This window comes from Aneurinibacillus terranovensis DSM 18919, assembly GCF_000430625.1.
GTDB classification, from domain to species: Bacteria; Bacillota; Bacilli; order Aneurinibacillales; family Aneurinibacillaceae; genus Aneurinibacillus_B; species Aneurinibacillus_B terranovensis.
Map to the genome: position 1 here is coordinate 1 of NZ_AUMJ01000033.1, position 57,671 is coordinate 57,671.

The 57,671-nt window shown below is 43.8% G+C and carries 46 protein-coding genes, 1 pseudogene and 2 riboswitches (1 of these 49 running past the window's edge); of the genes and pseudogenes, 14 read left to right on the forward strand and 33 right to left on the reverse strand.

Annotated elements, in window-relative coordinates:
- Positions 1-600: 600 nt before the first annotated feature.
- Positions 601-762, forward strand: coding sequence for a hypothetical protein (locus tag H525_RS29370; RefSeq protein ID WP_211236983.1), 162 nt, complete (start codon positions 601-603; stop codon positions 760-762).
- Between the two features lie 108 nt (positions 763-870).
- Here H525_RS29370 and H525_RS0106455 read toward each other — a convergent pair whose 3' ends face one another.
- The 4 genes and pseudogenes from H525_RS0106455 to H525_RS0106480 all read right to left on the reverse strand — a co-directional run bounded on the left by H525_RS0106455 (position 871) and on the right by H525_RS0106480 (position 8,064).
- Positions 871-2,013, reverse strand: coding sequence for a Fic family protein (locus tag H525_RS0106455; RefSeq protein WP_155837166.1), 1,143 nt, complete (start codon positions 2,011-2,013; stop codon positions 871-873).
- A gap of 455 nt (positions 2,014-2,468) precedes the next feature.
- Positions 2,469-3,941: an aldehyde dehydrogenase family protein gene (locus H525_RS0106460; RefSeq protein WP_027415539.1), complete on the reverse strand. Its 1,473-nt coding sequence runs from the start codon at positions 3,939-3,941 to the stop codon at positions 2,469-2,471.
- Between the two features lie 247 nt (positions 3,942-4,188).
- Positions 4,189-6,311 (reverse strand): annotated as a pseudogene (locus tag H525_RS0106465) (sigma 54-interacting transcriptional regulator).
- Between the two features lie 382 nt (positions 6,312-6,693).
- Positions 6,694-8,064, reverse strand: a complete 1,371-nt coding sequence (locus H525_RS0106480) for a putrescine aminotransferase (RefSeq protein ID WP_027415542.1) — start codon at positions 8,062-8,064, stop codon at positions 6,694-6,696.
- Positions 8,065-8,424: 360 nt separating this feature from the next.
- Here H525_RS0106480 and H525_RS0106485 point away from each other — a divergent pair, with 360 nt between their 5' ends.
- The gene (locus H525_RS0106485; protein ID WP_027415543.1) at positions 8,425-9,777 is read left to right on the forward strand and encodes an APC family permease; all 1,353 of its coding nucleotides are present in this window, start codon (positions 8,425-8,427) and stop codon (positions 9,775-9,777) included.
- Positions 9,778-9,866: 89 nt separating this feature from the next.
- Here the strand turns inward: H525_RS0106485 and H525_RS0106490 are convergent, their stop codons facing one another.
- The 3 genes from H525_RS0106490 to H525_RS0106500 form a co-directional block, all read right to left on the reverse strand.
- Entirely contained in the window at positions 9,867-10,613 is a 747-nt protein-coding gene (locus tag H525_RS0106490) for a ComF family protein (RefSeq protein ID WP_027415544.1), read from the reverse strand.
- A 225-nt stretch (positions 10,614-10,838) separates the two neighbouring features.
- On the reverse strand, positions 10,839-12,674 hold the full coding sequence (locus H525_RS25385) for an ATP-dependent helicase ComFA (protein WP_051330850.1): 1,836 nt from the start codon (positions 12,672-12,674) through the stop codon (positions 10,839-10,841).
- Between the two features lie 5 nt (positions 12,675-12,679).
- The gene (locus tag H525_RS0106500) at positions 12,680-12,904 is read right to left on the reverse strand and encodes a hypothetical protein (protein WP_155837168.1); all 225 of its coding nucleotides are present in this window, start codon (positions 12,902-12,904) and stop codon (positions 12,680-12,682) included.
- A gap of 194 nt (positions 12,905-13,098) precedes the next feature.
- On the opposite strand from H525_RS0106500, the gene H525_RS0106505 reads away from it, so the two are divergent.
- Entirely contained in the window at positions 13,099-13,542 is a 444-nt protein-coding gene (locus H525_RS0106505; protein WP_027415547.1) for a tetratricopeptide repeat protein, read from the forward strand.
- A gap of 135 nt (positions 13,543-13,677) precedes the next feature.
- Here H525_RS0106505 and H525_RS0106510 read toward each other — a convergent pair whose 3' ends face one another.
- From H525_RS0106510 to H525_RS0106540, 6 genes are all read right to left on the reverse strand, one after another.
- Positions 13,678-14,202 carry a hypothetical protein gene (locus H525_RS0106510; protein WP_027415548.1) on the reverse strand — a complete coding sequence of 175 codons (525 nt, stop codon included), beginning with the start codon at positions 14,200-14,202 and terminating at the stop codon, positions 13,678-13,680.
- A gap of 156 nt (positions 14,203-14,358) precedes the next feature.
- A complete protein-coding gene (locus H525_RS0106515; protein ID WP_027415549.1) occupies positions 14,359-15,075 on the reverse strand; it encodes a response regulator in 717 nt (238 codons plus the stop codon).
- 26 nt (positions 15,076-15,101) lie between these two features.
- The gene (locus tag H525_RS23040; protein ID WP_051330851.1) at positions 15,102-16,286 is read right to left on the reverse strand and encodes a sensor histidine kinase; all 1,185 of its coding nucleotides are present in this window, start codon (positions 16,284-16,286) and stop codon (positions 15,102-15,104) included.
- Between the two features lie 202 nt (positions 16,287-16,488).
- Positions 16,489-17,700 carry a methionine adenosyltransferase gene (gene metK / locus H525_RS0106525; RefSeq protein WP_027415550.1) on the reverse strand — a complete coding sequence of 404 codons (1,212 nt, stop codon included), beginning with the start codon at positions 17,698-17,700 and terminating at the stop codon, positions 16,489-16,491.
- A 141-nt stretch (positions 17,701-17,841) separates the two neighbouring features.
- A riboswitch (SAM riboswitch) is annotated at positions 17,842-18,016 on the reverse strand.
- A 64-nt stretch (positions 18,017-18,080) separates the two neighbouring features.
- Positions 18,081-18,662 carry a hypothetical protein gene (locus H525_RS25390; protein ID WP_051330852.1) on the reverse strand — a complete coding sequence of 194 codons (582 nt, stop codon included), beginning with the start codon at positions 18,660-18,662 and terminating at the stop codon, positions 18,081-18,083.
- Between the two features lie 262 nt (positions 18,663-18,924).
- The gene (locus H525_RS0106540) at positions 18,925-20,394 is read right to left on the reverse strand and encodes a S41 family peptidase (protein WP_027415551.1); all 1,470 of its coding nucleotides are present in this window, start codon (positions 20,392-20,394) and stop codon (positions 18,925-18,927) included.
- A 381-nt stretch (positions 20,395-20,775) separates the two neighbouring features.
- Here H525_RS0106540 and H525_RS25395 point away from each other — a divergent pair, with 381 nt between their 5' ends.
- The 3 genes from H525_RS25395 (at position 20,776) to H525_RS27090 (ending at position 24,138) form a co-directional block, all read left to right on the forward strand.
- Positions 20,776-22,395, forward strand: coding sequence for an MBOAT family O-acyltransferase (locus H525_RS25395; RefSeq protein WP_051330853.1), 1,620 nt, complete (start codon positions 20,776-20,778; stop codon positions 22,393-22,395).
- Entirely contained in the window at positions 22,370-23,389 is a 1,020-nt protein-coding gene (locus tag H525_RS0106550) for a hypothetical protein (protein WP_027415552.1), read from the forward strand. The genes H525_RS25395 and H525_RS0106550 overlap by 26 nt, the downstream gene beginning before the upstream one ends.
- A 509-nt stretch (positions 23,390-23,898) precedes the next feature.
- Positions 23,899-24,138 carry a hypothetical protein gene (locus H525_RS27090; protein ID WP_155837170.1) on the forward strand — a complete coding sequence of 80 codons (240 nt, stop codon included), beginning with the start codon at positions 23,899-23,901 and terminating at the stop codon, positions 24,136-24,138.
- A 72-nt stretch (positions 24,139-24,210) separates the two neighbouring features.
- On the opposite strand, the gene H525_RS25400 is transcribed toward H525_RS27090, so the two are convergent.
- Positions 24,211-24,732 (reverse strand): coiled-coil domain-containing protein, encoded by a 522-nt coding sequence (locus H525_RS25400; RefSeq protein ID WP_051330854.1) that lies wholly within the window; start codon positions 24,730-24,732, stop codon positions 24,211-24,213.
- 138 nt (positions 24,733-24,870) lie between these two features.
- Positions 24,871-25,884, reverse strand: a complete 1,014-nt coding sequence (locus H525_RS0106560) for an SLAP domain-containing protein (RefSeq protein ID WP_027415553.1) — start codon at positions 25,882-25,884, stop codon at positions 24,871-24,873.
- Positions 25,885-26,317: 433 nt separating this feature from the next.
- Between H525_RS0106560 and H525_RS23060 the strand changes: the two genes are divergently transcribed.
- Complete coding sequence (locus H525_RS23060; protein WP_155837171.1) at positions 26,318-27,001, forward strand: hypothetical protein; 684 nt, start codon at positions 26,318-26,320, stop codon at positions 26,999-27,001.
- Positions 27,002-27,153: 152 nt separating this feature from the next.
- On the opposite strand, the gene H525_RS0106570 is transcribed toward H525_RS23060, so the two are convergent.
- Both H525_RS0106570 and H525_RS0106575 read right to left on the reverse strand, forming a co-directional pair.
- Positions 27,154-27,681, reverse strand: coding sequence for a sigma-70 family RNA polymerase sigma factor (locus H525_RS0106570; RefSeq protein WP_027415554.1), 528 nt, complete (start codon positions 27,679-27,681; stop codon positions 27,154-27,156).
- Between the two features lie 179 nt (positions 27,682-27,860).
- On the reverse strand, positions 27,861-28,355 hold the full coding sequence (locus tag H525_RS0106575) for a competence protein ComK (protein ID WP_027415555.1): 495 nt from the start codon (positions 28,353-28,355) through the stop codon (positions 27,861-27,863).
- A 254-nt stretch (positions 28,356-28,609) separates the two neighbouring features.
- On the opposite strand from H525_RS0106575, the gene H525_RS0106580 reads away from it, so the two are divergent.
- The 7 genes from H525_RS0106580 (at position 28,610) to H525_RS25405 (ending at position 37,298) form a co-directional block, all read left to right on the forward strand.
- A complete protein-coding gene (locus H525_RS0106580; protein WP_027415556.1) occupies positions 28,610-30,313 on the forward strand; it encodes a sigma 54-interacting transcriptional regulator in 1,704 nt (567 codons plus the stop codon).
- A 197-nt stretch (positions 30,314-30,510) separates the two neighbouring features.
- Positions 30,511-31,320, forward strand: coding sequence for a carbon-nitrogen hydrolase family protein (locus H525_RS0106585; protein ID WP_027415557.1), 810 nt, complete (start codon positions 30,511-30,513; stop codon positions 31,318-31,320).
- 11 nt (positions 31,321-31,331) lie between these two features.
- Positions 31,332-32,681, forward strand: a complete 1,350-nt coding sequence (locus H525_RS0106590) for an MFS transporter (RefSeq protein WP_027415558.1) — start codon at positions 31,332-31,334, stop codon at positions 32,679-32,681.
- 22 nt (positions 32,682-32,703) lie between these two features.
- Positions 32,704-33,588 carry a polysaccharide deacetylase family protein gene (locus tag H525_RS0106595; protein ID WP_027415559.1) on the forward strand — a complete coding sequence of 295 codons (885 nt, stop codon included), beginning with the start codon at positions 32,704-32,706 and terminating at the stop codon, positions 33,586-33,588.
- A 73-nt stretch (positions 33,589-33,661) separates the two neighbouring features.
- Positions 33,662-33,988, forward strand: coding sequence for a hypothetical protein (locus tag H525_RS0106600; RefSeq protein ID WP_027415560.1), 327 nt, complete (start codon positions 33,662-33,664; stop codon positions 33,986-33,988).
- 24 nt (positions 33,989-34,012) lie between these two features.
- On the forward strand, positions 34,013-35,026 hold the full coding sequence (locus tag H525_RS0106605; protein WP_027415561.1) for a CobW family GTP-binding protein: 1,014 nt from the start codon (positions 34,013-34,015) through the stop codon (positions 35,024-35,026).
- A gap of 9 nt (positions 35,027-35,035) precedes the next feature.
- A riboswitch (cyclic di-GMP riboswitch) is annotated at positions 35,036-35,122 on the forward strand.
- A gap of 133 nt (positions 35,123-35,255) precedes the next feature.
- Positions 35,256-37,298, forward strand: coding sequence for a methyl-accepting chemotaxis protein (locus tag H525_RS25405; RefSeq protein WP_051330855.1), 2,043 nt, complete (start codon positions 35,256-35,258; stop codon positions 37,296-37,298).
- 292 nt (positions 37,299-37,590) lie between these two features.
- Here the strand turns inward: H525_RS25405 and H525_RS0106615 are convergent, their stop codons facing one another.
- The 16 genes from H525_RS0106615 to rmlB form a co-directional block, all read right to left on the reverse strand.
- Positions 37,591-39,024, reverse strand: coding sequence for an efflux RND transporter periplasmic adaptor subunit (locus H525_RS0106615; RefSeq protein ID WP_027415562.1), 1,434 nt, complete (start codon positions 39,022-39,024; stop codon positions 37,591-37,593).
- Between the two features lie 58 nt (positions 39,025-39,082).
- On the reverse strand, positions 39,083-40,603 hold the full coding sequence (locus H525_RS0106620; protein ID WP_027415563.1) for a DHA2 family efflux MFS transporter permease subunit: 1,521 nt from the start codon (positions 40,601-40,603) through the stop codon (positions 39,083-39,085).
- 17 nt (positions 40,604-40,620) lie between these two features.
- Positions 40,621-41,274 carry an HlyD family secretion protein gene (locus H525_RS0106625; protein ID WP_027415564.1) on the reverse strand — a complete coding sequence of 218 codons (654 nt, stop codon included), beginning with the start codon at positions 41,272-41,274 and terminating at the stop codon, positions 40,621-40,623.
- Positions 41,275-41,359: 85 nt separating this feature from the next.
- Complete coding sequence (locus H525_RS0106630) at positions 41,360-41,809, reverse strand: MarR family winged helix-turn-helix transcriptional regulator (protein ID WP_035100234.1); 450 nt, start codon at positions 41,807-41,809, stop codon at positions 41,360-41,362.
- Positions 41,810-41,980: 171 nt separating this feature from the next.
- Positions 41,981-42,250, reverse strand: a complete 270-nt coding sequence (locus tag H525_RS23070) for a PIN domain-containing protein (RefSeq protein WP_051330856.1) — start codon at positions 42,248-42,250, stop codon at positions 41,981-41,983.
- A 103-nt stretch (positions 42,251-42,353) separates the two neighbouring features.
- A complete protein-coding gene (locus H525_RS0106640) occupies positions 42,354-42,623 on the reverse strand; it encodes an AbrB/MazE/SpoVT family DNA-binding domain-containing protein (protein WP_035100236.1) in 270 nt (89 codons plus the stop codon).
- Positions 42,624-43,015: 392 nt separating this feature from the next.
- Positions 43,016-45,016, reverse strand: a complete 2,001-nt coding sequence (locus H525_RS0106645) for an S-layer homology domain-containing protein (protein WP_027415567.1) — start codon at positions 45,014-45,016, stop codon at positions 43,016-43,018.
- A gap of 903 nt (positions 45,017-45,919) precedes the next feature.
- A complete protein-coding gene (locus H525_RS0106650) occupies positions 45,920-47,143 on the reverse strand; it encodes a TolC family protein (RefSeq protein WP_027415568.1) in 1,224 nt (407 codons plus the stop codon).
- 111 nt (positions 47,144-47,254) lie between these two features.
- Positions 47,255-49,723 carry a copper amine oxidase N-terminal domain-containing protein gene (locus H525_RS0106655; protein ID WP_027415569.1) on the reverse strand — a complete coding sequence of 823 codons (2,469 nt, stop codon included), beginning with the start codon at positions 49,721-49,723 and terminating at the stop codon, positions 47,255-47,257.
- A gap of 484 nt (positions 49,724-50,207) precedes the next feature.
- Positions 50,208-51,815 (reverse strand): O-antigen ligase family protein, encoded by a 1,608-nt coding sequence (locus tag H525_RS0106665; RefSeq protein WP_035100238.1) that lies wholly within the window; start codon positions 51,813-51,815, stop codon positions 50,208-50,210.
- A gap of 28 nt (positions 51,816-51,843) precedes the next feature.
- Complete coding sequence (locus H525_RS25410; RefSeq protein WP_027415572.1) at positions 51,844-52,338, reverse strand: tetratricopeptide repeat protein; 495 nt, start codon at positions 52,336-52,338, stop codon at positions 51,844-51,846.
- 128 nt (positions 52,339-52,466) lie between these two features.
- Entirely contained in the window at positions 52,467-53,924 is a 1,458-nt protein-coding gene (locus H525_RS23080; protein WP_051330858.1) for a sugar transferase, read from the reverse strand.
- Between the two features lie 143 nt (positions 53,925-54,067).
- A complete protein-coding gene (locus H525_RS0106680) occupies positions 54,068-55,150 on the reverse strand; it encodes a glycosyltransferase family 4 protein (protein ID WP_027415573.1) in 1,083 nt (360 codons plus the stop codon).
- A gap of 18 nt (positions 55,151-55,168) precedes the next feature.
- Complete coding sequence (locus tag H525_RS0106685) at positions 55,169-56,080, reverse strand: glycosyltransferase family 2 protein (RefSeq protein ID WP_027415574.1); 912 nt, start codon at positions 56,078-56,080, stop codon at positions 55,169-55,171.
- 78 nt (positions 56,081-56,158) lie between these two features.
- The gene (gene rfbD / locus H525_RS0106690) at positions 56,159-57,016 is read right to left on the reverse strand and encodes a dTDP-4-dehydrorhamnose reductase (protein WP_027415575.1); all 858 of its coding nucleotides are present in this window, start codon (positions 57,014-57,016) and stop codon (positions 56,159-56,161) included.
- On the reverse strand, positions 57,016-57,671 hold the 3' portion of the coding sequence (rmlB, locus tag H525_RS0106695; protein ID WP_027415576.1) for a dTDP-D-glucose-4,6-dehydratase RmlB. It continues 367 nt past the right edge of the window; only the last 656 of its 1,023 coding nucleotides appear in the window; its start codon lies beyond the right edge, outside the window; its stop codon occupies positions 57,016-57,018. The genes rfbD and rmlB overlap by 1 nt, the downstream gene beginning before the upstream one ends.

The window sequence follows — 57,671 nt, forward strand, 5'->3', positions numbered from 1 at the left end:
GAAAGTATATGTTGCTTTAACACTGTAAAGCAACATATACTTTCCTTAACGATAAAAAAGGGCACTGTGTAACAGCCTTAGTGTCTGCCTTCCCTCTCTATATATACTTACCGAGGCATTATTTTATCTTCGTAATCGTTACAAATACTTCATTAGATTTAAGAGGCCATATCCACAAAATTTAGACTTGGATTATTACTTATCAAAGTTGAATTAAACGACCCAATTACTATCTTGTCTACAGACAAATAACAGGTTTCCAGAATGGCCCTTTCTTTTTCCGTACATTCTCCTGTAGTATTGGGGACCTCCGGTATCTTTACCATTTTAAATTTTTGAGGGTCATTAATAATTGTATTGAGCCAGTCCCCGTATAAGCCAAGCGAGTCAAATCCCTTGACTCCATTCTTCCATATTTCTAGAAGCCGTTTGCCAGAAACCAATTTATAATAATTTATTCTGCGGGTTTTATTTAAACGACCTCTATCACCTACAGGCGGGAGAAATAAATTCTAATAACTGTTTACTTAACTCAATATGTATAGAACATAAACAACAAAGAATCAACTCCCTAAAGAAATTCAGCCAGCTTTTACGCAGTTGAAAGTACTACAACATTTGAAAACCGCAGGTTTTAAAAAGCAATTTGGCTTTTCTTATTCGTATCTATACAGTTGGTTTACGCATGCCCCCCTCGTGAAGGAAGTCGTCGAAAGAGGACTCCATACCATCGGCATGGTCAAAGCGGACAATAAACGTTAAGAGCGAAGATGAGACACCACACTTATCCTAAGATAAATGTGGTGCTTCTACGTCGATTCAGTATTCTATTTTTTATTCCTTATATATCATTTTATCTTGAGAGAACAGCTATATATCATCTACTATACAAACAATATAATTACCGCGACTATCTCCTGATCTTATAACGCCTAATTCTTTTAGACGGCGTAGACCGTTTGTTATGCTTGGCGTGGATGCTTGAAGTGTATTATCAAACAAACTACGTTGGAATACCTCTCCATCCTCCATACGGGCAATAATTTGTAGCATGGTTCCTGCGTGACTTTTTCCCAGGATCTCAGTTAGATGTTTAACTCTGTCATAGCGTTGTAGCTCTTTAAGAACTTTTAACAGGGATTGATTCACACAGTTCAGATAGAACAGCAGAAAAGGGTTTAAATCCCCTTGCGTACCCGCCATTAGAGTGTCATAGTATTCATCAACGTATCGATCAATAAATTCCTCAACGGCAAAGGCATCTTTGATTTTGGATAAGTCCGGATGAATTAAACCAACTAATGTTGAAAAGGCGCGTGCAGTTCGTCCATTTCCATCAGGGAATGGATGAATGTATCCGATGAAGTGATGTGTTATGCCTGACAAGATAAGAGGATGGACTTTCTTACTGTGGTCCTCTTCGATTGAATAAGGATTTTCGTATCCTGTTACAGACGTATATAACCACTCGAAAAAAGCGTTCATATAAGCATCAATATCAGCAGAAGACGGCGGAACATAACTAACGTTTCCGTTTCCATCAGTTAAACTAACAGGGATTTTACGATAGCCTTCCGGATGGTTTGTTAAATTTTGCATTAATAATGTATGGAGCTTGATAAGTGTCCGTTCGTCCATATCATAAAAGTCATTTTCGGGTTGTAGTTTGTAAAGATAGTTATAGGCTTCAAAAACATTCGCTACTTCTATTTGACTTTTCTCTTTCAAACTTAGTTTTTTTGCTTTGTATCCTTCATATAAATATTGAACTTCTTTATACCCAAGCTTATTTTGTTCAATTTTTGTGGTGAAGTGCGCTGTACGCACCATTGAATTTCTTAGTATTGTTGGTTTCAGTGGGTGATCTTTTAATCCTAAACGAGCTAAGGCACCGATATTACGTTCGGCTTCAAATATTGCCTGCATAATTTCATAATCCTGATAATTGACATTTGGAATAAAGACGAGTTTTCCTGCTCGTTCCTCAAAATGTTTACCTTTAAATATATACATAATTACACCTCAAATTAGCATTAAATTTCCTTTATTTATAAGGGTTTATACTGTTTTTGTCAATCGTTAATTATCACAATAAATATCACATTTATTTATCATTTTTGACATAAATTTACCTTGTTATGCATATGCACTCGATATTTTTGTTTTTGTGCAATTTTCTTATATTAAAATACAGTTGTTTAATGTGAATATTTTTGAAGAGATAGGCACGACATCAGTAAATTTGGTACAAGGAAAATAAAAAAACGCAGCACCCAAAATAGGATGCTACGCTCTGCTTATACTTCACTTTTTCTTTATTCACCGGTAATCGTATTCCTAAACATTTTTGCCGAATATATAGTTTACAAAATCGAAGAAGGAAAGAGATCAGCCGCATCCTCCTCGATGGTATGCTTTTGTATTACTCATCCGATCCCCCCCTTTGCTTTACGGATCCTGTAATTTGTTTAGTTTTCAAACCAGCCTACCGGCTCCACCTGCAGATTAATGTTAATTTGCTTAACCTCGGTAAACTCATCATACCCGAAGGTGCCGAGCCCCCGGCCAATCCCGCTTTGCTTATATCCTCCCCACGGGGCTTCATTATAAGTTGGATGGTAGCTGTTAATCCAGGTGATGCCGGCCCGAAGCTTTTTAATCACACGCAGCGCTTTGGCGCCATCGCCGGTGAACACTCCGCCCGCCAATCCGTACGCCGTGCCGTTGGCAAGCTTAATTGCCTCCGCTTCATCTTTAAACTTTTGCACAGCGAGAACCGGCCCGAAAATTTCCTCCCGGACAATGCGCATCTCCGGGGCCGTATCCACAAAAATTGTCGGTTCCACAAAGTATCCTTTGTCCAACCCATTCTCTGTCAGACGGCTGCCCCCGCAAACGAGCCGGGCCCCCTCCTGCTTCCCAATTTCAATATAGCGAAGCACTTTTTCCATATGAGCCTGGCTAACGAGTGGTCCCATTTCAGTAGCAGGGTTATCACCGGCTCCTACGCGAATCGTGCGGGCTCGTTCCACCAACCGCTCCACAAAGCGATCGTGAATACTTTCTTCCAGAAGCAGCCGGGAACCGGCCGAACAAACCTGCCCCTGATTGGCAAAAATAGCGAATAGGGCATAATCAACCGCCGTTTCGAAATCGGCATCGGCAAAAACGATATTGGGCGATTTACCGCCTAGTTCCAGAGAGATCTTCTTGATATTGCCTGCCGCCGCCTTCATGATGCTTCGCCCCGTCACCGTGCCGCCTGTAAAGGAAACTTTATCAACGAGGTGGCTCTCAGCCAGTTCATTGCCTACCGTCGGCCCTGCCCCCATTACCATATTGGCCACGCCTTTCGGGATACCGACTTCCTCAATAATTTCAAACAGTTTAGCAGCGGTGACAGGTGTCACTTCCGATGGTTTAAAAACAATCGTATTCCCGGCAGCCAGCGCGGGAGCAATTTTCCATACAGACATCAAAAGCGGGTAGTTCCACGGTACAATCAGCCCACAAACTCCGACAGGTTCCCGCACGACCATCGCCTGCATCGGGTCCGCGACCGGATATGTCTGCCCGTCCGGTTTCGTTGCCAGCCCGGCATAATAGCGAAAGCACGCAGCAGCATCCGCCACATCAAATCGGGATTCACGCAGGGGCTTCCCGTTATCGAGGGTTTCGAGGCGGGCAAGCTCTTCCGCTCTCTCTTCCAGCTTATCGGCGATAGCAAACAGGAAGCGCGCACGCTGCGCAGCCGGCAATTCCGCCCATTCTCCGCCGTCAAAAGCTTCTCTCGCCACTTCAATTGCATGTCGCGCGTCGGCGGCGTCCCCTTCCGCAGCCCTTGCGATTACCTCCCCATTTGCCGGATTCACAATCTCGCGCGTTTTTCCGCTCTGGGCATCGGCCCATTCACCGTTAATGTACATTTTTAAATCAAGCATTTTTCTCATCCTCCCTGTTATGTTGAAAAATAAACACTTCCATTTTCCTCCCTTTTCATTGTCCATTTTTCTTAATTTTCCTGCAAATATAGTGCCAAGTATACATATTGAGATAATTATAAAAGGAGGGTTTCGTGTGAGACCATCGTTTATGCATAGATGAATAACCTAGTTATTTTTGCATGCAAAAAAACACCTCACCACTATCATGGGTCGTCCCGATAGCAGCGAGGAACAAGTAAAAGGTTTATATTTCTGCATGTGTTTGTTTTTGGATGATTTTCTGATATTTGCGGCTAACGGATGATTGGCTGATGCCTAATATCTTAGCGGCCATGGTCGTTGTTTTATATCGTTCCATCGCCAGCAAAATCAGCTGTTCTTCCACCACCTCAAGCGCTTCCTGGAGGGGAATAAGATGGGTGATAATCGGCTTTGCTTTCGTCGAAGCTTTCTTCCACTGAAGAAAATGATGAATATGGTCTGCATAAATGATGTCTTCCTCTGTTGTCACCACTACCCGTTCGATAACGTTTTGCAGTTCCCTTACGTTTCCGGGCCACGCATATACCTCTAATAAATTCAAAGCATCCGGATGAAGCTGAATATCCCTGTTATATTTGTTGTTTAGCTTCTGCAAAAAATGATAGGCGAGCGGCGGAATATCCTCCGGGCGTTCTCTCAGGGAGGGAATGCAAATCGGAATAACGTTTAAACGGTAAAAGAAATCCTCACGGAACTCCCCCTTTTCTACGAGTTGTTCTAAATTTTTATTGGTTGCCGCAACGATCTGCACATCCACCGGAATCGCTTTTGTACTCCCTATCGGAATGACTTCGCGCTCCTGCAGCACCCGCAGCAGCTTGACCTGTAAAGACAGCGGCATTTCCGCGATTTCATCCAAAAAAAGAACGCCCTGATCGGCCTGCTGGAAATATCCGTCCCTTCCCTTTGGATCCGCGCCGGTAAAGGCACCCTTCTCGTATCCAAACAGCTCGCTCTCCAGCAGATTCTCCGGGATGGCTCCACAGTTAATCTTTAAAAACGGCCGATTGGCTCGTGGGCCCAGCTGGTGGACCGCTTTAGCAAATACTTCTTTTCCGACACCGGACTCACCGGTGAGGAGCACGGTTGAAGAAAACCTTGCGACCTTCTCAATCTGTTTCATGATCGCGTCTATTTTCGGGCTATTATAAACAACATTCCGGTAAAGATTATCCCTGTTTTTTAAATCTTCCAACTCTTTTTTATACTGCTGGGACAGCTTTTTCATTTCAAGTAATTCGCTTTTAAGTTTTGTCGTTTCCGTAATATCTCTAAAAGCGATCACAATCCGCTCCAGATTTCCGGATTCATCAAAAACAGGATTGCCAATCACCATTATCTTTTTTCCGGCTGATGTATCTTTGATAACGGAAACTTTCCTTTTCCCTTCCATAACGAGCCGCGTCACGGAAGGTTTAAACCATTCCTTTTCTTCCACTTCAATGAGACTTTTCCCCACTATTTGGTGCAAATCAATGTCCCAGAAATCCTGCATTTTGTTATCACTAAAACGAAGTAGTTCCCCTTTGTTATTGACAACCAGGATCTGATCGTAAATCGTAGAAAGAATAGCCTGCAGGTCTTTATTTAAATCTTTTACATACCCCAATTCCATAGCCATTTCTTCGAGGGCGGGAAGATCCTGAACAATGATAATCATCCCTTTGACTTCATGCTCCCTGTTTAGTATCGGGCTGTAATCCGCGAGAATCCCCATTTCTGTCGTGATATGAAGCTGGTTTAACACCGTTTCCCCGGTCGTAAAAACACGGTCAATCTGTGCCGCCCCGAAAATTTTTCCGCCTTCATTACTGATGGAAGTTTATCTGCCTTCCACTTAATCATCCGAAGGCCTTCCTCGTTATAATTAATAATATATCCCTGCTTATCCAGCACAAAAATACCAAGCGGAATAGACGAAAGAATTGTGCGGAATAAATCGATGTTGTCGTTATCCTGCCGCAGCAATTCAATGATAATATCTTCTCTGCGCAGGTATCCGCATACTTCATCCTGCTGATTCTTGACAATGACGAATTCTTCGCCGAGTAGTTTGAAGAAGTCAGAAACGGCGATGTGAACATAAACATGGTAGACAAAATGAAGCGGGATAAGATTAGCCTGCAAGAAGGGGATCTCGCTCGTCTTTTCCGCATTTTCCGTGAGGATATCCTGTGTGCGTACATACCCTAATAATTCATCTTTCTTTTTCACAAAAACAATCGGTTCTTTATGGTCATGAAGGTACGCCTGAATGGCTGACAAAGACATGTCAGTGGAAATCGAATGAATCGGACGTATATTTTCAGGTGTAAATACCAGCAATAGAGCCATTCCCCCTAACGGATACCATGTCCATTTATTCTTTGCTTACCCTTATAGTATTACAGCGGGATCGGTTTATACAATGGATCCACACCGTTTTTCCGGTATGATGTTTGCTATTGATTGTTCATTTTCTATGGCAAATGAGAAAAACTCACCTCAAGGATGGAGACAATTGTCGGTCTGATCGACCTTCCGACCACACGCTCACATCGAAAAAGCAACGTTCGGCACACTCCCGCGAGTTTTTCTCAGGTGACCCATGGAGGAAATAAAAGCGGGGGGGCTTTTTCAGAGCCAGCCTCCCCCGCTTTACGCTTCATAAAAAGATATGGTATATTTTCCTGAACATAATCCAGCATCATTCCCGGTTACTCTCTGCCTATACAAGTACTTCTCTGCTCACTTCATTTAGAACTTTCGCAAGCATTTCACATACGCGGTCGCATTGATGTTTTTCAATGGTCAATGGCGGCTCAACCCGAATCGTTTTGGCGTTGATCAGCGTTCCTGCAACAAGCACACCGTTGTCAAACAATCCTTTTGACACTTCGTATCCAATCTCATCATTGACAAATTCAATACCAATCAGCAGGCCTCTCCCCCGTATTTCTACAACCTTATCCTCATGGCCTTTTGCGGCTTCTCTTAAGCCGGCAATCAGGTACTCTCCCATAACCGCTGCCCGCTCCGGAAGTTTCTCCTCAATGAGAACATTAATGGATGCAAGCGCAGCCGCACAGGCAAGCGGATTGCCGCCAAAGGTAGTGGTGTGAAGGAAGGGATTGTCAAACCAGTTCGAGAATACCTCTTCAGTTGCGATCGTGGCACTCGCCGGCATCACTCCACCGCCAAACGCTTTTGCCAGACACATAATATCGGGAACCACATCGTATTGCTCTGCACAGAACATAGTTCCGGTTCGGCCCATCCCGGTCTGCACTTCATCAAAAATGAGCAGAGCGCCGTAATCATCGCAAAGCTGGCGCAGCTTAGGCAAGTAATCATCAGGAGGAATAATGACTCCGCCCTCTCCCTGAATCGGTTCGATAATCACAGCCGCTACGTCCTCCCCAACCATTTGGCAGGCATGCATAGTTTTGTGCATCATATCGATATCCCCGAAAGCGACATGACGGAAGCCGTGGACAAGCGGTAAAAATGGTTTACGAAAGACGCCTTTGGCCGTCCCGGAGAGGGAACCCAAACTTTTGCCGTGAAACGCCCGCGTCGTGGCAATAAAGGTATTTCTTTTATCCCTGTTGTTGTGGTAAATCTTGGCCAGTTTAATAGCGGCTTCGATCGACTCCGTGCCGCTGTTGCCGAAAAACGAGTATTTTAAATCGCCAGGTGTGAGAGCAGCCAGTGTCTTGGCAAGGATAGCACGAAGCGGATCAAGCAAATCCTGGCTGTGAAGTGCCTGGCGGTCCAGCTGATCTTTCACCGCTTTAACGACTTTGGGGTGCCGATGCCCTACATTATAAATTCCAAAACCGCCCAGGCAGTCGATATACTCCTTGCCATTGACATCCATGAAACAATTGGCCCCGGAATCTTTCCACTCTACGGCAGCAAACTGACCGCCTTTTGTTACAGACTTTCTGTATTCCAAAAAACCTGAATTTACATAATCCCGAAACCCGTTGACGGTCTCACTCGTCACCCACTGCGACTCTTCCTTTGTAATTTCCGACTTGGAGATTAACTCCAGAACCTTCGAGGTATAGTCATAAATTTCGTTATATTCCTTCATACTCCATTTCCTCCCTAATCATTTTGATTTTAAACATTTTAAATGCAATTCACATGCCAGTTTTTTTGAAAACTGGAGAGCGGTACCAGCAGGGAATCGCCGGAATGGAGAAGGGCTCTTGCCTATGACAATTTGAATAACATTATGCATCTTTGCATAGTTTTTCAACTCAACACGAAGATCGGGACTTGCTCATCTACCCATGTCATTTTTCCGGCAAGACCCACTCCCTATTTTAAAAATACATGATATATTCAGAACAATCGTTATATTTTTGAAAATTGGCATAAGTATTGCTAGCGATATTGATTGACTGTCTGATCATACAGACACCAAAAACATTATGAGGAGGAATGATAGGTGGAAAAAGTAGTGACGTTGAAACGGGCACTTGGACTATGGCCCATTGTTATGCTAGGTGTAGGATATATGACACCAATGGTTGTATTTGATACATTCGGTATTGCCTCCCAGTCAACAAACGGGCTGGTCCCCCTCGCTTATATTATTGCCCTGGTTGCTATGTTATTTACCGCTTTTAGTTACGGGAAGATGGTCAAGGCGTTCCCAAGTGCAGGATCAGCCTATACGTATACACAGAAGACCATTAATCCCCATCTCGGTTTTCTTGTAGGATGGTCTTCGCTGCTTGATTATTTACTCCTCCCCATGGTTAATGCTTTATTGGCACAAATTTACCTCACTGCTGTTTTTCCGGACGTTCCAAAATGGATATGGGTCGTTGGCTTTGTTCTTTTTGTTACCTTTCTCAACATGTGGAGTGTTATTTCAACAGCCAATTTCAATACCATTTTAGTTGTGTATCAGTTCCTGGTCATTGCCTTTTTTATTGTTTTAGCGGTCAGAGAACTTACTCATGGAGCGGGTTATGGAAGTGTTCTCACTACTCAGCCGTTTTACAAGCAGGGAATGCATATATCAGCATTGGTAGCCGGCGCTACGGTTTTGTGTTTCTCCTTTTTAGGATTTGATGCCGTAACCACGTATTCTGAAGAAACACCAAATCCGGTACAAACCATTCCAAAAGCTATTTTGCTTACTGCATTTATAGGCGGCATTATTTTCATTCTTGGTTCATACTTTACCCAGGCGGTATTCCCGGATGTTTCAGCGTTTAAAAATCCGGACGCAACGTCACCTGAGATTGCACTTTATACCGGGGGCAGGGTATTCCAACTGTTCTTTCTTGCCGGCTCTCTTGCAGGAGTCATTTCTTCAGGGCTGTCCTCGCACGCCAGCGTGTCGCGCCTTTTATACGTAATGGGCCGGGATAACGTACTTCCAAAAAAATTGTTCGGGTATGTGCATCCGCGCTGGAGAACGCCTGTATTCAATGTCATCCTGGTGGGGTTCGTTTCCTTAACAGCCCTTCTGTTTAATTTGGAAACAGCAGCTTCCTTTATCAACTTTGGTGCGCTGATTGCTTTTACATTCGTTAACGTATCGGTGATTGCTCATTATACGGTTAAAAGGAAAAGATACAAAACGCTTAAGGATTTTCTTTCTCATGTTGTGATCCCCACCATTGGAGCCGCCTTTGTGGCCGTTCTATGGTATAACCTCGAGCACAATTCGTTTATGCTGGGCACCGGGTGGAGTATTATCGGCTTTATCTACCTCCTCTATCTGACGAAAATGTTTAAAATGAAGCCCATCGATATTCATTTTGAGGAGGCGGAGGAATCCGTGTAATCAAATCATGTACAACATGGAGTAGAATCCGGCCGTTCTACTCCATTATATGTTGCAGTCAGAATGGTTCATTCGTCCCTATCGGTGCCCTATCTCGCGACGGTCAATCCGTAGATTTTGGCTTCCGGTATTCCATGTTTTAACACGTAGGCGGCTTCATTCAGTGTACTGCCGGTCGTATAGATGTCATCGACAATAACGATCGTGCGTGTATTTTTTGCTTCCGATATTCGGTTTTCGCTAGACATTGTGCAATCCGCCAGTGTTCCGGCCCTGTCTGCATAATCGCTCCTGTAACGAAGAGTGTGGTCTAATGCATGCAAGCGGCCCTGCCGGTTTTTATGGCTTTGTTTTTCCGTTGCTCTTACTTTTTCCAGCAGGCCTGCTACTGGCACGCCCACGGCAGCCCCTAACAGACGTGCGAGTTCTTCCGCCTGATTGAAGGTTCGTTCATGCAGCCGGCTATCGTGGAGAGGAACGTATGTAATCAGGTCAATTCGGGGTAAATGTGATTTATCACAGATCCCCTTACTCTCCTTACTCTCCTTATTCTCCGTTTTGTAGTGCTTGTTCCATGCATAAATCAGAAAAGCGGCCAGTATTGGTGCGAGCTTGCGGTCTCCACGAAATTTATACCGCGCAATGAGTTCCTTCATTGTTTCATTATAGGTGGCGGCACTGCGGGAATAGGTCAGATACGTTTTGCCGCGGCGGCAGCAATCGGGACAGATACTGTTTTTGCTGCCGTCTATACTGCCGCCCGGCATCCCCTGGCTATGCAGCCATAACCTCCCACACCCTTCACAAATGGCATCCTTGTCAAGAAAAGTAAACATCGACTCACACCGGAGGCACAGCCGGCAGGGCAGCCTCCCCCGCCGAAATACTGCCATTCCACATAACAGACACGAATCAGGCTGCGGATATATCCAATTGATCATTCGTTGAAAAAGACGTACGCCTACACGGTTTGGATCCCGCACTGCATGGCCTCCCTCCTGAAGTATATAATGAATATACACACCTGCTTACTCCATTGCTAACGATTAACAAACGACCGATCATGTTGCTCCTCGCCCGCTGGCATTTGTCAAATAGCCCGCCTTTTTTGCGATACGGTTCATCGCTTTAATCTGCTTAACCGCGGCTTTCATCGCGCCCGTTGGTTCACCCGCCAAAAAAATAATCAGCCCATTCGGTGAAGCGGCGGATCGGCCGACGCGTCCCGCGATCTGGACAAGGGTTGCCTCATCAAAAATAGGGGCATTTGCTTGAAAGACCAGTACCGAAATGCCTGGTATGGTCACCCCTCGTTCCATAATCGTTGTCGTAACTAGAAGCTTAATCCGGCCCTGCCTCATAGCCGATACTTTCTCTTCCCGTTCTGAATCAGCAGCATGCACAGTTTCTATCAGTCCTGACCAGCGTGGGTCGAGGGCAAGCACATACTCTTTAATTACCGATAACTGATAAACCGCATGAACAAAAATAAAACCCGGTGCGCCGTTTTGCGCCAGATATTGCAGAAAGCGCTGAAACGAAGAAATTGGACTTCTACTCTTTAAACGATTGTTTAATTTTGCTTCGGTCCTGATAACCGGTACGGGCAGCGGGTGCCCATGATAGCGAAGCGGAATTTTTTCATGGGGCAAATACATCGGATGCCGGGGCTGTTGCTTCATTCGCAGTTGATGCTCACGGCGGGGTGTAGCGGTTAAATAGATGGTTTTCCCGGCAATTTTCCGGGAACGTTGAACGGCAAACGGCAGCAAATCGTCATTCGTATACGGATACGCATCTACTTCATCAACGATGACCAGGTCAAAGTGACGATAGAACCGCAGGGCTTGATGGGTAGTAGACAGGACAAGCGGGGCACGGGTCCATTTTTCCTTCGATTTGCCGTGCAATACGCCGATTTCGTAAAAAGGAAACGCCTGACTAAGGCGTGGGGCCAGTTCTAATACGACATCGCGCCGTGGCGTCGCCCACAGTATACGAGCCCCCTCGCCTAACGCATACAGCAAAACAGGAAACATCACCTCCGTCTTTCCGGCACCGCATACCGCCCAGATTAAAAACTCGTCCCCTGCGCACCGCTGCCCGTTTTTCCACTTTTGTAAAAATTCCAGGAGTTTTTTCGCGCCTCCCTGCTGCGCAGGAGTCAGAGTGGGAAATCGATCGAATACATGTTGCCATCTATAAGTCTGCATGCCATTCCCTTTTCCATTCCTTTTCCCATTTCCGTTCTCAGCCCGGCCCTCGCCTTGATATTCACCGTCATTTACCACATTTCTTCCTGCCTCATTTTTGCTTGGGTCATTTCTCCCTGCATGGTTTTTGCCAGGAGCGTTTTTACTCCCCCACCTACAACTATCCGTCTGTTCCCCCGGTATCAAATAATACGGTGTACACGAAGTGCTTCTTCCCATCGTCAGGCATCGTCTGCAGTATGCGCACAGCTTGTTGCACCGCTGGCAAAACACCACATGAATGTCTTCCCCACTTGCATTGCAGCGGTTGCAGTGATACCATTGCGTTTCCTTTATCGTTTTCTTTTCCAAATCTTGTGCCGCCCTTCCCCTCCGGATGGCGGACCATACATGGTAAAGGGAAGCAAAAAAGGAGAGAAAGCTTCTCCCCTTTTTCTCCTGGTGCCCTATGTTCCCGAACTCGACGCTTTCAACTTTGGCACTTTCGACTCTGACGCTCTCCACTCCGTATTTCCGTTCGATCTTTTTTTCAAGAATCAGTTGTTCAATGGCGGCGGTTACTTTCTTCCGTTCTAAAAAATGGCTGCCGCCGGCCGATGATTCGATCATCCACCAGAGTTCATCTTCGAGCAGAGCCCGCCCTTTTATCACTTCATAAATTTGTGCGATTACCTGTTCATCCATCTTTATCAGCTTGCGTTGTACCCGAGTTTTTGTTCTGCTGCGACTTCAACCTTGCTTTTTATTTCTTCTTTGCGATCCCGCTGATGCTTTTGAATGACCAGTTCCCCATTGCTTCCTATGGCGAACTCCACCTCGTCCAGCGGGCTGATTCCTGCCTTTGTCAGCAGTTCCTGCGGCAATTGCACATGTCCCCCGTCACCTACAATAACCTTTACCATCTCAATCATCATCCTTCCAAGTATGATTTGGGACGCCCCCCACGTTGCCTAACCATCTTGTTTGTCTCTATGCATTCGACAAAAACCCATATTTTTCCTCTTGTTATTTCTTTTATTTTTTCGTTTTTCGTTCGACAAATTATTACAATTTTTTCCGTTTAATTCATAAGGAGAGTGGACAAACTGAGAAATAAGGAGGTGGCAAGATGACACTGTTAAAGAAGAAATGGATGCGGCGAATTTCCCCGGGGGTGGGAGATAAGGTGCCCCATGTTTATATAAACGAGACCGACCCTTCTTACTACGAAAAATTGCTTCGATTTAATCGGCACAATGTAAAAGCACTTTACCAGTTGGGAAGAACATGTGAAAAGTCCGGGCATTTCGAAAGAGCGCGATCCTACTACGAAAAGGCCATCTCTATTCAACCGTATGAACCAGCGGTCGGCGCGCTCCTGCTTCTTCGGCGGAAGGAACAATGGCTGGAAATTCAGAGGGAGCATAAGAAGAAAGAAGCGGCGCTGATGTCGAAGAAATGGGGAGCACAGCGAAAGCAAGCGACAAGAAGTAAATTCGTTCAGTCTATCATTATTACCCTGCTCATTTATCTCATCGCTATCATCTTAACATTTGGCGTTGTGCTAAACTAAACGATTACGTTTGGCCGGGTCATGGTTCATACAAGGGAGTAAAACATAAATCTGACTCATCCAAAAACCAAAAAGGATAGCCCATCTATTCGCAGGACGTGCGAATAAATCGGCTATCTTTTTTGTTCATTATGCTTACGTTCGCAAGTCAATGTTCCACGTAAGAACTTCCCGAGGCGCTGCTCCTGTTTTTGCTTCGATTCCGGCATCAGTTTTTGCCTCCGCCTCCGCTTCTATCTCTGCCTCTGTTATCTCTGCTTCTGCTGTCCCTTCCCCATTTTGCGGCTGTTTGGCCGGTACCCATTCCTGTATAACATGGATTTCCTGCAGCAGTCCTGTGAAGTCTCTTTCCAGGTGATATAAAATAGGTAGCGTTAAATCCTTTGAACCGCTATCATATGCCCGAATGGAAACGGGTACGCCTTCCTGCAGCGAGACCCACTGGATATTCCTGATGACATACTCAAGCTGATCTTGCGAATTTCCTGTCTGCAGTTCCACCTGTTTTACCCTGCTATTTTTTTCGGTGTCATTTTTTTCAGCCGCAAGCGAAGGGATTGGGAATGAAAAAATCCATTTTCCCAGTCTGGGAATCATAGCGACCGCTATCAAATAGACAACAATCGTCGTAAACGCCGTAAATGCAAAAGTAGCCCACACGGCATTTCCCCTCCCTCTCCTTACAGCGTATGCAGCACGCAACAGCAAAGTGAAGGGGCGGCTGATGTATGGCAATAAACCTAACAAGCATACAGCAGCAAATCCGTCCGGGCTTACCCTTGATTTACAAACGGGTACTGATTTACAAGCTTTTTATTACGCAAGCTTGACCCAGCCGTTTTTAATAGACATAACAACAGCCTGGGTGCGGTCCTGTACATCAAGTTTCTGCAAAATACTGCTCACATGATTCTTAACAGTTTTCTCGCTGATAAACAGTTCTTCACCGATAGCGCGGTTGCTTTTTCCCTCCGCCATCAGTTGGAGAACTTCGCGCTCCCGCGGTGTAAGCGCTAAAATATTGCTTTCCTTATCACCGGCGCCAAGTTCGCTTACATCGCTCATCAGCACGTTTTCTTCCACGCTTTTCTCAATGCTGCTTAGACGACGAAACTCGTTAATGAGTTTGCCTGTCACTTTCGGGTGGATGTACGCCTCACCGCGCGCCACAGAATAAATGGCATCGATTAACGAATCGGAATCCATCTCCTTCAGAAGGTATCCGGATGCGCCGGAACGCAGAGATTTGTATACATAATTCTCATCATCATGGATCGACAAAATAATAATGTGGGAATCCGGGGATTGTTCTTTAATCCGCTGCGTGGCGAGAACTCCGGTCATTTTGGGCATATTAATGTCCATAAGAATCACGTCCGGCTGATGCTCAAACGCCATTTCGAGCGCCTCTTCCCCATCGGAAGCTTCACCCACCACGGTAAAGTTGTCCTCCATTTCCAGAATGCGTTTGACCCCCTCACGAAACAGCTTATGGTCATCCACTAATAAAATCGTTATATTGTTTTCGTTCATATTTTTCCTCCTGCTTCGAACAGTTTTTACCGGTCGGTTTCTATCGGCCGGGACGGCTTGTCGGCCCACTTGCCTTCAAGCGGAATACTGAAGCGTACCGTTGTCCCCTTGCCGATGGTCGAGTCAATTCTCATTTTTCCCTGAAGAAGCTTTGTACGCTCTTTCATTCCCATTAGCCCAAACTGCGGGCGTTCACCCTTTGTTCCATTTTCAAACCCCACACCATCGTCAACGATGCGGAAATGAATGACCTGAGGTTTAATTTCAAGACGTATTTCAACCTGTTGCGCTTCCGAATGCTTGGCAACATTCGTTAGCGATTCCTGTATCAGGCGAAACACCGCCACTTCAATCGCACCTGGAATTCGCTGGTCAGACCCTGAAACGGCTAATTTCGTCTCGATTCCATGCCGGTTTTGAAAATCTTCGATATACTTTCGTAAGGTCGGAACGAGACCGAGATCATCGAGCGCCATCGGCCGCAGATCAAAAATGATTTTGCGAACATCTGTAAGGCTTGCACGTGTAAGCTCTTTTAATAAGCGGAGCTCCGTTTTGGCCTCATCAATCCGGTTTTGATTGAGCATTCGCTCCACTATTTCGCTCCGCAGCGCAACATTTGCCATCGATTGGGCAGGCCCGTCATGAATCTCACGCGCCACCCGCTTTCTTTCTTCTTCTTGTGCCTGAATGATTTTAAATCCAAGCTGCTGGTGATTCTGAGCCGATTTAAGCGCCTGTCCTACCTTCTGCAGATCGCCATTTAAGTAATTAAGCACGACACTGACGTGAGTCATAAGTGTTTCTGCTTTTTGAATCGTATCTAAGATAGTACGCAGCCGGCGTTCCAGTTCATCGCGGCGGTGGCGAAGCTGCAGCTCTTTGTCCCGTGAGAGCGTTAGCTCAATCTGAATCTTGCTCGCTTCTTCGTATGCCTCACGGATTTCAATCTCACTAAACTTATGGAAGTTATGGCTTACATGTGCCAGCCTTTGTCTTGCCCGTTTTGCGGTGAATTCCAGCTGGTCGGTTTGACCAATCACCTTTTCCACTTCCCGTTTTAGGTGCTCCAGTTCAACAGAAATGCGGGTGCTTTCCTGGCGGGCGTTCTCCGAGATATCAAATATCTTCTCTTTGCTTTCTTCTACCGAAGTAATGGTTTTTTGAAAAATTTCATCCAGCAATTCGACATCGATATTTGCCTCACCCATGTAAGTCCTCCTTGATGACCCTTAGCCCTAGCGTACCGTTTTTTCTCATCTTTTAAACTCACACTTCTTCTGTAGCCAACAATAAATTTTCGACAAAACTCACAAAACACCTTTTTATATTGTACCATTCCTCCCAAATAAACAAAACAAAACCCAGCACAATAAATGTGATGGGTTTTAAGGATGGAAAAAACAGTTTCAATTATCGTGCAAGCTCAGCCGCTTCTTTTTTCAAGACTTCCGCTTTATCCGTACGCTCCCACGGAACATTCAGGTCATTGCGGCCGAAATGGCCATATGCGGCTGTTTTACGGTACAGCGGGCGGCGCAGGTCAAGTTCTTTAATGATACCTGCAGGGCGCAGGTCAAAATGCTTACGAACAAGTTGAACAAGGACTTCTTCGTCGACTTTACCGGTTCCAAACGTATCTACATTAATCGACACAGGCTGGGCCACTCCAATCGCATAGGCAACCTGTACTTCACATTTATCAGCAAGTCCGGCTGCCACGATATTTTTTGCCACATAACGTGCAGCATACGCACCGGAACGGTCTACTTTTGTCGGGTCTTTTCCGGAGAACGCACCGCCGCCGTGGCGCGCATAGCCGCCATACGTATCCACGATGATTTTACGTCCGGTTAAGCCGGCATCCCCCTGAGGTCCGCCAATAACGAAACGGCCGGTTGGGTTAATGAAATACTTTGTATTTTCATCGAGCAGCTCAGCCGGAACAATCGGCTTAATCACATGCTCTTTCAAGTCTTTCTGAATTTGATCCAGCGAAGTGGCCGGATCGTGCTGGGTGGAAATAACGATGGTATCCACGCGAGCCGGCTTATCTCCGTCGTATTCAACGGTTACCTGTGTTTTACCGTCAGGACGAAGGTAATTAAGTGTGCCGTTTTTGCGAACTTCCGCTAAGCGGCGGGATAATTGGTGGGACAAAGAGATAGGCAGCGGCATGAGTTCCGGGGTCTCATTGCATGCAAACCCGAACATTAAGCCCTGGTCTCCCGCACCGATGGCTTCAATTTGTTCATCGGTCATTTGGCCTTCACGGGCTTCCAGTGCCTTGTCCACCCCCTGGGCAATGTCAGGAGATTGTTCGTCAATGGAAGTAAGCACCGCACATGTGTCAGCGTCAAAGCCAAATTTAGCACGGGTATAGCCGATTTCACGAATCGTTTCACGAACGACTTTCGGAATGTCTACATAGCAGCTTGTCGTGATCTCACCGGCTACGAGAACCATACCTGTTGTTACTGATGTTTCCGCTGCAACGCGCGCATTCGGATCTTTTTCAAGTATTGAGTCTAAAATTGCATCAGAAATCTGGTCACAAATTTTGTCGGGATGCCCCTCCGTAACCGATTCAGATGTGAAGAGATGACGTCCTTTTTTAAGCGCCATGTTCACGTACCTCCTTATGCACCATGTTTGTGGATGGTCTTACCAAGATACGGTACTCCCTTCCCATTCCCTCGCAAAGCAGTAAAAAACCTTTTCCGGTTGAAACTTTAGGAAAAGGTTGGTTTTTTACTCATCCTTTGCCCTTTATCGTTCAGGATATAGCACGCAAAAGCATGCCTTCCTGCTGGTTAGCACCGTTCACCGCATGTTGAGAGCCACTTATAGTAATAAGGATGCTCCACCTCTCGCCAAATCATGCTGCGATGGGGTTGCCGGGCTTCATCGGGCCAGTCCCTCCGCCTACTCGGGATATAAGGGTCTTCCGTTCTAAACGAGCATATCCTATTTACCGGAACCTGTCAATAAAGAATGTCAATCATTTATTGAATGGTATATTTTCCACGAATCATAATGTAAGAAGGTCCTTTTACAACCTTGAGCCCCCGGTTGTCGTTGGACGGGAGTAAAATGAGGTGATTCAGTGGAATGTCGATGTCACGCTCAAGATTTTGCCCGCCCGTTACATCTGGCAGACCGTATCCGTCACCCGCAGGCGTATAAGCAACCGCCTCGCCTGTCCGCACGATGAACTCTGTACCTGAATAGCCGACGACTACCTTTCCGGCAGGTACTTTTTCTACGGCCAGTTGACCGGCTCCCGCGGAAGCCTGTCCCCCGGTTTTACCGGTTCCCTGGCCGCTGGCACTCGCGCGAATTTCATTTTCAAGCGCGGCCTTTATTTGATCAACATAACTTTTGCTCACCCCGGAGCTTGTCACTGTAGACTTCGCCCCTGCACTGATTTGATTTTCAATATCAGCTTTAATTTTATCCACATAGCTCTTTGTTACGATCGGGTCATTATCAGATCCCGGCGTTAACGTTTCGGCAATCCCGGATGATACCCCGCTGATGGTAAAAGCCAGCACGGCTCCAACCAATCCGTATCCCCACTTTTTCATCAATTTTCCTCCATTCCCTTTTTACTATGTCATTTAATCATACGTATAAAACAGGAAAATGTCGTGATTTTTCTTTAATTAACGTGTTTTTTAATATGTAATCCATTCAATAAAAAAGAACGCCCATTTACCAGGCGTCCTGTAATTTTTAGAATGAAAAGCTGGCTTTTCTTATCAACCAGATCGCTGCCAAAATCCAAGCGATTATGATCAGCGAAGAAGTGAGCCATCATTCCTTAATCCTTTCCTGTACCCTTTGCCTTTAGCCCTGGCTCACCCGCAAAAGCAAACCATCCGGCTGCTTTTCGGTTGAAATGGAGGAAAAATCTTGGACGAGTATATCAACGGGAATGAAGAAGAAACCATTCACATTCTTCATGGCTGAACTGCGGGCCGGATATTTTTTTTGCATTTTGCCCTCGGTAAGAGTAATCTGCTGTAGTTTGCCGTCCCAGTAGATATTCCAACCATATGTATCCGCGAACGAACGAAGCCCAATATACCACTTACCTCCGATTCGTCTGGCCAGCAGATTGTTGTCTGCTACCGGAAAACCGGCCAGTTGAATAGTCCCATCATTATTTAACCCGAGTGTAAGCGCGCCATTTAATTGGGCAACAGCCTGAAGCAGTTGTTGATCGGGACTGTCTACTGTGAAATCTGGCGTAATGCCTACCTCATTAATCTTTTTCATGGTCGGTGAAAAGTACTCTTCGACGGTCATCTTTAATACGCCGCCGGTTTTCAGAGGTTGAATATCCTGCATGACCCCTTTACCATATGTCGTCGTGCCGATAACCCTGGCAACACCGTAACTCTGCAGCGCGCTGGTCACAATTTCCGAAGCGCTTGCTGTCCCTTTATTCACGAGCACAATGAGCGGGTAATCCCAGTTTGACCCATCTGTATCCAGGGCTTGTTTCTGTCCGGTACGATCCTCCACATAAACGACCACGTGCTTCCCTTTAGGCAGGAACATTCCCGCGATTTGTATCGCCGCATCCACATGCCCCCCCGGATTATCACGCATGTCAAAAATAAGACTTTTCATCCCCTGCTGCTTCAATTTGTCCAGGTTTGTGCGCATTGCGTCCGGCGCATCTGTGGAAAATGTGGAAAGCTGGAGGTAGCCGATATGATTGTTCAACATTCTGCTTTCGACAGGCGGAATCTGAAGTTCTTGACGTTGAATTTCAAACGAAAGCACTTTTCCTGCCCGCTTTAAATCCATAAAAACATAGGACCCGGCGGCTCCCTGTATTTTACCCGTTACCTGCTCAATCTTCATCCCCGTTACGCTATCCCCGTCAATCTTGAGGATTTCGTCACCGGCCCGCACGCCGGCAAGGTCTGCAGGCGACTTGTCCAGTACAGAATGAACAAAGAAGCGGCCGTTTTTCTCGTCTACAAAAATGCCTAAGCCCGCAAAATCCCCTTCCACGTTGTCAATAAATGTTTTAAATTGATCGTCGTTAAAATAAGACGTATACGGGTCTCCCGTTTGATTGACCATTCCTTGAATCGCGGCATCCGTCAGTTTTTTAATATCCAGGTTGCTATTCAAATGGTGTTCCACAAGCTGGTGCAGGACTTCATCGATGCGTGCTTCCTGCTGCTGATACACTAAAGAATCCGGTGCCTTCACGGCCGCAAAAGCCGGCTGATACATTCCGCTCCCTATCAATAACGCTAACATGCCTGCCATTCCCACACGAATAAATGGATTGACCATATTCCTGCAAACTCCCTCTCATGTCTCTCTACATATACATATAATTTAATTCACTTCATAATCATTCGACGGAAAAACCGTATCTCCTTTAATTGGCTGACAGCCGCCTCTGCGTTCCAACTAATGACCCTAAAAAAGCAGTTTTTATGATTTTTTCATTATTTATGGCAGAACTTATCTCTAGCAATAAAGCAGAAGCTGCAAGGTCGGTTCAAGATGCGATGTGTATATAGCGGCTATTTAAATATGTAAGAACGAGGAATCCCCGCTGCCAGTTTGCTGAGCCAACGGGGGTTTTTCAGCGTATAAGACCTGCGATTTTTCGTCAAGCGGGGAAACTTATGATAAAATAAAACTTATTTGCCGAAGGATGGACATGCGATGCTGTTTCATACACCTGAATTCTTTTTTCTTCTTATCCTTACCTTTATTAGCTACTATCTGTTTCGCAATGCCCGTCTCGTCCTATTAAGCATTGCAAACGGGTTATTTTATGCGGCAGCCAGCTGGGGATTTCTCTTTCTTTTTTTAGGGGTATCTTTTGCTTCCTACCGGATTGCGCGGCTGATTCCGGGCAAGAACGGGCGAATGTGGACAGCGATTGGCATTCTGATCAACGCAGCCAATCTTTTGTTTTTTAAATACTCGTTGTTTGTTCTCCATAATATTGAAACGATAACCGGGTGGCAGCTTGTCACTCCGCACAGCTTCTGGTCCAGTATCGTGCTGCCGGTGGGGATCTCGTTTTATACGTTTCAGTTGATAGCCTACCTGGTAGACGTAAGAAAAGGCCTAATCAAGCCGACGAATTCGTATTTACATTTCTGGGTATTTATCGCTTTCTTTGCGCACCAGCTGGCCGGCCCCATCATGCGCGGGAATGAATTTATGCCGCAGGTGGAGAAGACGAGAAGCTTACACCTGCATCCGGCCGATTTTAAATACGGAGTTTACTTGATCATGTGGGGACTCGCCAAAAAAATCATGATCGCGGATAAACTGTCCCCGATCGTGCAGCAGTATTTTGAATCCCCGGCTTCGCTCCATGCGATGCAGGCGTGGGTCGGCGCTTATCTGTTCGGTTTTCAGATTTACGCCGATTTCTCCGGCTACAGCGATATGGCGGTCGGGCTCGGCTATTTATTCGGATACCGGCTGCCGATCAACTTCCGCACCCCTTACATCAGCGGAAATGCCACCGAGTTCTGGCGGAGATGGCATATTACCCTCTCAAGCTGGATTCGCGACTATATCTATATCCCGCTCGGAGGATCAAGGAAAGGAAAAATACGAAAAGACGTGAATTTGCTCGCATCGATGCTCATATCCGGCCTGTGGCACGGTGCGATGTGGACGTTTGTCATCTGGGGGTTTCTCCACGGGGTTCTGTTAATCATACATAAATGGTATATAACCTTGATTAATAAATGGACGAGTGCGCCAACCCGGGCTCAAGCGAACGTGAGTTCTACTTCTACCACGAAACCCGTAGCCGAAACCGAAAGCCGCAGAGTATCCACGTCGGGGTCCAGCTCCCGCTTTGAACAGCGCTCTTCCGCCGTTCATTCCATCGGAAATGATACCGAGTCTGAGGTGCGTATACCGGCCAAATCCAGCATAGCCGCTCAAATCGGAAAAGGATGCTACCGGATTCTTGCAGTGTTTATCTTTTTCCAGTTGACCACCCTCACCTGGGTATTCTTCCGGGCGAAAAGCGTCGCGGACGCGTTCCTGTACATTCGCGGCATGCTGTCACCCGCCAGTTGGACAGGCATTCTCCAGCAGTTCTCCGGGCAAAAATCTTACCTGCTGCTGGCGGCCTGTTTATATGCCGCCCATTGGTTCGAATATATTGTACGCAGCCATGAAAACAAGCTGGGCGTCTGGTGGCACCGTTTTATTCCGTCACCCGTACGCGGCCTGCTCTATACCCTGCTCGTTCTCCTCATAATCGCAATGATAAAAGGTGAAAAACATGAATTTATCTACTTCCGGTTCTGACCAAACAAAACCCAACCGCAAACGCCAAACATGGTGGATGCGGGGATTGATCTGGGCGCTCCTGCTTCTCGTACTCAGTGAAATTTTTATTTTTCGCAATCCTGCGATATATGGAGCAATCCCGGCCAGCTCTGTCGGGCAGATTACCGACCTGGAGAAAAGGCTGGCCAGGCAGGACCGCGCGAAAATCAAGATGGTCATCTTCGGAGACTCGCAAAGTATGGATGCGCTCCGCCCGCCAATGCTCGCCAAAAGATACGGCCTCAAGCCCGACGAGATGTTTAACCTGAGCGTGAGCGGCGGCAAACCGGTTGATATGCTGCGCCTGTACGAAAAGGTAATGGACACGCTGCCGAATGTGAAATACGCCATCCTGGCCGTGAACGAACACCAGTTAAACAACCGGAACTATCTGGATGACACGAAATTCCGCTATAACGCAACGCTGCTGGAACGTTTGGAGACCCCCGGTTTTACCAACAAAGCGGATCTCGCGTTTGGGTGGCTGCTGTATTCGTATGGAATGCGCGGAGTATGGACACAGATGCTCCCTCTGTATCTAAAAGGACAACTGCCGCAGCCGCCGGATGACCACTATGCCTACAGGTGGGGCCTGCCGCCGGTGGAAAAAATTGAACGAAATCATATTGGCCCCGCTTACAGCAAGGTCGTCGCTGACCGCTGGATGGCAAACTATCAGGTAGAAGGCCCACAAACAACTGCCTTTGAAAAAGTACTCGCCGGACTGTCATCACGCGGGATAAAATGGACCATTCTCCAGCTTCCCCGCACGCCGGAGTTTGAACGGCTGATGAAGGAAACATACGGCCCCCAGCAGAAGGCCTTTCGCGATCTGGAAGCCAGGCTCGCACAGCAGTATGGTGAAAAATTTGTCGTCATTCCTCCCGTGCTGGGAGACGAATACTTCCGCGATGCGAATCATGTGAATAAGCGGGGAGCGGAGCGGGTCGCGGGGTATGTGCCGGGGATTTAGTTGTTGGTTGATATCACTAATCAGGTCATCCATATCAGTATATTGCCATTGTAATAATACGGTTGCCGTATTCACCCCGTCACTAACAGTAAAGTTGCGATTTTTTGAGCGGTCTTCATCGGTACCTGTGAAGTGGTTGTTTTGGAAGAAATAAGACCAATCGTTACCGCCCAACGTGATAGCCGCATTCGACCCGGTTTTGAAGGTAGAGATGAAGAACGTATCCCCAAACCCAACGGCAGACACCGTTCGACTACCAAGATCTATGTGATGATCATTGCAATATTGTTGAATGAAACTATCGACAGCCGAGCCCACCACTTGTCCGCGGGTAAATCCGTTTAGCGGGATATCCCAGTTCAAGTTGACAGGAATCGTATAGGTACCGTCACTTATGGTGAATTGCTTAGGGCTTGACGCAAAATTGGTTGAGGTGATCGTGTAGCTTTCCTGTCTGGCCTGCGTGGCGTACACCGTTGAGTAATCAAAGTTGGAAATGGCCTTGCTTGTTGAGAAAAACTCGCGGGCGTTGCCGCTCGTCCTTTTTCTGCAGGGAAGCGAAACGGCCGCTTAGTGACCGGAAGGTCGGACCGACAAAACATCCGGGTACCTCAATGATGGAGACAATTGTCGGTCTGATCGACCTTCCGGCCACACGCTCCACATCGAAAAAGCAACGTTCGGCACACTCCCGCAAGTTTTTCTCAGGTGACCCATGGAGGAAAGTATATGTTGCTTTAACACTGTAAAGCAACATATACTTTCTTTAACGGTAAAAAAGGGTGACAGAGAGTATCTTGCCTGTACTCTCTGTCACCCTTTTAAATAAGCCGCTGTTTTAATTTGAAAATATCCCGGTCATGCTCGGCTACCTTTTTTTCAAAATAAAGCAAATCATCCTTTGTGACCATTGTTTCTTTTATTTCCTTTACTTCAGCGGTTAATTCTTCGAGTTTAGCGCTCAATTCGTCTACCTTTTTATTGGTAAACCCTACATTCGCAATAAGTTGATACAGATGGTTACCTTGCTGCTTCTGTTCGGACTCCACTTTTTCGATTCTTTGCTCAACATTGTCTAATCTTTGTTCAACATTGTCTAATCTTTGTTCAACATTCTCTAATCTTTGTTCAACATTCTCTAATCTTTGTTCAACATTGTCTAACCTTTGCTCAACATTCTCTAATCTTTGCTCAACATTCTCTAATCTCTGCTCAACATGCCCTAACCTTTGTTCAACATTGTCTAATCTTTGCTCAATACGGTCTAACCTTTGGTCAACCTTTTCGATACTTCCCTGGATTCCCTCTAACATCTGCAAAATTAAATCGGATCTACTATCCATGGGTTACCGCTCCTTCTTTTGTTTTCCCTAATTTTACCATATACTCAGCAAAAAAACACTGTGTAATTCCATATTTTTGTTGTTTCTCTAAGCAGCTGTTAAATCAAAGAGAGAAAGCAGGCGGCCTGTCTAAGATTACTACACCAGCGTGATAGACCAGTCGGAAAAATCCGGTTCTTCCTTCAGGAATGCATTCTTTCCGTATTCCAATGTATATCGTGCTACCGTATGAGGTGGAATATGAAGGTCGGACAAATCAAACGGTTTCGAAGCCACTACGTCACCCCGGGCGTCACGCAGTTCAAAAACGATTTGGTCAGCAAAGTGAATTTCTTCATCCTGTCCGTTTCGAACAAGAATTTCAACCGCCAGCTCTCCCTCATCCGAAACACTGACACGCGCGCCGATAAAGTTAACCTGGCCTTCCGTCTGTTCTAGCACCCGCTGCAAATCCGCGTAAACCCGGCGATCTTCCTGTTCAATCTTATCCTGCAGCATGGAGGAATTTTCTCTTACCTCAAAAGAAAGGGTATCCGTTGTCGGCTTTATCTGGCCACTCTGCATATGGAAACCAACATACCATGAAGAAAGGTCAGCCGAAGGGGTAATCAGGTGTTCCGGGTAGAAATCAAACCGGTACGGAATGCCTGTGCCCGGTTGAATTTCCAACGCCTGCAGGTTAAACACCTTGCGGGCAACCGCGTTGTAATTCGCATCGACAAGGACGAGCGGCACCTGTGTAAGGATCACTTCTTCCTCTTTATTGTTTCGCAGAAAAGCGGTCAATGTTAAGGCAAAGGGTCCCTGTTCGATTCTATACCCGTCAATCGACAGCTCACCCTGCTCCAGCTGAGGCAGTTCCGAATAGCTAAACTGCATAACATAGCGCATTTCATTCGACAGGTTTTCTTTAAATGTATCAGGAATAACGAGAGTCGTCTGAGGCTTTGCCCATTTTTTTTCTTCTGTAGAGCCTGCTTCCTGATTGTTATTTTCTTCTTCTATAGTAGAGGTATTTTCTGCGGACTCATGGGCTTGTCCTGTTTCCGCTGCCTCCTGCAGTTCTTGGGATTCCGTTTGTTCCGGGGAAGTTTCCTGTGAAAGTTCCGGAGCCGCTTCCGCAGCAGAACGACGCTTTTTAAAAAATGCCATTAGTACAGCCTCCTTTGGTCTATTGTTATTATAGCTTTTTTTCAAATAAATCAGAAGGGATTTGGACATTCATTTCAATATAGTTTTACGCCGACAAATTTGAACCTCTCATGGCTGAAGCCTAGAGATTCCTAAGTACGGACCCCTAACGGTTTCTAAATAAAAAAGGCCGACTATGATAAGACGCTTAAAGCAGGCAATTGGTTGTGGTACATCTCTCCGGGATATGATTTCGCCCCGATTTTGCTGCATGAACCCGCCACACAATCGTAACAATTCGATTTCAGGCAGAACTCATGTGACAAAGAGATTTCCCGGCAGCTATTCAAATTATACCATTTACTTCCAAATTGATTCCGGTTATAATGAAAACCAAAGATAATCTGACTCGCACCACTCGGTTCGGAAAAATGTAATGTTAGGAGGGACAAGCATGACGGAAAAAGTAATACAGAACATCTTGCTTCAATTGCAATCTATCAATGAACGTATGGTTACTAAAGACGACATTGCCGGTATGGCGACTAAGGGCGATATCGCTAATATGGCAACTAAAGACGACATCGCCGACATGGTCACCAAGGCGGATATTGCTGACATGGCCACCAAGGCGGACATCGCCAATATGGCCACCAAAGACGACATCGCTGACATGGCCACCAAGGCGGATATTGTCAATATGGCTACTAAAGACGATATCGCCGACATGGTCACTAAGGCTGATATTGTCAATATGGTCACCAAAGACGACATCGCCGACATGGTCACTAAGGCTGATATTGTCAATATGGTCACCAAAGACGACATCGCCGACATGGTCACTAAGGCTGATATTGTCAATATGGCTACTAAAGACGATATCGCCGACATGGTCACTAAGGCGGATATTGTCAATATGGCTACTAAAGACGACATCGCCGATATGGTCACCAAGGCTGATATTGCTGACATGGCTACCAAGACTGACATCGCCGGAATATACACCAAACTCGATAGTATCATAGCCCAGGTCGCTCACAACAGTGAACAAGAGAAACGCCTCGAAACCGCGGAAATAAAAATTGAACAGTTAGAAACAGACGTTAAGCTTATCAAGAAAATACTTTCAGTATCATAAGGAAAACTTGGGTAACCCGCCTTCTCCGATGCAGCAGCAGTGTAAGCAATCAGCAAAAACAACAGATCAGCAGAAGCGAAACGCTTCTGCTGAGCCCGCCCTTTTCATCATGCCGATTTTGTTTTTTATTTATGGCTTCTATTTGTTCTCTACTAATTTGTATCTATGCCCAGTCGCCTTGCGTATGTGCGAAGTTTCACAAGACTTCGTTGATTCCATTTCTTCACGCGCTCATAAGGGGCTCCCATTATTTTAGCGACCTCGACCAGTGAGTATCCATAGCGAATATGGAGTGTGATACACTGCGCTTCATGGGATGACAAGGGAGCCATCCATGCTTTCCAGAGCATGTCTTCTTCCAGCGCATCCGTATCTTCACCCGGGATAAGTTCTTCCCATGACAGCTCATCTTCCGAAGGCAATGCAGGGAAACAATGATGTGAATGGTATCGATACTCACGTTTGAACCAGGCGTTTAACGCGCTGCGAACGACCATAAACATGTACGTGGTTAAGGAAGCCCCGCGTTCCGGGTCATACGATAAAAGCTTGCTCCAGCATGCAATACGGGCGATTTGCTTTGCCTCCTCTCTGGCAGTGCCAACCGGTAGTCTCAGCGTCCACTTTTCTAAAAGCGGTTCCATCTTGTTCATAAAAGCAATCCAATCTTTTTCTTCCATAATAGTGTCCTTTCCCAGGACCGGTCCTTGGCTTTATTTACGCGCAAGACAAGCATACTCCGGAAGAAAAAAGACGGCAGACGGCCAATCCGCATATAGAACAAAAAAACGCCGCTCTACTCAAACATAATTGCACTTCTATCGAACGATAGGCTGCCAAGACAACTTTCTATATGGATTTAGAGCTCACCATTCCAATCTTTATACCGGAGTCGAAGGTTCTCGGCTTGGCGCAGTTGGCTTTTGACGTATCGAAGGTGCTGGGGAATTTTGAGGGTATGGGAATCTTTGAGGATAATCCGGCTTGAGCTTTGTGGGGATTCTGCATCATAATGCTTGATAGAAACATATTTTATAAAGCATGTGCGGTGAGCCTTGCTGAAAACGCCGAAGGAGAATGGAATTAAAATAAACGCTTCTTTAAATGCGAGCGGCGGAAATTTGCGCTGGCCGAGCATGTCCCATGAACGCCGCCGAACGAGTGCCAGATCCATGCATAACTCGCGGCTAATCTTCTTAAGAAACTGAGAGGTACTGCAGGTTGCATAGAATTCTTCCGTGCCAATATACATCCGGGTCACTTCGCCTATTCCATCCATACATGCCGGAAAGAAGGTATGGCCGCCTTTGAAAATGAAATTGTAGACGCCGTCAGCTAATTTTAGTTCTTTCATTGAAATCCCTCCCTTTTATTGTATATTTTTCAAATCTAGTATAAATCATTTTCTTGCAGAAACTAACAAAATATCACCGCAAATTTCGTCGGTTCTCTACAAAAACCGCAGGAAAGAACTTTTCCAAACTTATTCCCCTCTGTCCCTGTCATCTATCATTTTTTTCAGTTGTCGATTGGTAAGCAAACATAATATAGTAGAATGTGATTAAAGAAAGTAGCAAAAAGAGAGAGCATATTGCATAAGGTGGTTATATGATTCAACCAGGGGAACTTCCACAAATTTTGAATACAATACCATTCGGACTTGTCTTTATCGACTCAGAGCAACGAATTGTTTTTCACAATGACTATACGGCGCAACTATTTTCTTTTCCACAGGCGGTTACCCATCAATTATTGGGGGATATATTCCCCCATTTGTCTAAAGAACTAGAAGATGTTCAAGAAGCGTTCTTTAATTTTGCCTATACCGGTCATGATTTTTTTGTGTACAAGGTTCCTTCTTATTCAGAAGATCGATTAACGGGTTTTTTGTTGATATTTCAACGGATGAACATCTTAGATCAACTGGTTCAAGAAACGGATTTATATAAAAACCTGGCGCTGGATTTAAATACGATTCTGGAAACCACGTTTGATGTGATCTACGTTTCTGATGGAAACGGGATCACCCTTCGAGTCAGCTCCGCGTGTGAATCGTTATGGGGATATTCCGAAAAAGAATTGGTGGGTAAAAGCGTTTTTGAATTGGAGCGGGAAGGTGTATACAATCCATCCGTTACACGTCTTGTACTGGAGCAACGAAAAAAAGTGACGATCACCCAAACGACGAAAACCGGAAAAAGATTAATGGCCATGGGGATCCCCTTATTTGACGAAAAAAAGAAAATAATTCGCGTCGTCAACGCTTCACGAGACATTACGGAAGTCAGCCTTCTCCAAGAAGAAATTGAAATGCTAAAACAAGCGACTGAGGGGTATCGGGAAGAAATCCGAAATTTAAGGACCAAAAACGGTGAAGAAGATCACCTGGTTTTTCAAGATGAAAAAATGCGGATGGTCGTCCATATTTCCGAGCGAGTAGCGAAGGTCGATTCTCCTGTCTTAATTACCGGCGAGCCCGGGGTAGGCAAAGAGTTTATCGCCAGGCTAATCCATCGTTGGGGGGAACGGGAAGAGAACCCTTTCTTGACCATGAACTGTCGATCCATCCCGGAGTCGATGTTCGAACGCGAATTGTTCGGAGCGGAGAATAGTGAGCACGTCCACTATGGAGTCATTGAATTAGCGTCTGGAGGAACGCTGTTTCTAGACGAAATCGAATGTCTCCCCGTGTCCATTCAAAGTAAACTTCTTCAGGTCATTCAAGAAAAAAGGTTGACCCGGGCAGGATCGTTCCATGTCCTTCCGGTGAATGTTCGATTAATCACCGCTACAGAAAAGGACTTACAACAAATGGCGAACAACGGGACATTCCGGCGGGATCTATTTTACCAGTTAAATATCGTCCCGATTCACATTCCTCCTCTTCGGGAAAGAAAAGAGGATATCATTCCACTAATTTTGTTATTTCTTAAGTCCTTGAACCAAAAATATGGGCAAACCAAAAAATTTAAACCCAAATTGTTGAAAGTATTACAAAGCTATACTTGGCCAGGGAATGTGCGGGAATTAAAAAATATAGTGGAACGATTATGGGTCACTTCTGAAGGTCCTTGGATTGGATTTGAACACCTACCGGAACACATGGCGATTCATCCCAACCAGAAGGCCATCATCGTTAATCGGGTGGTACCTCTTCAAGAAGCAACAGAGTCGTTAGAAATGGATCTTCTTCGAATGGCGCTGGAAAAGTATAAATCCACAACTAAAATTGCCGAAGTGCTAGGTGTCAATCAATCGACGATCAGTCGAAAACTGCAAAAGTACGGATTACCAACATTTCAAAAACACTAAATCAAGCTATGCATTTATGCATAGTTATATTCCTCTTGCAATTCAAATGGATAACGGCAAAAAACCTAATACTGGAAGCTAAAATCTATGCATAAACGCATATGTTTTTGTTATGACATTATTGTGAATGTTTTGTATCGTATGTTATAACAGAAATGTAGAAAAAATAATAAAGAAAGGGGGGGGGATGAAAGTCAGTGGATAAGGTTCTTCGTGTGGCAGCTGCTCAAATGAATTGCACCCTGGGAGATAAAGAAGCAAATATTAGAAACGCTTCCAAGTTGATTGAACAAGCGGTAGTACAGGGCGCCAAATTAGTCGTATTACCAGAGCTGTTTAATACAGGGTACCGGGTTGAAGAACAAGATATGCAACTTTCAGAAGCGATTCCAGGTCCGACGACCGATTGGTTGTGTGCCATGAGTCGAAAACATCAGATTTATACGGTAAGTTGTATCCTTGAGAAGCCTTCAATAGAAGGTGTGGTATTTGATACGGCAATTCTGACCGGTCCGCAGGGAATCATCGGAACGTATCGCAAAATTCATCTTTGGGATCAAGAAAATACTCGATTTGGCAAGGGGAAAGCGTTCCCGGTATTTGATTTGGGATTTGTTCGAATCGGCCTTCAAATTTGTTATGAAGTGGGCTTTCCTGAAGGAGCACGGATCCTCACCTTGCGCGGGGCGGATCTCGTCATTTATCCATCGGCATTTGGAAAGGCTCGCCTGTACGCTTGGGATATCGCAACTCGCTCACGGGCTTTAGAAAACGGAACATATGTAATTGCTTGTAACCGTTCAGGGGTGGAAAGAGGAGAAACAGTATTTGGAGGTTCCTCCCGGATCGTCAATCCTCAAGGGGAGGTTTTAGTGGAAGCAAGTCGAGAAGATGAAGTCATTCTTGCCGATCTCGATTTGTCCCTTATATCCAAGCAAAGACAAACCATTCCGTATTTACGCGATCTAAATCGAGCGTTAATTAAAGAACAATTAGCCAATGTATAGGAGGGCACCGAATGTCGACCTATTTATCGACCAAGGATACGGCTTCTATCTCCACGGCCAATGAATCAGAAGCCGTATCAAAAGGACAACTAATTTACGCATCTATTGTCGCTTTTTTTGCTTGGACGTTCTCTGTCTATGATTTTATCTTATTTGGAACATTATTGCCAGTCATGGCTGCCGATTTTCATTGGACCACTGGTGAAAGCGCAAAGGTAGCAACTTGGGTTTCCATAGGAACATTTTTAGTTTCCTTACTCGTAGGCCCGATTACGGATTATTTCGGCCGCAAAAACGCGTTGCTTATCACTACAGCAGGTGCGGCCATCAGCTCGGGGTTAACCGGATTTACGATGAATCCGCTTTATTTAATTCTAGTCAGGGCAATTTCCGGCCTCGGGTATTCCGAACAGGCAGTAAACACGACCTATTTATCAGAAATTTCCGGTCATTCGAAACGGGGGCTCCTCTATAGTTTTATCCAAGGCGGTTGGCCGATCGGGGTTTTGTTTGCCTCTTTCATGACGGCAGTGTTATTGCCCCATATTGGTTGGAGAGGTGTATTTTGGGTTGGAACGCTACCGGCGGTTATTATCTTACTTCTTCGGATTAAATTAAAAGAGTCACCCAAGTACCAACAGTTGCAGGAAGTTCGCCATTTGATGAAGTCCGGAAAGACTAAGGAAGCACATCGACTCGGTCAAGAACTGGGGATCGATTCGGAAAAAATGACAAAATCCACGGTTGCTCAGTTGTTTGCACCTGATATTCGTCGACACACAATCTTCTTAGGAATCGCCTTTACATTAAACTGGTTTGCGATCCAAATTTTCGCCGTTCTCTCGACCACCGTGTTGACTGGGGGAAAAGGAATTTCGTTTAACAATTCTTTGTTCCTCTTGATTTTATCGAATGCTCTTTCTTACGTCGGGTATGTTTTCCATGGGTACCTGGGTGATAAGTTCGGGCGCCGTGGGACCATCATTGTAGCTTGGATTTGTGGCGGATTATCCTATACGTATATGTTATTCATCGCCCATGGGTATTGGCCTGTGTTGATTTCGTATAGTATTGGCCTTTTCTTCCTGATTGGTTCTTATTCCGCCCTCTTTACGTATATGGGCGAGTCATTCCCGACGCGGATCCGTGGGACAGGGTCCTCTCTCATCAATTCGTTTGGGACCATTGGGGGCATTTTAGGTTCTGTTCTTTTTACCGTATTAGTGGCATCCGGAACTCCAGCTCATGTGGTACAAGCCAGCTTCTTTGCAGGAGCTCTTCCCCTGCTGATTTCCGGAATCTTAATGTTTGGTGCTAGATCTGTTCCTCCTTCTCAATCTTTAGAGGAAATTTCTAAATAGATAACTAAAGGAGATGTACAAGATGGCAAAAAAAGAAATTTTGGTTGCGTACGGCATTGATGTGGATGCTGTCGCCGGTTGGTTAGGTTCTTATGGTGGGGAAGACTCCCCTGATGACATTTCTCGCGGTCTTTTTGCCGGAGAAGTCGGAGTGCCTCGTCTATTGAAATTATTTGAGAAATACAATTTGAAAACCACCTGGTTTGTACCGGGCCACTCCATTGAAACCTTCCCGGAACAGACCAAAATGATTGTTGAACAAGAGCATGAAATTGGGATTCACGGGTACTCCCATGAAAATCCCATTGCGATGACTCGTCAGCAAGAAGAAACGATTCTATTAAAATGTATTGATTTGGTAGAAAAAGTATCCGGAAAACGTCCTACCGGATATGTTGCCCCTTGGTGGGAATTCTCGACTGTGACCAATGAATTACTGTTAAAACACGGAATTAAATATGACCACAGCTTAATGCACAATGACTTTCATCCATACTATGTTCGAGTGGGAGACAGCTGGACCAACATTAACTACGAACAACCCGCAGATAAGTGGATGAAACCGTTGGTTCGCGGAGAGGAAACGGATCTTATTGAAATCCCGGCCAACTGGTACTTAGATGATCTGCCTCCTATGATGTTTATTAAGAAGTCTCCGAACAGTCACGGATTTGTGAATCCGAGAGATATAGAACAAATGTGGAAAGATCAATTCGATTGGGTGTACCGTGAACACGATTATGCCGTGTTTACCATGACGATTCATCCGGATGTGAGCGGAAGACCTCAAGTGCTTCTGATGCATGAACGTCTCATTGAATATATCAATAGCCATGAAGGCATACGTTGGGTCACGTTTGATGAAATCGCAAATGATTTTGCCGGTCGTTATCCTCGTAAACGGTAAGTGGCCGAAAAGAAGATGTGCCGGAGTAGCTGATAGCAGCTGCTCCCACCTTTTATTCCAGGAGGGTTTACCCATGTGCGTTCTTTGCGGAGAGTCTGTTTTAAACGTTCATTGGACAGAAAAAAAACGTTTGAATCCAGATACTGATAGGATAGTCGGTCAATTTCAACGAAGTCGAATGCGTGAACGAAATCATCGGATCAAGCTGACGAATCAGGTATTAAAACATTTTGGATTGCATTTGGAAGATTGGAATGGTAGTAAATTTCTTCTTCGCAACAATAAAGGAAAAACCGAAATCGTCCATGACTTAGGCAGCTTATGGCCTGCAGCTGAAAAATTAGCCGGTCGAGCCCTGGACCCTTTGGATCCTGTCTTTTTAGAACGTTTTACTTCTTAAGATTGGCAGAAAGGAAGAACCATCATGAGAAATACAACCAAACGTCCGGTCACGATTATTACAGGATTTTTAGGCACAGGAAAAACCACTTTGCTCAGCCGCCTTCTGACTCACCTCTCGATGAAACATACTGCAGTTTTAGTCAATGAATTTGGTCAAGTAGCATTAGACCACCATCTTCTTCAACGGGTGGAAGAGAAAACTATTCTCGTTGGTGGAGGTTGTTTATGTTGCTCGGTTCGGGAGGATCTCATCAAAACGCTAAAAATATTATTAGATCAAGACCAACGGGGGGATATTGAACCAATTGAACGGGTAGTAATTGAAACAAGCGGCCTTGCGGACCCTGCCCCGATTTTGTTTACCATTTTGACGGATCCTGTTTTGCAGCATCATTTTTATGTGGACTGTGTTTTAACAACGGTGGATGCCGTGAATGGTGCTAGCCATTTAAAAAATCAACCTGAGTTTTTCAAACAAGTCGCGGTCGCAGACAAGATTATTCTTACTAAAACAGATATGATTACTACGGAAGATGTAGATTTGTTAAAATCCCAGCTTTCTGTTTTAAATCCAACCGCGCAGCTGGTCGAGGTTGTTTGTGGGGAGATTGAGCCGCAGAAATTACTTGCCTCAAACGAATCCTCCTTGCTTCGATTTGAACAACAAAATCCGGCACCGATTTCATCGAATCATCCTCATCTTAGCGATACCGTATCAGTCTCGTTTACATTTGATCAACCTTTGGATTGGACAGCTTTTGGGCTATGGCTTAGCATGCTTTTACATGCACGAGGGGAACAAGTGATTCGGGTGAAGGGGCTAATCGATGTCGGAGAGGAAGGACCCGTAGTTTTAAACGGCGTACAACATATTATTCATCCTCCTGAACATTTAGATAAATGGCCAAGTGACGATCATCGATCTCATGTCGTTTTCATTATGCGTTCAATTGAAATCCAAACGATTCAAGCTTCGTTGCAGGCCTTTCAACATCTACTCGGTTCAAAGGGTTATCTAAATGAACAAACTATATGAAAAAGAGTGCTTCGATACTAGCAAACTCATTGAAAAATGGGGGCGCAAAGCCACGGGTCTAACGTTTGATTAAGCTATGATAGCCGGGCTGCCGAAAAGTCTCTGAAATACGCTATGATAGGTCAGAGCTAATCCAATATATATGATTAGCTTTTTTATTTATCATCCATTCAGAGGTGATGCGTTTTGCAAAACCCTTAGTGAACGAAACATAAAGGAGATGTGTTCTATGAATCCTCTTGGGAAAAACATAAAAAATATCATAAATATCAACTTTGGTACGAAAATTGCAGCCATAACGATTGTTATTATTATCGCAACAGTATTAATTCTATCTGTTTTTACTTATACAGCTCAAGAGCAAGCGATAAATAACCAAATGAAAATGGAAGTACATAGCAATGTTAATAAATTAGTATCTGATGTTAATTCCTATAATCAAACAGTCAAAATTCTAAAGGAAAGTTTGCAAAACAACAATTTGAAATTAGCTAAATCGGTTAGAGAAATACTTAAAGGTCGTAACAGTTATACCACTGCGGAACTTTCTGCCTTGGCGAATAAGATTGGTGTGTCGGAAGTCAACGTCATGAATGATAAAGGAATTATGCAATTTAGTAGTAATCCCGCTCTCATTAATTATAAGTATGATTCATACCAACAATCCAAACCCTTTATGGAGGCAATTACAAATAAAAACTTTGAACTTGCACAAGAGCCTGCTATTCGTGGAGCAGATAAAAAAATGTTCATGTATATTGGTGTCGCCCGCCAAGATAAAGCCGGGATGTTTCAACTTGGGATGGAGCCTGTAGAATATCAAAAAGTTGTTGATTCTATTAATCTACAAGATGCAATAAAAAAATATTCATTTGCAAAAACCGGGTTTACTTTTATCGCTAATCCTCAAGGGGTCTTAATCGCTCATCCACAGAAAGATTATATAGGAAAAAACTTGAATACTCTTCCTTTCGGAAAATTAATTACTACGGATAATGAAGGTGATTTCCAGTATAAAGAAGGTGGAAAAATTAAATATTTGGCCTTCAAGCGTACATTTGACGGAACTCTTATTATGGCCACCGTTGAAACCGACGACTACTTTCATTCTCTCTATACTTTAATGTTTAAATTTATTCTCTGTGGATTTATTATTGTTCTTATTTCAATAGGATTTGTTTTATTTTATTCAAGGAGAAATATTGCAAAACCTATAATAGAAATTCAAGGTACGATGAAAGAAATTGCATTGGGTAATTTAAAGCACGTATTTACCTCTACAAGAAAAGATGAAATTGGGCAGATGTTCAATCATTTAAATCAAATGTCTAGTAGTCTTCGCGAATTAATAGGGAAAATATCGGCTAACTCGGAACAAGTGGCAGCTTCAGCAGAAGAATTATTAGCGAGTGCTGAACAGACGGGGAAAGCAACAGAACAAATCGCTTCTACGATTCAAGAAGTCGCTGTAGGTACGGATAAACAGACCAAAAGTGTGGAGAAAAGTTCACAAACCATCGGTGAATTAGCAGTGAGTGTCCAAAAAATTGCGGATAACGCACAACATGTTTCTGCTTCTGCATCCGACACTTTAGAAAGGGCAGAAGAAGGGGCGAAAAATATTCAATTAGCCATTAAACAAATGAACGCAATCAATCATACGGTTACCGGTCTTTCCGAGGTAGTCCAAACCCTGGGAGAGCGTTCAAATGAAATTAGTCAAATCGTTCAGGTTATCACAGATATTTCCTCCCAAACAAACCTCCTGGCTTTAAATGCGGCAATCGAAGCAGCGAGAGCCGGAGAACATGGAAAGGGGTTTGCGGTTGTAGCTGATGAAGTCCGTAAACTAGCAGAACAATCCTCAAATTCAGCGCAGCAAATTGCACATCTTATTAAAGCGATTCAAGAAGAAACAAACAAGACGGTTCGCTCGATGGATCATGCTACGAAAGAAGTAGTAGAGGGGATAGGCGTTGTAAATTTAGCCGGTGAATCTTTTGAACAGATTCAGAACTCTGTAAATGACGTGGCAACCCAAATTGAGCAAGTTTCTTCTGCCGTTCAACAAATTTCTGCTGCTACAGAGGGGGTCGTTCACTCGATTGCACTTATTTCAGAAGTGGCAGAGGTTACCTCGTCCGAAACTCATAATGTATCAGCCGCTACGGAAGAACAGCTAGCTTCTATGGAAGAAATCTCGTCTTCTGCTTCTTCTCTAGCCAAGATGGCTGAAGAACTGCAAGAGGCCATTGGGAAATTTAAAGTGTAACTCTTTTCTATAAGCGTGAACTACCCGCCACCTGACGAGCACAAGATGGCAGCACAGTGAGGATACTGAATGATTATTACTATCTAATTTCATTTATATAACGACCTTTTGTTTATCTAAGCCTGATTATATCACAGCATAAGAGAGGAACAATGTTAGGCTGCACCTCACCGAAGCTGCACCTCACCGAAATTTATCTCCCACTTTCACTGGTGCTGTCGCACCTTCACATTAGAAGTGGGAGACTTCTTTCGGAAGAATGTTAAATGCCAAGCCTGAAACCACTTCTTTGCTACTGCTGCTGTTCTACCGTTATTTTTGCGTTATCGGATAACTGTGCCGCTTTATCCGAAATCACCAGATCTCCGGAATTAATACCCGCTGTCACCATAGTCTGTGAACCGGATTGGGCGCCCACCTGAATTTCTTTGCGTTTCGCGGTGCCGTTCTGTGCGACAAATACGTACGATTTTCCCTGGTCACGGACGATCGCGCTTGTCGGGATCAGAATCCCCTGCTTCGCGTTCGGGTCAAGCGCACTCACTTCAACGACCATTCCCGCCTTTAGCTGCAGGTTCTTATTCGGTACAGTCACTTCTACAGGGTAGCCTTTTCCGCTGTCATCGAGCGGACTGATGTTCGTAATCGTGCCTGTTGTTGTGTAGGTAAACGCAACGGTTTTTACCTGAACCTGATTCCCTACTTTCATCCCATTAATGGCGTCTGCCGGTACATACACGAGCACTTTCACGGTATCCAGGTTAGCCACAACAAGAACCGGAGCCTGCGGTGATGCCATCTGGCCCACTTCCGCATTCTTTTTGCCGACGATGCCGTCGATCGGAGATGTTACTGTCGCATCGTCCAGCGTATCCTGAGCGACTTTTAAACCGACCTGAGCCTGTTCGGCAGCCGATCTCGCCGCGTCAATTCCGGCCGTACTCTGGGCTACAGACACCCCTTGCCGGGCCGTCTGATAGCCGGATGTAGCAGTCTGCAGAGCGTTTTGTGCGGTGGCCAGCCCCTGTTTGGCCTTGGCCAGGGCGTCCTGGGCACTCTTATAATCCGCCTGCGCTTTATTATAGCCCGCCTGTGCATTGACGAATGCCGTCTGGGCGGCGTCCAGCGAACTCTGGGGAGCCGCCCCCGCATTAAACAGCGTTTTGGTCCGCTTTAAATTCGTTTGTGCATCCGTAAGCGCCTGCTTGCTTGTCTGGAGGCCAAGACCGGCCACCTGCACGCCATGGCTCGCTTGATCCACATTGTTCTGCGCCTGTGTAATGGCACCCTGGGCCTGTATGATCCCGCTTTTCGCCGAGACAGCCCCGCCCTGTGCCTTCACAACGTTGGCTTGCTGTTCTGCCTGGGCTCCGTTTATGCCCGACTGGGCAGCTGCCACCGCCGCCTGCGCTTTTACCACCGCATTTTTCAAGTCCTTATCATCGAGTGTAAACAGGGTCTGCCCCTTCTGAACATGGCTCCCTACGTCTACCATCATCGATGCAATTTTACCAGCCAATTTAGGCGAAATAGGCACCTGCTGCCGGGGTTGAACGGTACCCGTATAGACCGGACCGCTGGTAAAGCTGCCCGTTATAGCAGCTGTTGTCTCCACCGGAACGGCGGCATCCTGCTGAAATGCCTCTTTGGCATCGGTTCCGCATCCTGCGAGTGCTATTGAACCGAGACATAGGCCCGCAGCCAGTATCATCGTTGCTTTCCGCATACTAACCTTTCCTCTCCTCTTTATATTCATCATTGTTCTCACCCATCCAAATCCATGATTATGCTGATGTTTCCTGCTGCGCAGGCTTCGCCGGTTTCCTCCACTTCACAAAACAGAACACAAGCGGAATGGCGACAAAAACAGGAAGCGACGCAAGGAGAAAACAATCCCCAATCGCTCTCGCCAGGGAATCCTGTGCAATTAAGCCTGCCAGATTCGACATCCCCGTACTTCCGCTGAATATATTCAAACCAATCGAGGTCGGCGTAATGAATTCAGACGTTTGCTGATTATGCAGCGCTGTGCGCTGCTGCATAATCGTGGTCAGCACCGCAATCCCCATCGAAGCCGCCACCTGGCGAATCAAATTAGACAGCGACGATGCGTTCCCCACCTGCCGGGGGTCGACGGCATTCATCCCTGCGGTCGAAATGGGCATCATACAAAGCCCAATCCCGATTCCGCGAATCGCCAGCGTCCACTTTAACCAGTTCTGTGACGTAATCACCGTCAATGAGTGAAGCTGATAGGTCATCACGCTAAGGATGGTTAATCCGACCAACCCAAGCGGGACCACACCTATTTTGTCAAATAGTTTTCCCGCGATCGGCATCATCACGGCCATCGCAATGGCCTGCGGCATAAGCAGAAGGCCTGTATCGATCGCGGACATGCCCTGAATGTTCTCCAGATAAATCGGTGTTAAAAACACCCCGCCAAACAGGCCAATCGTGACAAGGCTTGCCGTAGCCACGCTAAGGGTATACGTAAAATTTTTAAGCAACGAAAGATTGATAAGAGGATCTTCACGTCCGGTTTCCACCCAGATTAGAAGCGCCCCACTCATAATCGAAATAAAAATTAAAAACACAATTTCAAACGATGTCCATCCATCGGATTCTCCGTTACTCAACGCGTACAGCAGCGTTCCTGCCGATATGACCGCGAGAATAAATCCCCACCAATCAAACGACCTGGTTTCATTGACCTCTGTTTCGTGTAATAGAATAGCAGCCATTAATATCGCAAAAAGTGATACCGGGATACAAACAATAAACAATAAGCGCCAGTTAAACCATTGAACCAGGTATCCACTTAGCGTCGGCCCTACTGCCGGGGCCACCATCGCGGATATCCCCCATACTCCCAGGGCCGTTCCAATCTGTTCCCGCGGCATAATTTTATAAATAATCGCCATACTCAGCGGCATGATGACACCGCCGCCCAATCCCTGGATAATGCGAAAAACGATGAGCACTGTATCGCTCCAGGCAAGCGCACAGAGGAGTGAACCGAGCGTAAACACGGACAGGGCTACAATAAAAAATTTTTTATAGCCCAGCCGATCTCCCATAAAACCGCTAATTGGAATAATAACGCCGGACGCCAGCATATAACCGGTAAGCACCCATTGGATGCGGTCCGTAGTCGAGCCGAACACGTTCATAAGTTTCGGAATCGCCACGTTAATTAAACTGTTGTTTAAAATCGCGACAAACGCCCCGAGAATAATCGCGATCAGGGCAAACCAGCGAGAGGCCATAGAATCAGCGGATGGAGGAGCTGCTGCTGTTCCCATAAAAACATCCCCCTTCCCTATTTAATATGTATCTTAACTTCTACGTTCGTTCCCGGAATGACATCCAGTCCGGCCGGACGATCCAGCGAAATTTCAACCGGTACACGCTGGGTAACTTTATTGAAGTTCCCGCTCGTATTGACCGCCGGCAGAAGCGAAAAGGTAGAGTTAGAAGCCTTCCCAATCCTGCGGACTTTTCCTGTTAGCGTCTTTCCGCCCAGCGTATCAATGGTGATGTCAACCGGCTGGCCGAGGTGAATGCTGTTAATATACGTTTCTTCAATGTTTGACTCAACATACAGGTCATCCAAATTCATCATCAGGGCAACAGGATTTCCAGGAGCCCCTATTTCATGTTCCTTGTTGAAAATCTTAACGACCGTGCCGTTAATCGGCGCCCGGATGAGCGCTTTGTCAATCATGCTTGGATCCATATTGGACGTGTCCTGCTCCGCAATGACTTCATTCTGCCGAACCTTGTCGCCTTCCTGGACATCAATGTGGGTAATCTCACCCGGAACCTGCGGCATCACACGATACTCATCGCCCTGAATGCGCGCATCATCGGATTTTACATAATGGGTTCCCTCATACCAGTAGTAGTACCCGATGCCGCCGCCACCGAGGACAAGAACAGCAAGAATCAAAGTTAAAATGGCTTTTCGGTTCATCTCGTTTCCCCTCGTCTTTTTCGATTCGACTATTTTTATTTTATATATAAATATTTCGTAAGCGAAATATTTATGCGAGAAAAAATTACTTGCACTGCTTCCGACCCTTTAATTGTTCCTGAAGTTTTGCAGCTAACAGCTCCAGCGATTTGAAAATCGCGGACCTTTCTTCTTCGGTAATTCCCTCCAGAATAAAATCAAAATAATCATCTTGAAGAACCGGAACTATATTCTGGAGTTCGTCTAGTTTTTCTGTACGGTACACCCAGACAATCCGGCGGTCCTCCTTATCACGTATACGCCGGACATACCCTTCTGCCTCCAGCCTGTCAATAATCCCGGAGACGGTACTATTTGAAAGCCCTACCTGGTGACTAATCTCAGATATTTTCCGCCGCTGGTCGTTTAAGGTACGCAAAACCATCAACTGTGGGACGGTAATCCCGTATTCCGATAATTCACAGGCCACCAGATGAAAAATATGCTGGTTAATCTCCCGGATAAGCAAGCGAACATGCTTGGTCGCGTAAGTCATAATCCTCCCCTCTCTTTTCCCTTCAGAATAAAAACACAATCCTAAAATAATGGAGCCGTCATTTAAACTATACCTCGTGCAGTAAAAAATAGTTCGCACAGAAAATATTTACTTATGAAGTATACAATAGAACGAGAAAAAAGGAAAGATTGTAATGATAAGCAACTTTATTCATTCAGGAGCAATGCTATTAACACCCATTTTGTTAAAATCTTTTGTGTTAAAGGTTGCAACATATCCACTTATATGTTCAGCTTTTGCAGCTAAATAGGCATCAGCAAAATCTACATTGTGTTTAGCGTAGTTAAACAAAGCTGTTAACAAAATTTCTTTATTATCAACTTCACAAAATTCGATGATTTTAATTAGCCATTCTGAGATGTTTATTCTTGAATAGCCATAATATTTCCCACTTAGAACGTATACGCATTCAGCGGTCACGATTTATTTGTCATTCGTTCAAATAGCATTCGGGCTTTCAGAGAGTGTTCAGGGTGATCATTGGCTAAAAAACGAATAACAATGTTGGTATCTAAAATGTATCTCATTGAAAATTATCTCCTGACTTCGACTCCATTCTTTCTTCAAGAGAATCTTTTAGCACCTTTTTAAAATCCGATGTATCCAGTTTTGGTTTAGCCACCCCGAATAAATCAAGAATCGCTTTTTTCTTCACTACTTCAATTTTCGTTTCACCGTTTTCGTCGATAATGAATTTTATATTATCTCCTTCTTCGATCCCTAACCTCTTACGAATATCCAAAGGGATCACTACTTGCCCCTTACTTGACATCTTACTCACGGATGTAACCATACTCTTATCACCCTTACACTAATAATATTCTTACTTATATTTTATTCTTACCAGCATAAAAAGCAAATGATTTACTGATCTCTATTAAGTATAGTATCGACATTCCTACCCCTTACTTCAATAACAGGGAAATCTCAACTATGCTACCGCCATTTTTGCCTCTGGCACGAAAAGTAGAATTGCTGATCTAAGGTATCTTTGTCTTGGGTATCCAGGTTAGGAAGCCTCTCAAAGAGACTACACTACCTCTAATGGAGCCGACACATGTAAATAAGAGAACTAAAAGAACCTACTTTTTAAAGCAGGTTCTTTTGTGTTAGATAAATGTAAACTTGTTTACCGATCAAGTGTTTTCTAAAACTGTTAAACCATAATAACACTCAGTGACCTAATTAGAAAGATGTTGAACTGCCAGTTACAACATTACCATCTTTCACATTAACATTACGGAGTATTTGACCCGGCGTAATTGTGATTGGTGAAGGTTGTTGAGAAGATGAATTAGGAGTTCCTGCCGCATTAACATTTACAAGAATTGAATCTAATGTAACAGTTAATGCATCATTTGTTGTAACATTCCCAACAAAAATCATATCCCCAGAAGTTACATAATCACCGCCTAAGTCAATAGTAGCAATTAGATCCGGTGTTGTCAGGTTAATCGTATCCGTTGAGGTTAGAGGAAACGAATCTGTATTATAAATCATCATAGTATCATTACTTGTTGTTGTGTAATTGTCCTTTATAAAAACAGTTACCTTACTCTTGATACTCGTTAAATTCGGTAATGAAGGTGTAAATGCTAATTTAACAGCATCACCTGTGCTTAATATGCCATTACCATTAAGCAACCCTGAATTTACAGAAGAAATTGTTGTTTGTATTCCTGGAGAAACCCCATTACTGCTTACATAGTATGGGGTTCCTGAAGTAAGCGACTGAGAATTACCACTTGCATTTGTTACAGTAGCATTCTTAGCAGTAACAGTAATGCTAGGTATGGTTACACCTGTGCCTAATGTAACATTCACAGCGGCAGCTAAGGTTAGGCTTGGAATATTTGCACCGAGACCTAGTGTACTTTTACCTAAAGCTAAACTAACCGGAGAATCTACTTCGATATTTTGGACACCAGTGAAATCACCATCAAGAGCAATCACATCACTCGTCGTTAATCCAACTGGATTTACTGTAAACTTAGTTACATTAAGCTTACTACCTTGTTCAGCTACAATATGGCCGCCATCTACATCTGTAACAATGATATCCGTTGCTGTTATATTACCCTTCAAATGCAAACTGTTATTAGCAACGTTTTTAACAACTATATGAGTCGCAGATACATTGTTAAGAGTTGCTGCTTGACCATTATCAATCGTAACTGTACCGTTAACTATTAAATTTTGTAGAATAACACTACTACCACCTGTAATAAAAACATTACCGTTTACTGTTGCAGGATGGGCACTATCACTTGGACCATAGGTTCCATCTGCTGTATATATAATGTTTCCAACATAAGTAGCATCGGAAGATAGGTTAAAATTGTATTGATCCGAAGAACTACTATTTAGAATTATGCTTCCAGTTCCCCCGGAACTATAAGAACCACCACCGCCGCCACCGGTGCCTGGTGAGCTTGAGCCAGTACTACCGCTTGAAGAGCTGGAATTATCAGAACCAGTATTTTGTTGATTATTACCAGTTGATCCATTGGAACCGGAGGGGGTTAAAACACTCGATAAATTCACTGCCATAACAGCTACTTCTTGGCGAGTGGCTTTTTGTTTAGGATTGAAGTTCTTCCCATCCCCTTTTAAAAGCCCCGCCTCCATTGCAGCCCCTACATAATCTCTAGCCCACAAGCTAATCGAGCCTTTATCACCTACTGTTAAAAGAGCAGCTTTACCTTGAGCATCAATCTTTGCCGCTTTTACTAAAATGACTGCCAATTCTTCCCGGCTAATAGAATCGTTAGGCTTGAAGTGGCCTTTACCGTCACCTAACATAATACCCGCATTATATACTGCTGCTACATATGGTTTGCTCCAATCTGCGGTAACATCGGAAAATGGTACAGCAGAATTATCAACTTGTAAGTTTAATAATTTTGTTAAAACCACCGCAACTTCCTGACGTGTCATGGTAGCAAGGGGACGAAACTTGCCGTTTGTGTCACCGCTAAAAATACCTAGGGATTGGGACTTTAAAATATAATCCTTTGCCCAACCCGCAGCAGTATCTAAATCTGCAAAACCTGCAGCTGTGGCAGATGTTGTTCCCGCTGTTTGATTAGCAGTCACTGTTGAATTATCAGCCATTGCCACTGTTGGAGCAAACGCCATCGATAATACCGCCGTAGTAGCCAAAGCCTTATTCAATCTGTTCTTCATAAAATACCTCCTACTTTTATGTAAAATATTAATTAAAAACCATATATATCAAAACAAATAAAAAGATTATAATAATAATGGATAAAAATACTATCTTTTAGATCGGTACTAATGATACAATAATTCACACAAAAAGTCTGTCGAAAATTGTCGAACTATAGAAAATTAGTTATATAGACCTAAAAAATGGTTATTTATAATGGAGGTACTTACATATTAAGTAAGAGCGGGAAGTAAGGCGGATCCTATCGTCAAGACACGGATTTTAATAATTTAAGGTAGATATTATGAGATGGATCAATAGTGGCGGAAGAGGACGTAGCCCCGTAATGAGCCTGACCGCAGGGAGGGCGAACTAGGGGAAGCCGTAGGCGGCCAGGCTTTTCAAAATCTACATTCTATCAGATGAGTTTCTCCAAAGAATATAGAGGCTGGAGTCCGGTAATTCAAAGATTGGCGGACTTTTTAGACTTCCTCATATTTGATGGAACACCATAAGCGCTCAGTAAATATGCTGCCTACGCTCATTCTCTGCAATGGCAGACAGACGGTCCATCATTGCCTTATGGCGCGTCTCATAATGCACCAACTTGAAAGTTGAATACATGGCTCCCATCCTGAGACGCGTGTCAGGTATTCCTTGATTCTTTTATTAACCAGTTCCGTGACATCCGTTTGGGGTCTGTGAGAGCACCGGTAAAGATATAGTTGGAAAAGGAGCAGATAAAACCTTGGTAACTCCATGAGCGAAAGACTATGGAGAAAAAGCGAGTAAAACGACAGGAAGAGCCTAATCTTGGTTGGATCAGGCTCTTACGTCATTACTTAGCATACCTAATTAAGATAGGTGCCTATAACATAAAATTTTGCTAATTTTTTTGTTTACGAACTTCTTTATTAATGTCAGTTCCCTGATGATTGGCTACTTCCTGATGCCTGGCCGCTGCCGCCTGAAGCTGCCGCCCACGGCTTGTTATAGGCTGCGATTGCATTGTCATGCGCAATAGTGAGTTCAAACAGTTTTTCCTTCAACTGGTCAACTTTCAAATTTGCAGCGACCATGTCTGCCTGTGTTCCTACGCCAGCATCGAATTGAACTTTAGCTAGTCGCGCCGCTTCTTCAACAGCCGGAAGCTGGGCTTCTGCAGCCGTATACTGGTCCTCTAATTGACGAATATTGTAATAGAGTGAGCGAACTGCCCCTGCCATTTGGTCTTTTACATTTGCGTACTCATTCACTGCATTCGTGACATCTTTTTGCACCGCTTCATAAGGCGTTGTGCTTGTATGGTTATTAAAGACATACAAATCTAAATTGAGTTTCTTTATGTCGATATTTTGCTGGGCATTCCATACGGTAGGACTATCTGAAAGCACACGGCTTACATGGCCTTCAAGATCAGATTCCTGTAATTTTTCAAATTTAGGCTGTTCCGCCAATTGTGGACGGTCATCCGGTTTATATCCCATCAATTGATTTAACGCCTGATAGGCACTTGAAAGCGCAGTTTCATCCGCTTTTATTGTCTTAGTCGCCGCATCCATACTAGTTTCAGCATTTACACTGTCAAAGTTACTTGCTGTCCCCACATTATATTTCGCACGGGCAACATCATTTTGCACTTGTGCATTCTTTGCTGCCAACTGATCCAGGTTTAATTTCGCCTGGGCTTGCAAAATCGCATTATAGGCTTTTCTAACTGAATAAACAACGGCATCCTGTTGAGCCGTGTATGTGCGCTTGGCCATTTGATACCCAATTCCGGCCTGGATCGCACCCGAAAATACGGCATTCGTTGTTACCGTTGATGTGGAATACGTATAGTTTCCACCCGGTTCAACAACCGGAACGACGCCATTATACTTCACATTATCTGCAGCTTTATCCCTTACATCTGCAGCACGGTCGATATTGGTGGCAGCCTCTTTTAATGAATAGCTGTACCCTAATGCATTATCAATTGCCTGCTGCAAAGTTAACCCCTGCGCACTCTGTTGCGAACTCGCGCTCTGCGTTTGTGCGGATTGTACGCCTGCCGATTGTGCGGGCATCGTATCCGCATAAGCAGGTACGGCAAGAGGGATAAGCAGGGCCGAAGTTACTAAAAAGGAAGAAACCTTCTTCATGTTTCTCATCACCTTTACAATCTATTAAAAAGGACTCCCCTTCGGGAGCCCTTTTTATGAAGTTATCAACTCGAAAATATTTTTACGTTGCTTACTTCGCTATTAACAATATTATTTTGTGTTCGTGTTAATAGTGATTTCACCAGTAGATTGGTTCCAATTGATAGTAGCGCCAAGTGCATTTGCCAAGTAACGAATCGGAATCATTACACGATTGTTTGTAGCTGCTTTGCTGCGGTAAACCGGAACATCCATAGCAACTTTAGCGCCGTTTACAGTGAGGAATTTATCTCCTACACGAGCAGTAATCACACGGCTGCCATTGAAGATTGTTGCAGTAGAAGTTTTGTCATCCCAGATGATTTGGTCATCAGATACGTTTAATGCATTAGCTGCAAAACGAACCGGGAGGAATGCACGATCCCAAGCAACAAGCGGTGCAGCATCCATTGTTGTTTCTTTTCCGTCGATAGTGAACGTTTTGCTGTTCAGTTTGAACACGATGTTTTGTGCTGTAGAATCAGCAGGAGCTGGAGTAGCGATTTTTGCTGCTGTGAACGATGTAACACCTTCATAGTTACCGAATGTAGAAGCTGTTTCGTTCAGGTCAGAACCGCCAACTTGAACATCAATGTTACCTACTGGAACAGAACGGTCTGCAGTAATTTTCAGGCCGGAAACTTTAATCGTACTAGCTTTCGTGCTAGAAGATCTTACCGGAATGTTGATTACCCAGCGACTGTCATTGTTACGCTTAATACGGGATACAGAAGATGTATCAAGCAACAAATCTCCATCCGTTACAGAAACGCTTGTAGGAACAGTCGGCGTTACCCCTTCAGGGAAGATTAATTGAATGTTGTTTCCATTAGGGTCAGTTTGAGTAGAGCTATAGTCAATGGCTCCACCGTAAGCTTCTTTGATTGTAACATCACTAACTGCCTGGTCTTGTGTACCAATTGTAATGTTTGCCGGATCAGCAGAAAGGCTAGCTGTTACAGGAGAAACAACTTTAGCAATTGTAAATTCACCAGTAGCGCCTTCTGTACCGCCAACTAAAACTTTAATATCTCCTGTAGCATCTGGTGCTACGTCGATATTAGCGTTTTTCAATACTTGTTTGATAGCATTTGCACGGTTGGCAGAAGGACCAATGACAAACTTAATTGTTTTTCTTGTGCTGTCGCTATCAACGACTTGCGCATAAGCAGAACTACCCGTGCTCGCGCTCGTGTTAATTACAGCAGAATTCGGGTATGAAGATTGCGCGTTATCAACAGTCAAATCTTTGACAGTCAATGCATCACTAGTTGATACACGAGTCCATTTTGCATTTCCTTCAAGAGTCAAGGTAACAGTACGTCCAGCAATCAAGCTGTTTGGAGCGCCTTCTTCGATAGCGAATGAACCGACTTTAACGGCACCCATACCGGCACCAACCGTCTTTGGATCACCAACACCATACACCTTAACGCTATAGTCACCATATTTAGCCATGACTGCATCAGAGTTGCTTGTGCTGACGCTACCTTTACCGGAAATCGCTACATCTACATCGCCTTGTTTTGCAACTGTTTCATCGTTTATAACTACACCAAGGTTCTGGAGCATCCAGTAACCGGCAACTGATGTATTTGAAGAGCCTGTGTTTTTGATATAAAGAGTACGGCCGTTGTCATCGATAGAGTAGCTTAAAGTAGCACCAGAATTTCCTGCTAAATCCGTTACAGTAACACCAGCATCAGAGAGTTTTCCACTGCCAGTTAACGGAGAAGTGGTTCCATTCGAAGGATTGTAGGCACCCCAAACGAATCCATCCGGCAATTTGTATTTGATTTTATCAGTACCGTTGTTAGTCAATACACCAGGACGGTCTTCTTTAATGCGAATAGCATCAAGTTTACCCAGTCCGCTTGTGATTGTTTTAACACTGTCAATGCTTGTAGCAACACTTCCGCTTCCAACATTAGCTACTGTCAGGCTTCCGCTGTTGAATGCGCCGCCAGCTTTACCTTCGACAGTCAAATTAACCGGTCCATTAGAAGCGCCATTTACAGAAATACCAGTTAAGTTAACATAAAGAGATGCAACAGCTTTAGCTCCAGCAACTGCATTTGTCTTCAACCAATCAGAATCAAAGTTGATTCGAACTTGATTATTCGAAAGAACGTCAGCAGTTACTGGATGGCCAGCATTTTTTGCAGTGGTAAGCGCGTCACCAACAGTTCCGCTTTGTGTAAGGAAGTTATCGCCTACTGCTACTTCAATAGTAGACGGAGCGGTATTACCGTTAGCAGCTGTTCCTAATGCAGAACCGTTAGTTAAAGGAGTACCTGTTCCAGATAAATTGAAGTTGTAATCACTTGGTAAAGTTAAAATAACAAAATCTCCGGATGTTGCTAACTCAGATGCGTTAAAGTTAATTTGTACTTTTCCAAGGTTAGCGTTGTTTACACCGTTCGAAATAGATTGAACAGATGTTGCGCTATAAGTTGCAGCAAATGCCGTAGATGCTACCGGAGCAACAACTGTTGCGAGAGCTGCAGAAGCAGAAAGAACTTTTAATGCTTTGCTTTTCAATGTCTTTTCCTCCTAAAATATAATATTTTGCGGTCATGCTTTCTCGTAATAGAATACATAATGCTTCTATTAAAAGCGCACAATCCTGCATTTTTTTGGTTGAGAGCATTGTCTTTATCTATCTATCGAACCAATCTCCTCCTATGTACTTTCACCCCCCAAAGGAGAACAGTTCTATTTATCTTTTTTGATAAAGCTTTGGTATGTAAAAACACACCAAAAACACAGGGGTTAGTCGCACAGACAATTATCCATGCTACAAAGGCTAGTATACATCGCATTTTAAAAGAAGTAAATAGAATTTTTACTAGTTATTTCTTAAATTACCTCTTCGAAAATGTTCTGCAACTTATTAGACGTAAGAGGAAGAAAAAAGTTGCATCTTCATTTTTCTTTTTTCTTCTCACTACATCGCCTTGCATTTCGTACACATATATAGACGCGAAAGTGATTAAAAAGGTTGCGTGAATAAAAATTTTTTTAACTAAGCTCGCAATTCATCGATGCTTTCTTTTTCCTGGCGCAATACAGCCACACTTACACCGAATAGAATCCAAAAGATCGGTGCGGTTCCAATAATGGAATCGTTAAAAAATGCTTGTATCAAATACGCGCACCAACCCGTAAATAAAGCGGCTAATATTTTTTCTTTCTCATACACAATTCGATTTCGTATAAACGAAATATAATGCAAGAAGTGACGAATCATTAAAAACAAAAACGCTATTAAGGCGAGAATACCGGAGCCAAATGCAAGACCAATATACATATTGTGCGGTTTATCAACCACTACATTTGCATCATGTAAATTCGATATTTTGTTTGGATCATCTTGCGGAAAGTGGTAAGCCAAGGTGTCTAACCCATAACCTAACAGAGGGCGTTTTTTAATCAATTCAAACGTCTTCTCCCAAATATAAACCCGTCCTGTTCCCGCAGCCCATCCTGGCTGAGGTAAATCAAATTCATCCTTTATTTGTTTTCCTTCAGCAGCATATACCTTCTCAGGGATAAAAGGTGAGTTTTGAGCCAAAAAATCCACCGTCTTCACTGTATGGCCATTCGCCTTTTCATATACTTTTTTACTCTCAATATTCTCTCCATCAGCTTTCTGTCCCATAAAAAACCCAATGGTATTCGTCCAAACACTTGGATTGTGTTCATTAAGTAAAGTGAAAACACCAAAATAGGCGACAATAGCTACAAAAAATGTAATAAACGCCGGTCCGGGTTTTACGCCTGCAATAATTAAAAACAGGACCAAAGGAATTAAAACAACAAACGTTAAAAATCCACTTGTCGACAATGATGTTAAAAGCATAGCGAATGACAGGATAGAAATAAGCAATGAAATAGCTTTATCTATTTTAGAAGAAGCAAATAGTGCCTTCACTAAAAAAATCGTGATAAAAACTGAAGAAATCCCACTGACATAGTTCGGATTATTGATAGTGCTGTTGAAGGCAGAGCCTCCCTTAATTGCGCTTTGAGGAATATCTGAAGGTAAAATAATCGCCCTAATAAACGAATAGTTTAACAAATCGGCTCCATAAAAATAAAGTAAACCCAGTACAGCATTGATAATAATAGCAGGGTACATGGCATAAAATAAAAGTTTTAATTTTTTTTCACTGTACATTACACTAGCCGAAATGAAAAAAAGAACTAAATAGCATAAGTACGTAATGACTCCATCATGGCGATTATACTGACCAAACAAACTTAACATTTTATAATAGGAAGTAATTGCCGAGATTGCTATGAGTAAAAACAAAGCTCCTGTTGGCAGATTGATATAACTTGATTGGATAGTGTATCCATGGCCTAACATTTTGTATAAGAAAAAAACCAATAGTAACACAGCGCCTATAACTAAAAAGACAAACTTATAATACGTAAAAACATCGGCTTTCATCCCACTTCCCAGTACCGGATCACCAATAACCGGACTTATATGTTGTATAATAGCTGCTCTTGTCAACAATGGAATTAGCGCTACTATCCCTACTAAAATATTTATAATAATTGAATCAATAGACTTTTGATGTTCAAGCATTAACTTTTGGTCAAGATTTAACTTATTCTCTTTCATAACATTCTCCCTCCATCTCTTAATTGATTTATTTCTTCTCTATTCCCATACTTTTTAAAACTTTATCAATTTGTCCATTCAATTGAGGATTTGTATTAACTTTTTTAGCTTCCAATAAATATTTTTTAGCTCTGTCAAGCTGGCCTTCGGCTTGCAACACTTCCCCATATTGAGCAAGATAGGTAGGGTTTTGTACGAGAACCGGGCGCTGCTCCCGCGCTTTTGTGTAATACTGGTCTGCTTGAGCAATCTTTCCCTGGTTATATAAACTTAAGCCATACTCCCATTGAAGAAAATAATTATCCGGATAATTTTGAAGTAATTCTTTTAGTTTATTTCCTGCTTCATTATATTTACTCTGATTTAACAACTGATTTATAAGCTGGCTTTCTTGAGAGTCTTGGGCAAATTGATCATTTTGAGCTTGTCCTAACATCGCAGTTATAATTATCGATAGTACTCCCACAATAAGAAGCAAGTAAGTTAAGAGATTTCGCTTCTCACCTGTTAAATGTTTGTTCACAAAGTTCCCCTCCACTTTTATACATAATCCTTCTTTATTTAATACAACAGAAAAATTACAAAAAAAGACTAGAATTGCATCTCTAGTCTGTTAATAACCATTAACTTCAATCCACCATTTTTTCAAAGTCATTTCATGATCCTTTTAAATTTTGATAAAACTTCACTTGAAGAAGGATTCGACTCTTGCACAGCCGCTACTTCATTATCGCCCAGCAATTTCAAAAACAACTCTCTGTCTTTCTGGTTTAGCGTTTTAACACCACCTGCTTGATCGCGATGGAAGATCACTCGAATGGTTTGAAGCAAGATTTTAAGGTCCAGACCAAAGGAATAATTCCTCACATACATTAAATCATAGCGAAGTTTATCTTCCGCTGTTGTACTGTACTTAGCCATTACTTGCGCAAGTCCCGTAATACCCGGTTTAACGGACATTCGATATGTATAATCGGGAATTTCAGCCTTAAACTGCTCAATAAAAAATTCGCGTTCAGGCCTGGGACCAACAAGGCTCATATTTCCTTTTAAAACATTAAAAAGCTGTGGAATCTCATCAAGTCTTGTCGAACGAATAAATCTTCCAAATGGTGTAATTCGTGAGTCGTTATCGGTGGCAAGAACAGGACCTGTTTTCTTTTCCGCATTGAATACCATACTACGGAACTTGTAAATGATATACGGCTTCCCATTCCTTCCAAGTCTTTCTTGTTTAAATATCCCTGGCCCCTCAGAAGTGAGAACGACTCCAAGATAAGTAAATACCATAATTGGACTTAATAAAATTAAAAGCAAACCCGATATTACAACATCAAAGAAGCGCTTAGTAAAAAGTTGTGATGGGTTCAGTTTAGGGGGTTGAATTGATAGTACCAGCATATCATCTATCTGCTGAGGTTCTGAGTTGAGAATAAACAGTTCAAATAATTCCGGAACCACTAATACTTCCTTCCCGAATTTAGCACAGTAACTAATGACTTCAGCCTTCTCTTGTTGATTCAAATCGGAACTGAGTAAAATAACATCTACCTGTTCAATTCGAGTAGCAAGGGCAGCCCATTCATGGACGGAATGAAAGCCTTGTAAAACAAACCAGCCCTGCGCATGCTGGAGAAATTTTTCTGCAATAGATAGACCAGCTTCTTTTGTTTTACCGATAATCAGAACTTTTCTCTCTCCATATTTTTTCTTAGCAAACAGCCAAATAAGTGATCGGTTTACTGTAAAAAGCGGAAGATTGAAAAGGGCAGATAACAAAATAACACTACGGGGAAAAGAAAACCCGCGATACCAGAAAGTTAGCGCCATCGTAAAAACAATCAGAATCAAAATTGACATAACAACGGAGTACAACAGATTATATAAGCTTTTTCGCCGCCAATTTGAATATAAATCAAATAAATAAAAAATGATAAACGCTCCAATTGACAACCAGGGAAGAATGATAAGGTATGGTTCTAAATTATATCTCGGTACTTGAAAGCCAAACTTAAAGCAATAAGCAAGAGCAAAACCAAGATTAATAATGAGAATATCCGATATTGATAAGAAAAATTTATATACCCTCATTTTAAAACTTGTATTCATTATACCGCTCTCCCTAGTTTAACTTCTGGTTATGCACGAAAACATTATATAACACTTCCTTTGTAAATTCATGTGAATTCGACAAAAAATATAATTAGAATTTCAATATTAGAATTTCAATCAAAGATTCGTTTGGTATCGTTTTACACAAGTTCTTCGTAAACAGAGAAGGTTTTCTCTATCATCTTCTGCTTCGTAAAGTGCTCTAGGAATCTTTTTCGTCCGGCTTCGCCCATTTGCTTTCGAAAAATAGGGTTGTTTGCTAAAACCTCCAGACGGTTCTGAACAGCTTGCACGTCTCCCCGTGGGACAAGAAAACCGGTAACTCCATCGATCACCGCTTCTTTCACCCCTCCAACATCGGAAGCAATTACTGGCAAACCCGCTCTCATGGCCTCTAAAATACTAATAGGAAAACCTTCGTAATGAGAAGTTAAAACAAAAACATCACTTTTTGATAGAATTCCTGGTATATCCCTTTGCATTCCGAGGAAGGAAATTCTGTCTGCTACATGTAATTGGTTCACCAATAGACGACTTTGCTCCATTAATTCACCATGTCCAACTAATATAAATTCCACGGGAGAAGATATATTAGCTGCTGCGCGAATAAGTGTATTGTGGTCCTTTTGAGCAGAAAACCGCGCAACCATAACGACTCTCATTGTGTCGCCCGTATCTTGGTTGTTAATTGAATATTGTTCCGAGATACCATTGTGTATTGTTATTAGTTTATTTTCTTCTGCCACCTCATACTGTAAAGCAAGCTCACGATCGTATTCTGATACACATATTATTTTTTTAGAAATCTTTGCCGCTACTCTTTCCATAGGTATTGAAATTTTTTTCCTGAAGGCGGAAACACCCTCAGTAAAGGCCCAGCCATGGGCAGTAAAGATACTGGGGAAGTCGGCTAACCTCGACGCAAACCTGCCTATAAATCCTGCTTTAGAAGAATGAGTATGGACAAGGTCAGGCTTTATCTTCCTTAATACACGCAATATATCGCGCAAAGCTAAACAATCATAAAAAGGATGGATAGGTTGAATTAACGTAGGCACGTGCCAGACTGAAACAGGAAGGTTCCTAACACGTTCGGTTAATTCGCCTTCCTCCCCAACAATTAAATGACACTCCTCGAACTGAGAAGCATATCTGAGAAGATCAAAAACATGCGACTGAGCTCCACCCCAATCTGACCGTGTAATAACATAAGCAATTTTCATATAACCCTCTTACTCACTTTATATTCGATTCAGAATAATCAACATCTTAAAGATTGCATTATCAACCAGAGACTGACGAAATCCTTCCCCGCTAAGTGCATACTTTAGCCGACCCATTATGGTGCTCCTTTGCTCAACAAAGCGATTTAGCACTGCTGCATATTCCGGAGGTAGTTGCTCTCCAAAAATACGTTTAAATTCTTTTACCTGTTCTGAAATAGGAAGCCGACCGCCTCTATCAACGAATCGTTTAACTCTTGTAATCCACTTCCCTAAAAAATCGGTTTTTGCACCAATTGAATTCATAGAATGTTGTCTGTAAAGTATGTTTGATTCAGAATCATAGATTACCTTTCCAAAAGCGGATGTAACTAGATACGCCCACCAATCATGCATAATAACGAACTGGAGATTAGGTAACTTTTGTAATATGAGACGTTTAGCCGAACGATTAAAAACCACCGTACAACCTACCGCAATGTTTTCTACGAGTGCATTGTTAAAAGAGGCTCCCCGTACCGGCTCAGGAAGGTGTCCAATATCATTTAGGCCTTCATCAACCAACGTTACCTGAGAACAATACATAGTAGGAACCTCAGAAGAGAACTGCTTAAGCGCCTTTACTGCTCTCATCAATTTATCAGGTTTCCATACATCATCCTGGTCACAAAACGCAAAGTAATCGGCGTCTGAAGATAATGCGAGTAGTTCAAAAAAACTTTGGATAACTCCGACATTGTCCCCATGTACCAAGGAAATATTATCATGATTATACCTTTCCCGTAAAATATCTATCGTTCGATCGGTCGATCCATCGTCCCGGATGAGAATATTGATATTACGATATGTTTGCTGCAATAAACTATCCAACTGTTGCTCTACATACTTCTCGCCATTATAGGTTGATAATAAAATTTGAACCTTTTCCATATGGGCTCCCTATAAAACTTTAATCTCTTCCTATTACATATTACATCATAACAAAAAAGACTAGAGTTGTGTCTCTAGTCAACGTTTTTCAACGTTTAATTCCTTTAAAAAATCCTGTAAGGCTTCACGCCAGGGTCGCAGCAATTGCATTCCATTTAATCGAATACTCATATGGTCAAACACCGAATAAGCCGGGCGGGGAGCGGGAACCGGATATTCGGCAGTTGTAATCGGGTTAACTTTCACATCCAAACGATTGGCTTCTTCAAAAATAGCAGAGGCAAATTCATACCAGGAACACTGGCCTGTATTGGATATATGATACAAACCATAAGCATCCGTTTCAATAATACCCATAATAAATTCCGCTAAATCTACCGTGTAAGTTGGAGACCCTATCTGATCATGGACCACATTCAATTCTGAACGGCTCTCCGCCAGATTTAACATGGTCTTCACAAAATTTTTCCCGTGTTTCCCGTAAACCCAGGAAGTACGAAGAATAAAATATCTAGAGGATAAGCTCTGAACAAATTGTTCACCGGCGAGTTTTGATTTTCCATATACGCTTTGAGGATTTGTCCGGCTAAACTCATGATACGGAACATCCGCCGTACCATCAAAGACATAATCGGTACTAATATAGACAAACTTTGCCCCATACTTCTCAGCTTGTACGACCATATTCCGAGTCCCGTATGCATTCACCTGATAGGCACAGTCAACTTCTTGCTCTGCAAGATCCACTTTCGTGTAAGCAGCAGCGTGGATGACGACATCCGGCTGCACTTCCTCCATAACGGCTTTCACTTGATTATAGTCAGTAATATCAAGTTCATGACTGGAATAGGAATACACGTCATAACGATTTTGCCGGAGCAAATTCGTCACATCTGTCCCAAGTTGTCCCCTTCCGCCGGTTACTAATACTTTCATCACTTTACCTCTTCCAGACGATGTTTATACTGCTCTTCATAGTACTGCTGATAATCACCGCTTATAATTCGTTCCCACCAATTTTGATTATCTACGTACCACTTAATCGTTTTTACAATTCCCGTTTCAAAATTGTGTTTGGGTTCCCAGCCTAATTCCGTTCGTAATTTTGTTGCATCGATGGCATAACGCCGATCATGGCCAGGGCGGTCGTTCACGAATTTAATTAAGCTCTCCGGTTTGCCAAGTTCAGCTAAAATACGTTTTACGATTTCAATATTTGTACGCTCATTGTTTCCACCGACATTATATACTTCTCCCGATACTCCATTATGAATAACGAGATCAATCGCAGCACAATGATCTTCAACATACAGCCAGTCACGGACGTTTAATCCATCCCCATAAACAGGCAACTCTTTATCTTGAAGGGCGTTAATAATCATTAGCGGTATCAGTTTTTCAGGAAAATGATACGAGCCATAATTGTTAGAACAGCGTGTAATATTCACCGGAAGACCATACGTTTCATGATAAGCACGCACCAGTAAATCAGCACTTGCTTTGCTTGCTGAATAAGGACTGTTTGGCGCCAATGGAGTCTTCTCGGAAAAGTAGCCAGTATCCCCTAACGTTCCGTATACTTCATCCGTAG

What these genes read in the sequence shown, in the direction of transcription:
- H525_RS0106455 (WP_155837166.1), bottom strand. Translation starts at nt 2,013, where the DNA reads ATGTATATATTTAAAGGTAAACATTTTGAGGAACGAGCAGGAAAACTC.
- H525_RS0106460 (WP_027415539.1), bottom strand. Translation starts at nt 3,941, where the DNA reads ATGCTTGATTTAAAAATGTACATTAACGGTGAATGGGCCGATGCCCAG.
- H525_RS0106480 (WP_027415542.1), bottom strand. Translation starts at nt 8,064, where the DNA reads ATGAAGGAATATAACGAAATTTATGACTATACCTCGAAGGTTCTGGAG.
- H525_RS0106490 (WP_027415544.1), bottom strand. Translation starts at nt 10,613, where the DNA reads ATGTTTACTTTTCTTGACAAGGATGCCATTTGTGAAGGGTGTGGGAGG.
- H525_RS25385 (WP_051330850.1), bottom strand. Translation starts at nt 12,674, where the DNA reads ATGGATGAACAGGTAATCGCACAAATTTATGAAGTGATAAAAGGGCGG.
- H525_RS0106500 (WP_155837168.1), bottom strand. Translation starts at nt 12,904, where the DNA reads ATGATGATTGAGATGGTAAAGGTTATTGTAGGTGACGGGGGACATGTG.
- H525_RS0106505 (WP_027415547.1), top strand. Translation starts at nt 13,099, where the DNA reads ATGACACTGTTAAAGAAGAAATGGATGCGGCGAATTTCCCCGGGGGTG.
- H525_RS0106515 (WP_027415549.1), bottom strand. Translation starts at nt 15,075, where the DNA reads ATGAACGAAAACAATATAACGATTTTATTAGTGGATGACCATAAGCTG.
- H525_RS23040 (WP_051330851.1), bottom strand. Translation starts at nt 16,286, where the DNA reads ATGGGTGAGGCAAATATCGATGTCGAATTGCTGGATGAAATTTTTCAA.
- metK (WP_027415550.1), bottom strand. Translation starts at nt 17,700, where the DNA reads ATGGCGCTTAAAAAAGGACGTCATCTCTTCACATCTGAATCGGTTACG.
- H525_RS25390 (WP_051330852.1), bottom strand. Translation starts at nt 18,662, where the DNA reads ATGAAAAAGTGGGGATACGGATTGGTTGGAGCCGTGCTGGCTTTTACC.
- H525_RS0106540 (WP_027415551.1), bottom strand. Translation starts at nt 20,394, where the DNA reads ATGGTCAATCCATTTATTCGTGTGGGAATGGCAGGCATGTTAGCGTTA.
- H525_RS25395 (WP_051330853.1), top strand. Translation starts at nt 20,776, where the DNA reads ATGCTGTTTCATACACCTGAATTCTTTTTTCTTCTTATCCTTACCTTT.
- H525_RS0106550 (WP_027415552.1), top strand. Translation starts at nt 22,370, where the DNA reads ATGAATTTATCTACTTCCGGTTCTGACCAAACAAAACCCAACCGCAAA.
- H525_RS25400 (WP_051330854.1), bottom strand. Translation starts at nt 24,732, where the DNA reads ATGGATAGTAGATCCGATTTAATTTTGCAGATGTTAGAGGGAATCCAG.
- H525_RS0106560 (WP_027415553.1), bottom strand. Translation starts at nt 25,884, where the DNA reads ATGGCATTTTTTAAAAAGCGTCGTTCTGCTGCGGAAGCGGCTCCGGAA.
- H525_RS23060 (WP_155837171.1), top strand. Translation starts at nt 26,318, where the DNA reads ATGACGGAAAAAGTAATACAGAACATCTTGCTTCAATTGCAATCTATC.
- H525_RS0106570 (WP_027415554.1), bottom strand. Translation starts at nt 27,681, where the DNA reads ATGGAAGAAAAAGATTGGATTGCTTTTATGAACAAGATGGAACCGCTT.
- H525_RS0106575 (WP_027415555.1), bottom strand. Translation starts at nt 28,355, where the DNA reads ATGAAAGAACTAAAATTAGCTGACGGCGTCTACAATTTCATTTTCAAA.
- H525_RS0106580 (WP_027415556.1), top strand. Translation starts at nt 28,610, where the DNA reads ATGATTCAACCAGGGGAACTTCCACAAATTTTGAATACAATACCATTC.
- H525_RS0106590 (WP_027415558.1), top strand. Translation starts at nt 31,332, where the DNA reads ATGTCGACCTATTTATCGACCAAGGATACGGCTTCTATCTCCACGGCC.
- H525_RS0106595 (WP_027415559.1), top strand. Translation starts at nt 32,704, where the DNA reads ATGGCAAAAAAAGAAATTTTGGTTGCGTACGGCATTGATGTGGATGCT.
- H525_RS0106600 (WP_027415560.1), top strand. Translation starts at nt 33,662, where the DNA reads ATGTGCGTTCTTTGCGGAGAGTCTGTTTTAAACGTTCATTGGACAGAA.
- H525_RS0106605 (WP_027415561.1), top strand. Translation starts at nt 34,013, where the DNA reads ATGAGAAATACAACCAAACGTCCGGTCACGATTATTACAGGATTTTTA.
- H525_RS25405 (WP_051330855.1), top strand. Translation starts at nt 35,256, where the DNA reads ATGAATCCTCTTGGGAAAAACATAAAAAATATCATAAATATCAACTTT.
- H525_RS0106615 (WP_027415562.1), bottom strand. Translation starts at nt 39,024, where the DNA reads ATGCGGAAAGCAACGATGATACTGGCTGCGGGCCTATGTCTCGGTTCA.
- H525_RS0106620 (WP_027415563.1), bottom strand. Translation starts at nt 40,603, where the DNA reads ATGGGAACAGCAGCAGCTCCTCCATCCGCTGATTCTATGGCCTCTCGC.
- H525_RS0106625 (WP_027415564.1), bottom strand. Translation starts at nt 41,274, where the DNA reads ATGAACCGAAAAGCCATTTTAACTTTGATTCTTGCTGTTCTTGTCCTC.
- H525_RS0106630 (WP_035100234.1), bottom strand. Translation starts at nt 41,809, where the DNA reads ATGACTTACGCGACCAAGCATGTTCGCTTGCTTATCCGGGAGATTAAC.
- H525_RS0106640 (WP_035100236.1), bottom strand. Translation starts at nt 42,623, where the DNA reads ATGGTTACATCCGTGAGTAAGATGTCAAGTAAGGGGCAAGTAGTGATC.
- H525_RS0106645 (WP_027415567.1), bottom strand. Translation starts at nt 45,016, where the DNA reads ATGAAGAACAGATTGAATAAGGCTTTGGCTACTACGGCGGTATTATCG.
- H525_RS0106650 (WP_027415568.1), bottom strand. Translation starts at nt 47,143, where the DNA reads ATGAAGAAGGTTTCTTCCTTTTTAGTAACTTCGGCCCTGCTTATCCCT.
- H525_RS0106665 (WP_035100238.1), bottom strand. Translation starts at nt 51,815, where the DNA reads ATGAAAGAGAATAAGTTAAATCTTGACCAAAAGTTAATGCTTGAACAT.
- H525_RS23080 (WP_051330858.1), bottom strand. Translation starts at nt 53,924, where the DNA reads ATGAATACAAGTTTTAAAATGAGGGTATATAAATTTTTCTTATCAATA.
- H525_RS0106680 (WP_027415573.1), bottom strand. Translation starts at nt 55,150, where the DNA reads ATGAAAATTGCTTATGTTATTACACGGTCAGATTGGGGTGGAGCTCAG.
- H525_RS0106685 (WP_027415574.1), bottom strand. Translation starts at nt 56,080, where the DNA reads ATGGAAAAGGTTCAAATTTTATTATCAACCTATAATGGCGAGAAGTAT.
- rfbD (WP_027415575.1), bottom strand. Translation starts at nt 57,016, where the DNA reads ATGAAAGTATTAGTAACCGGCGGAAGGGGACAACTTGGGACAGATGTG.